This window comes from Sphingobium sp. MK2, assembly GCF_040170545.1.
Lineage (GTDB): Bacteria > Pseudomonadota > Alphaproteobacteria > Sphingomonadales > Sphingomonadaceae > Sphingobium.
In genome coordinates, this window is sequence record NZ_JAZDXA010000010.1 from 55358 (window position 1) to 112784 (window position 57427).

A 57427-nucleotide genomic window follows, 5' to 3' on the forward strand; every position below is an offset into this window, starting at 1 on the left:
ATCCGGCCATTTTGCTGCAAGGCGAGCTTGTCCGAGGTCAATTCGGCCCCGACCATGATTTCATTGACGTCGGCTTCGTCAATGGAGGTGCGGACGCGCGCGGCATTGTCAGCGACCAGCATCGCAATCTGGCTGAGCCGCATATGCGCCAGCGCCAGATTGGCCGTCTCCAGTCCCGCCATGCACAGGATCAGCAGCACCGGCAGCGAAAAGGCAAATTCGACCATCGCGACGCCGCGATGGTCTTCGCGCAAGGCGCGCAGTCGATGAAGCAGGACAGAGAGTGTACGGGTCATGTGCAGATGATCGCTGGCTTGGGCTGGTTGGCCCAGGGCTGGTTGCGGACGATGGTGGTGGCTTTGGCGGATTGCGTGGCGCTCCACCCCAACATCTTGGCCATGGGGAACACGCGCGGCATCGACACGGTGACTTCATAATAGACGATGTCGTCTGCGCCGCCGAGGCCATTGGACCCCAGCGCAGTGTCATAGGTGCCATTGCCATTGGCATCTTCATAACAGTCGCCGACATTATAGCTGCCGAGCGGCGCGGTATCGGTCGTGATCTTCTCCGGCTTGCCGACGCGGGAGAAATTATAATAGCTTTTCTTCACCACCGACGTCGTGCCGTTCTTGGTATTGATCGTCGCCATCTGCGCCGCGATATAGGCGTCGATCTGCGCGCTGTTCAATGTGCCGACCGAAGCAGAGCGCGAAGCCTGCTCCAGCACACCGCGCGTGACCGAGCGAAGATAGGATTGATAGCCGAGGTCGGCGATCGCCATGATCGTCAGGCACAGGGGCGCGGCGATCAGGCCGAACTCCACCAATGTCGCACCGCGCGCGTCGCGGCATAGACGACGGAAACGAGATACTGCCGTCCCGGTCATTTCGACACTCGCAAGCCGCCGATATTCTTGGCGATGTCCCTGAATTTCTGGGTAAGCTGTGCCTGATTATAGGCCATCATCCAGTGATTGGCGCTCGACGCGCAATTTTGCAGTGGCGTTTGAATATCGCCCTCGGACTGGTTACGGAAGCCGATGACCCAGATGGTGATGCCTCTTGCTTTGACCGCGTTGCACAACATTTCAAGGCGACGGTTATGGATGGCGGTCAGGTTGACGTCGCTGGTATTTGCCGCCGCAACACGAGCGTCGAGCAATTGATAGCCCCAGGCACCATAGACCGCCTGATAGGCGCTCATATCACCGTCCGTCATGAATACGATGTGGCGGGAGATGTTGAAGCCATTGGGCGCATTGGCGTTATCTCCGGCGAAAATGCCGGTCGGCGACAGGAAGCGTGCGCCCCAGACCATGCCGATATCATGATAGGTGCCACCGACTGCGACCAGACCATCGACATATGCGTCGTAGCTGCTGCTCTGACCTGCTGGAATAGCCGAGCGGCTGGAATAGCTGGTCAATCGGCGCGACTGGCTGGGGCAGGCCATCCAGCCGCCGTTGATTCGCGTCTGCGAGTTCAGGTGCGCACCGGCACGGGTAAATTCCACGTCGGGCCAATGGGGGCGCCACCGGGTATCCGTGTTGGTGGGCAAGGTGTCGATCTGCAGGTCGAAGGCATTGCTGGGGACGGAGGAGGCAGAGGACGATGCGGTTATGCCGCTGTCGGTCGAACGTTCCTCGATACATCCTGTCCAACGGGAGGTCGATGGCACAGGAAGGCCGCCGGTGTCATTGGGTGAACTGGCATGATAGGCTGGGTTTGCCACAGCATTGCCGGTGATGAAAGCCGACACAGGCAGCGGGAACTGCCCATATTCCCAATAGTAGAAGATGCGATCGGCACCGTTCTCATTCGTTGTCGAATAGGTTTTGGTGACGAGGTCTTCGCGCCGCACGCATTTGCGATTTGTGGAGCCCGATGGAGCAGCCGTCGATCCATTGAAACTGTCGTAGCTATAGGTGGTCGTTACGGTGTCGGCCGGCGCGTTTCCGCTCGTCGACGGGTTTGTACCGTTGTTATTGCCATAAGCCGTGCACTGCGCTGGCGATCGCGTGGACGAAGTGGACGCATTATTGGCCGCCGCCGATGTCGCGAAGCAGGTGTTGAGGCCATAGCGACGATAGCAGACAGAAGGGGTGGAGGAGGCTTCAAAGTAGAATACGGGTCGGCGCGTCTGGTAATTCCACGTCTCGCCGCTGACTGCTCCTATCAGATGGGTGGTCGGCAATTGATAGCCGACATTGACCGTTGAGCTGTAGGGCATGAAGCCATAGCGGATGCGCCCCGTTGCGTCCGATCCTGGCCCCAGCGTATCGTAGAAATCCTTGACCGCCTGACGCAGCGCCGCGATGCGGGTGGTGCTGCCGCCGGTGCCATTGCTGATCGCATATTCCATCGACCCGGTCGTGTCGAGCACCAGCATGACGTCGGTATTGCCGATGTCGAACCGCGCCTCGCACGTCACGTTCAACGGCAGCGTCGTGAATTTGAAGATTTTCATCACCGTGGTCGGGATGGTGGTCGATGCCGTCACCTGAACCGTGGTGGTTTCGCCCGGCTTGCTCTGGATGACGGGCGTGAAATTCGCCGTTTCGGCCGTGCCTTGCGGGAAGTTGAAATCGAAAAACTTCCGCGCTTCCGCAATATTCTCGGTTGTCATCGATGACGTCGTCATCGCCCGGCGTCCCGCCAGCGCCGCCGCGTCGCAGGCCTGTTGCAGACGCGATCGCGCCATATAGGCGCGGCTCATGTCCAGACCCCCGCCGATCAGCGCGGCGAGCGGGATGATCGCGGCGGCGACGATCGCCATGGTATTGCCCGCCTGGCTCTTCGCCAGACGGCGGAGGAACCCTACAGGATGTTCGATCTGCTTGCCCATTTGTCCGCCATCACCCATGTCGTGCCCGATGCCCCCCACTTCGGGCCGGACAGATGTGTTTCGCCTATGCAGGCGCACTCGTTAGAATGTGTATGAGGAAGATGGTTAAAGGACCGATAACTTGCCTGCCCCGCCAAAGCCGGGACGATTGGCGCGCATGAGCGGCGCTGGGGAGGATTTGTCGCCGCTGGTCACGGTGCTGGCCGCCCATGCCGGGCCGCAGGCAGCGCGCCACCGCGCGCTCTGGGCGTTCGACGCGCGGCTCGCCCATGTCGCGCGCACGACCAGCGAGCCCGCCATCGGGCAGATGCGGCTCGCCTGGTGGAATGACGTCATTGATGATGCCGACGCGCGCAAGGGGCGGGGGGAACCCGTGGTCGATGCGTTGCGCGCGACGGGCGCAATGACCGCGCCGGGGCTGGTCGCAATGATCGACGGCTGGGAAATATTGGTGGTCGAACCGGACATCGACGTGGAAGGGCTGCGTGCCTATGCCATCGGCCGGGGGGGCGGGCTGTTCCGCGCGCTGGCCGATACCGCCGATGCGCCGGACTGGCTGGAGGCGGCGGGGCAGCTTTGGGCGCTATGGGACATGGCTGGCCATGTCGGCGACGTGGCGCTGGCCGACGCGGCGCTGGCGCTGGCGCGGGAGATCGCGCCACGGATGGACGGTGCGCGCTGGCCACGCACATGGAAGCCACTGCGCATAGTGGCGACGCTGGCGCGGCAAGATGTGCTGGCCGGACGGCGCGCACCGCTGGGGATGCCGCGCGCGCTGGCCTGGCGGTTACTGCGGATCGCGCTTGTCGGGCGGTAGGCAGGCGCGATAGGCTACCCACCGCATGGGCTAGGGAGCGGGCATATGGGGCGATTGCTGGCAGGGGGCATGGCGGCATTGCTGCTGGTGGCTGGCGGCCTGTTCTGGTGGTCGGGGCAGGCGAGCAATGACCCGGTGCCCCAACTGGCCATGGCCGCGCCACCGCCGCCCGCTGTGGAGAGTTTGCCGGAAGGCGATCCCGATGCGGTGGGAGACGCGCCGCCCATGCCGGGCGAGGCCAGCCCGCAGAGCCGCGAACAGAAGCGCTTTGCCCGCTATGACCGCAATCGCGACGGCGTGATCACCCGGATCGAGATGCTGGGCAGCCGGACCAAGGCTTTCAAGGCGCTCGACAAAAATGGCGACAATCTCTTGTCGTTCGAGGAATGGGCGGTGGCGACGTCCGACCGTTTCGGCGCGGCAGACGCCGATGGCGATGGCAAGCTGACCCCCGCCGAATTTGCCACCACCGCCCCTAAACGCGCCGCCAAGCCGAAATGCCGCTGCTGAGCCGCTCAGGCCTCAGGCCGAGTCCAGATCCACGTCCCGCCGATCAGCGCGGCGGCGACCGGGATCAGGAACCAGGGAAAGGGCGAAAAGATCAGCGCCAGCACGACGCTGAAAGCAAAGGCCCCCAGCGCCGCCTTCTTGGCCCGCCGACTGATCGCACCCCTTTCGCGCCAGCGGCGGATATGCGGGCCGAAATGCTTGTGATCGAGCAGCTTCGCCTCCAGCCTCGGACTGGACCGGGCAAAGCAGAAGGCGGCCAAAATCATGAAGGGGACGGTCGGCAGCAAGGGTAGGAACGCGCCGATCGTACCGAGGCCCAGCGACGCCCAACCCGCGATGAAATAAAGATATCGCCGCATGATCGGTCCTGTGGGAGCGGGGGTGTTGCTATTGTTTCGCAACTGCGACCCGTGATAGCAAGGGAAAGATCAGGCCGCAGGTAAGCGCAAACGCGCGAGCAGTCCGCCCAGATCCTCGCTTTCCTCCAATAGCACCGACCCGCCATAGATTTCCGCGACATCGCGCACGATGGCAAGGCCAAGCCCGGTGCCGGGCTTGCCCGAATCGAGCCGCACGCCGCGATCGAAGATGCGGACGCGCTCTTCCAGCGGAATGCCCATGCCATCATCCTCGACCAATATCTCGACCATGTCGCCCGCGCGCTTCACCGTCGCGAACACGGAGCCGCCGCCATATTTCGCGGCATTTTCGATGAGGTTGCCCAGCATTTCGTCGAGATCCTGCCGCTCGACACGCACGGCGGCTTCCCTGTCGCCATCCATGTCGACGCGCGTGTGCGGATAGAGGCGCTGCACCGCGCGCTCGACGGCGGTCAGGCTCGCCCACACCTCCGCCCGGCTCTGCGCCGCCCCGCGTCGTCCGACCGCGCGGGCGCGGGCGAGGTGATGGTCGACCTGCCGCCGCATCGTCGTCGCCTCGCGGATGACCGCTTCGCCAAGGTCGGGCGACTGCGCGGTTGCGGCGTTCATGATGACGGTCAGCGGCGTCTTGAGCGCATGGGCAAGGTTGCCCGCATGGGTGCGCGCCTCCTCCGCCTGCCGCTCATTATGGGCGAGCAGGGCGTTCAGTTCCTCGACCATCGGCAGCACTTCGGCGGGCATCGGCTCGGTCAGGCGGCTTTTCTGCCCGTCGCGCATCCGCACGATTTCCTGCCGCACCTTGCGCAGCGGCCGCAGCCCATAAAAAGTCTGCAGCGTCGCCAGCACGAACAGCCCCAGCGCCAGCATCGCGAAACTCTGAAACAGCGTCGCGCGCAGCGTCTTGATCTGCGCATCCAGCCCGGATCGCGCCTGGCCGACCATGAACAGCCAGCGGCTGTCGGAACCGGGCAGCACCACGGTCCGCTCCATGATGCGCAGATCCTCGCCAGGGAATTGCTTGCTGTCATAGACATGCAGGTGCCGGTCGCGATGTTCTTCCGGCACTTTGAGCGCGCGATCCCACAGCGAGCGCGAGCGCCAATCCTCATGTCCCTTGGCGCTGACCTGATAATAAAGGCCGCTATTGGGTTCGAGGAACCGCTGATCGGCCAGTTCGCGGTTGAACAACACCTCGCCTTCCGGCCCGATCTCGGCCGCCGCGATCATCGCGGTCAGCACATAATTCATGCCGTCGTCGAAATTGCGCGTGATCGCGTCGCTCAACACCCGGTCCAGCGCCACCCCGCCGCCGATCAGGAGCAGGCTGATCCACAGCGCGGCAATGCCCATCATCCGGCGGCTGATGGACCCGGTGGAGCGAACGGGGGGAGGAGGTGCTGCGCTATCCATTATTTAAGCACCGTTCGGTTCGAGCAGCTTCGAGCGAAGTCGAGAAGCGCCCGTCGAGAACGCGAGCGCCAAGCCCCGTTCTCGACAGGCTCGAACCGAACGGGTTGAAAAGACCGCGACTATTACCGCCCCGGCTCGTCGAGGCTGTACCCCAGACCGCGAATGGTGGTGATCACATCGGCACCCAGCTTCTTGCGGATGCGCGTCACGAACACTTCGATCGTGTTGGAATCGCGGTCGAAATCCTGGTCGTAAATATGTTCGATCAATTCGGTGCGGCTGACCACCTTGCCCTTGTGATGGAGCAGATAGGACAGCAATTTATATTCCTGTGCGGTCAGTTTGACCGGATCGCCCTTGAGCGTGACCTTGCCTGAGCGCGTGTCGAGCCGGACATCGCCAGCGGTCAGTTCGCTCGACGCATTGCCCGATGCGCGGCGGATCAGCGCGCGCAGACGGGCGATCAGTTCCTCGCTCTGGAACGGCTTGGCGAGATAATCGTCCGCGCCTGCGTCAAGCCCCGCCACCTTGTCCGACCAACTGTCGCGCGCGGTCAGCACCAGTACCGGAAAGGCGCGGCCTTCCTTGCGCCAGCGGTCCAGCACGGTCAGCCCGTCGATCGTCGGCAGGCCAAGGTCCAGCACGACCGCATCGTAATTTTCGGTGGAGCCCAGGAAATGGCCGTCTTCGCCATCCGTGGCGAGGTCGACGGCATAGCCTGCCCCCTCCAGCGTGTTCCTGAGCTGCTGGCCCAGATTCGGTTCATCCTCGACGATCAGCAGACGCATGGGCTTTCCGTTTCTATTATAAAGCGAGCGCGGTCAGCGCGCCCAGCCGATGATATCGCCTGTCCGGCCGTCGGCATCAACCCATACCACCTTACCGTCCTTCACATATTTCAGGCGATAACGGTTGGAGCCGGGATTGAATTCGCTGCCGACATAACTGGCCCCGTCCATCTGGGCATCGACCCGCCGCTTGATCATGGCAAAGGGCATGACATGCCCGTCCAGCATCGCGCGCCGGGCGGCGTCCTGTTCGTCGCGCCGACCGCCTGCATCAGCGACGGGCATCGTCACCACCAGCGCGAGCGCCGCGCCAATCCCGATCATCACGGAGGCTGGCAGGATTTTCCACTTCATAAGCATGGGCATGACATAGGCGCAGGGCATTGAACAGGTGGTGAATGATGGGGACCGTTTAACGGCTCCCCCGTCCTGCGCGAAGATACCGGCAGGACGGGGGCGAAACGGACTTACTTATCCAGCGCATATTGCACGGTCAGCGTCACCGACGCGCTGACCTGGCCGGGTTCGACCGGAGTCGTGGCGACCGAATCCGCCTTGAAGCGGGCCGATTGCAGCATCGGCATGGGCGGTTGGCCACCGCTGTTGCTTTCGCTGATCGAAATCAGCCGCGCGGTGCGGAAACCGGCCGCCTGGGCGTAGAAATCCGCCTGCGCCTTGGCGCTCTTCAACGCCTGACCACGGGCCTGGGCCAGCATCGGCGCGGGATCATCGATCGCGAAGCTCGGACCATTGACGTTGGTGGCCCCCGCCGCGACCATCGCATCGAGCAGCGAGCCGACCTTCTTCACATCACGCAGCTTGACGGTCAGCGTGTTGGACGCCTCATAGCCGAGGAAGCGCGGGCCGCTCGGTTCGCCGTCGCGCTGGTTATAGTCATACTGCGCGTTCAGATTGATGCCGCTGGTCTGGATATCCTTCTTGGCGATGCCCGCACGCGCCAGCGCGGCAATCAGCTTTTCGGTCTTGGCGGCATTGTCCTGCATCGCGGCCTGCGCGGTCGGCGCGCGCGTCTGGACGCCCGTGCCCACGGTCGCAATGTCGGGCGATGCTTCCACGCTTTCGGTGACGTTCAGCGTCACGACCGGCGCCGTTTCGGCAATGGTCACATTGGTCTGGGCAGCCGCGATGGCGGGCAGGGCGGCACTGGCCAGGGCCAGAAGAACAAGGGCGGATTTCATGAAGGCTAACTTTCCTGTGGGGATGCCGGTCTTTTGTATCGGCTGCGATGAACGGACGCTGACATGCGTTGAAAGCCGTGGGACAGCTTCCGGTTCCTTCGCCCTTGCCCCACGACGCGCTAACGCCTAGCTGCACGGCCATGGCAGCACCTCTTCTTTCCTACGAAAATCTTGGCCTCTCCCAAGGCTCCCACTGGTTGTTCGAGGGGATCGACATTCATGTCGGCCAGCGCGACCGGCTGGCGCTGATCGGGCGCAACGGCGCGGGCAAGACGACCCTGTTGAAACTGGTCGCGGGCCTGATCGAGCCGGATCGGGGGACGCGATCGGTCCAGCCCGGCGCGCGAGTCATCATGCTGGAGCAAGATCCCGACGTCACGCCCTTCGCCACGCTGCATGATTTCGCGCTGGCGGGCGAGTTCGCGCCCGCGCCGCATGAGGTGGAGGCAATCGCCGACCAGCTCGGCATCGACCTGTCGCGCGAGGCGAAGACCGCGAGCGGCGGCGAACGGCGCCGTGCCGCCATCGCCCGCGCGCTGGCGAGCGAGCCGGACCTACTGCTGCTGGACGAACCGACCAACCATTTGGATATCGCCGCGATCGACTGGCTGGAAAACTGGCTGGCGCGCTATAATGGCGCGTTCGTCGTCATCAGCCATGACCGCGCCTTCCTCACTCGCCTCACGCGCCAGACACTGTGGCTCGACCGGGGCGTCATGCGCCGCAGCGAAATCGGCTTCGGCGGCTTCGAACAATGGATGGAAGCCGTCTATGCCGAAGAGGCGCGCGCGGCGGAGAAGCTGGACGCGAAGCTGAAGATCGAGGCGCATTGGCTCGAACGCGGCGTCACCGCACGGCGCAAGCGCAACCAGGGGCGGCTCGCCAAGCTATGGGAAATGCGCGAAACCCGCGCCGCGATGCAGGGACCGCAGGGCACCGCCAAGATTGCGGTGGCGAGCGACGACAGCAAGACCAAGAGCGTCATCAAGGCCGAGCATGTCACGAAGCGCTTTCCTAAATCTCCGTTCGCTTCGAGCGAAGTCGAGAAGCGGCAGCGCGAAGGTGTCTCGACTTCGCTCGACACGAACGGAAGTGATGAAAGGGTCATCATTGAAGACTTCACCCTGCGCATCCAGCGCGGCGACCGGATCGGCATCGTCGGTGGCAATGGCGCGGGCAAATCGACGCTGCTTAAACTGCTGACCGGCGAACTCGCGCCCGACAGCGGCAGCGTGACGCTGGCCCAGACGCTCGACATGATCTTCATCGACCAGCAGCGCAGCCTGATGCAGGGCGACAAGACGGTGCGCGACGTGCTGGCCGAAGGGGGCGACTGGATCGACGTGCGCGGGGTGCGCAAGCATGTCCACGGCTATCTAAAGGACTTTCTGTTCGACCCCTCACTGGCCGAGGCAAAGGTCGCGACCCTCTCCGGCGGCGAACGCTCGCGCCTGTTGTTCGCGCGCGAATTTGCCCGCGAATCGAACCTTTTGGTGCTGGACGAACCGACCAACGATCTCGACCTTGAAACGCTCGACCTGTTGCAGGAAGTGATCGCCGATTATGACGGCACGGTGCTGATCGTCAGCCATGACCGCGACTTTCTCGACCGCACCGTGACGGTCACGCTGGGGCTGGACGGCACCGGCGTCGTCGACGTGATCGTCGGCGGCTATGCCGACTGGATCGCCAAGCGCGATCCGCGCAAGGCTGCCAAGGCCGAGAAGAAAGCCGCCGCCGCGCCCGCGCCGCCCAAGCCCGTGTCGGCCAAGCTGACCTATAAGGACCAGCGCGACCTGGAACTGTTGCCCAAGCGAGTCGAGGAACTGGAAGCGGCCATCGCCCGCGACGAAGAGGCCCTGGCCGACCCCGCGCTCTACACCCGCGATCCCAAGAAATTCGCCGCGCTGACCGGGGCGATCGACAAGGCGAAGGCGGAGAAAGAAGCGGCGGAAATGCGCTGGCTGGAATTGGCGGAAAAGGCCGAAGGGCTGGCGGGATAAAGATACGCCGTTCGGTTCGAGCGTAGTCGAGAACCCATCGCGCAAACGCTTCTCGACTTCGCGCGAAGCGAGCGGCAGTTATGGGACGAAATCGAAACGGGGACGGACCGATGAACGCGCAGACCGACAGGACAATCGACCAGCCCCACCACGCGGTCCATTATGTCAACCGCGTCGGCTGGCTACGCGCCACCGTGCTGGGGGCCAATGACGGGATCGTCTCCACCGCCAGCCTGATGACCGGCATCGCCGCGTCGGGCGCGAGCAGTCAGACGATCCTGCTGACCGGCATCGCCGCTTTGGTCGCAGGGGCGATGTCGATGGCGGCGGGCGAATATGTCTCGGTCAGCGCCCAGTCGGACACGGAGCGCGCCGACCTTGCCAAGGAGCGCAACGCGCTCGCCACCCAGCCGCACGCCGAATGGATCGAACTGCGCGACATCTATGTCGAACGTGGCCTCACCGCCGATCTGGCCGGGCAGGTGGCGGAGCAGTTGATGGCGACCGATGCGCTGGGCGCGCATGCCCGCGACGAACTGGGCATTTCGGACATGGCAACCGCGCGCCCGGTACAGGCGGCGCTGGCCTCGGCCGCCAGCTTTGCCGTGGGGGCCACCCCGCCAGTGCTGATCTCCGCCATCGTCCCAGCGGGCAGCGCGCTGGTCGCGATCGTGGGCCTGTGCCTGCTTTGTCTGGCGCTGTTGGGCTATGTCGGCGCGCGGCTGGGCGGGGCGAGGCCGCTGCGCTCCATCCTGCGCACGCTGTTGTGGGGCGCGCTGGCGATGGCGATGACCGCTGGCGTAGGCCATCTTTTCGGCGCGGCCATATAGTGGCAGGGTTCGTGCCAACCATAGGAGACCAATCATGACCGACCTTCAGCAGATCCCGCTCAAGACCATCAAGGGTGCCGACACCAGCCTCGCCGACTATGCGGGCAAGGTGGTTCTGGCGGTCAATGTCGCGTCCAAATGCGGGCTGACCCCGCAATATGAGGGGCTGGAAAAACTATATGCCACCTATAAGGACAAGGGGCTGGTGGTCGCGGGCTTCCCGGCCAATGATTTCGGCGCGCAGGAGCCGGGCAGCAATGACGAGATCGCCACCTTCTGCACCACCAATTTCGGCGTCGATTTCCCCATGTTCGAAAAGATCGTGGTAACCGGGCCGGACAAGCATCCGCTTTACGCCGCCCTGACCAGCGCGGTGCCGGAAGCACAAGGGGAGGGCGACGCTTTCCGGGAGAAGCTCAAAGGTTACGGCATGACCCCCAATCCGGTGCCCGAAGTCCTGTGGAATTTCGAGAAATTTCTGATCGCCAAGGACGGCAGCGTCGCCGCCCGCTTTGCGCCGACCACCGCGCCCGACGATGCGGCATTGGTCGCGGCGATCGAAGCGGAACTCGCCAAGTGATGCGGGCAGGCCTGATCGCGGGCGCGCTGCTGCTGGCGGGCACGCCCGCCATGGCGGCGCTGTCGCCCGCCGAACGCAGAATGACCCAAAGCGTCGAGGCGGGCTATGAACCCGCGATCGGCCTGCTCGAAACCCTGGTGAACCAGAATAGCGGCTCCATGAATTTCGCGGGCGTGAAGGCGGTGGCCGACATGCTGCGGCCTGAGTTCGAGGCGCTGGGCTTTACCGTGACATGGCAACCGATGGACGCCGCCAAACGCGCCGGGCATCTGATCGCGGTGCATAAAGGCCGGGCCGGGACCACCAAGATGCTGCTCATCGGCCATCTCGACACGGTGTTCGAACCCGATTCGCCCTTCCAGACATTTGAACGCACGGGCGATCTGGCCAAGGGACCGGGCGTCGCGGATGACAAGGGCGGCGTCGTCACGATGCTGCTGGCGTTGAAGGCGATGCAGGCGGCGGGCACGCTCAAAAATGCCAATATCGAAGTCGTGCTGACCGGCGACGAGGAGGATTCGGGTGAACCCATCAGCGTCGCCCGCGCCGACCTGATCCAGGCGGGCAAGCGCGCCGACGTTGCGCTCGATTTCGAGGGGCTGTCCGTTGAGGACGGCAGGGATATGGGGTCGATCGCCCGGCGATCCTCCAATAGCTGGACGCTGACTGCGACCGGCAAGTCGGGCCATAGTTCGGGCATCTTTTCCGCCAGTGCGGGCGATGGCGCGGTCTATGAACTGGCGCGGATCATCGTCGCCTTCCGCAAGGAATTGCCCGAACCCAATCTGACCTTCAACGTCGGCCTGATCGGCGGCGGGCAAAGCGCGGACGTGGACAAGGATGGCGTGCGGATCGCGGTGACGGGCAAGACCAACATCATCCCGCCCATCGCCGTGGCCAAGGGCGATTTCCGAACGCTCAGCGAAGAGCAGACCGCCCGCGTGCGAGATAAAATGCAGGCCATCGTCGGGGCAGGGCATCTGCCCGGCACCTCGGCCAGCATCGCTTTCGACATGGGCTATCCCTCCATGGCCCCGACTGCGGGCAACCGCGCGCTGCTGGCCAAGCTCAACGGCGTCAACGCCGACCTCGGCCTTGCAACGATGCCCGAACTCGATCCGCTCAAACGTGGCGCGGGCGATATCAGCTTCGTCTCGCAGGATGTGGACGGGCTGATCGGCCTCGGCGTCACATCGACCGGCGACCACAGCCCGGCGGAACAGGCCGACCTGTCGAGCATGAAACGCCAGGCCAAGCGCGCCGCCATCCTGATGAGCCGCCTCGCGACCGAAAAAGGGCGGAAATAGTTTCTCGAAACCGAACCTCGTCATCCCCGCGCAGGCGGGGACCCATCTCCCAACCTCGCGCCTGACGATAGCGTAGGAGATGGGTTCCCGCCTTCGCGGGAATGACGGAAATATGATGAGGTTCGCTCGACACAAGCGGGTGAGCAGCGTTAGATCGCGCCATGCTTCCCCCCGTCGCCTCGCTCGCCACCACCATCGGTCCGGTGCTCGAAACCTTGAGCATCGTCGGCACCTTCGTCTTCGCTGCATCCGGCGCGCTGGCCGCGGCGCGGTTGCAGCAGACGCTGGTGACCTTCGCCTTCTTCGCGTTGGTCACGGGCGTTGGCGGCGGCACGGTGCGCGATCTGCTGATCGACGCGCCGGTCTTTTGGGTCGCTGATCCCATACCCGCCATCGCCTGCATGGTTGCGGCGCTGATGGTCTGGTTCACGCCGCGCAAATTCTGGAGCGAACGCGCGCTCGACTGGCTCGACGCGATCGGGTTGGCCGCCTTCGCCGTGTTCGGCGCGGCCAAGGCGATGAGCTTTGGCGTGCCCCCCTTCGTCGCCGGAATGATGGGCGTCGTCACCGGCTGCGTCGGCGGCATCATGCGCGATCTGCTGGCGGGCGAACCGTCCATCCTCCTGCGCCCCGAACTCTACGTCACCGCAGCCGCCGTCGCGTCCGGCCTGTTCGTGTTACTACGCGCCATCGGTCTGGACGTGCCCGTCGCCGGCCTGATCGCAGCGCTGATCGGGTTCGCGCTACGCGCCATCGCGATCCGGCGCGGGCTGGGATTGCCGGTATATCGGGACAATGGCGCGTAAATATTTGTATCCTTATTATTATTTCGCTGCGCCTGTGATCTGATGGAACGGCAGTTACTTTTACGCATGGATTTGCTAAACCTGATCGGGTGGTGAACCGGAACTGCGTTAAAGGAGCGGGTATCTATGGCGGAGGCTCAATCTGGTTACGATATTGTTTACGATAGCGCGCGTCGATTGTTGCGCCTGACGCTATTTGGCATGTGGGATTTGGCAACATTGGACGCATATCGCGCGGCGATTGATGCAACCTTGATGCCGATATCGAAAGATGGCGTTTTGGCCCCTGATATCGGGTTCATAGTCGATTTGCGGGAACATGCTGTGCAGCCAAAGGATGTTGCCGACGCCTTGAGCCGGATGGTTGAGGAACATGACGCGGCGAATCCGAACGCCGTCATCATGTCGTCATCCGCGCTTCAAAATATCCAGGCCAAACGGATATCGACATCCATGCATAGGCGGGCGGTCTTTACCGACGAAGCCGCCGCGCTCGATTGGATCACGGCTGAACAGGCCAAGATACGATCCGCCTGAACAACCGATAATCCCGTTTCCAGGCGCGCGAAACAAGGTGGCACCTTGCCCGTCAGCCTGGATGGATATTCAGCGCCACAACCCCGCCAACATCGCCATCACCCCGCGCTCCTCCGCCGCATTGCGCGGCTTCGGCGCGCCATAGCCGCGGCATTCCAGGCAGTCCGCCCGCACGCCTGCGCCCATGACCAGCGCCCGCATATCCGCGACCGCCTGCATCGCCCAGCCACGCTGGACCATCGCCTGCCGCGCCAGCATATCGCGCGGCGCGTTGGCGTCGTCGGAATTGCGCTCCGCCATGGCCTCGATCCATTCGGTCCATTTGTCCGGCGTTTTTTCGATACGATAAGCCCGCGCACTCTTGGGGTCGATCTTCGCCCGGCGCGCGGCTTCGGCGATCGCGTCCTCCAGCCCGCCGAAGCGATCGACCAGCCCGTTCTGGCGCGCGGTGCCGCCATCCCAGACGCGACCCTGCGCGATGGCGTCAATCTGCTCCGGCGTCGTGCGGCGCGATTGCGCGACCAGGCCGACGAAGCGGCGATAAATATCCTCGACCCCCATCTGCATGATCGCGTCGAACTGCGGCGATGTGCCGCCGGCGAGGTCCGGCTGCCCCGACAGCGGCGTGGTGGCCACGCCATCGGTCGTGACCCCCATCTTGGCCAGCGTCCCTTCAAAGCTCGGCAAAATGCCGAACACGCCGATGGAGCCGGTGATGGTGTCCGGTTCGGCAAAGATCATGTCGGCCGGCGTCGACACCCAATAGCCGCCGCTGGCCGCGACATTGCCCATCGACACGACCACCGGCAGCCCGTCCGCCTTGGCGGTCATGATGGCGCTGCGGATCTTCTCTGATGCCATGACCGATCCGCCCGGCGAATCGACCCGCACGACCAGGGCCTTCAAATCCTTCTCTTGAAGCGCCGTCAGCAGCAAATCGGAGATGGTGTCCCCCGCCGCTGTGCCAGGCCCTGCCTCGCCATCAACGATCTCACCCGCGATTGTCAGCACGCCGATCTGCCCGTCATTGGCGGGCTTGCGCGCCTTCACATAAGCGGCCAGGTCGATCTTCGCGAAGGCACCGGCCTTGGCGTCGGATGGCTCGCCCGCAATCTCCGCCACGCGCGCACCAAAAGCGGTCGCGTCGCCCAGCTTATCGACCAGCCCAGCGGACAAAGCGGCGCTCGCCATATTGCCCCCTGCGGCGCGGGCCGCGGCAACCGGATCGGCGGCATAGGCCGCGATCTTCGCCTTGGGCCGCGCCTTGGCGACATCATCCTGCCAGTTGCGCCAGAGGACATCGGCCAACGCCTGGCTGGCCTGCTTGGCTTCGGGCGACTGGTCGGCGCGGATATAGGGTTCGACAAAGCTCTTATAGGTGCCGACGCGATAGACATGGGTGTTGACGCCCAGCTTGTCGATCAGCCCCTTATAATAGAGGCCGGACCCGCCCCGGCCCATGATCGCGACGCCGCCCAGCGGATCGCTCCACGCTTCGCTCGCATGGGCGGCAAGCTGATAGCTGTCGTCGGTATAGAGGGTGGCATAGGCCAGCACCGGCTTCTTGGCGGCGCGTAAGGCATCCAGCGCTTCGCCGACGCGGGCGATGGCGACCTGACCCCCGCCCATGAAACCGTCGAGATCCAGCACCACCGCCTTGACCTTGGCATCCGTCCTGGCCGCTTCGAGCGCGGCGACGATGTCGGACAGGCGATATTCCTTCATGCGCGGGCCGGAGCCGGACAGCAGTGAGAAGGGATCGGCCTCGGCGGGTTGCTCGACGATCGTGCCGTCCAGGTCGAGCAGCAGCGCGCCGGCGCTCACGCTGGCGGCGGGCTTGGGCGAGAAGGAGAGGGCGGCATAGAGCGCGCCGAAAAACAGCAGCAGGAACAGCAGGACCAGCCCGTCCTTGATCGCTACCAGGATGCGCCACGCGCCCTTCACAAATGCCAAATGCCGGTTCCTTCTGCCCTGTGCGCCATGGCTACCCCATCGCCCGATCGACTGCAATGTGGGCGCGATGCGAGCGGCTGCAACCTTGCGCCCCTGATTTTGGCCGCTATGGGATGCAGCCATCATTCGCCGCTATCGTGCAGGAGACGCGCCCTATGCCTACTCTCGTCCTCATCCGCCACGGCCAGTCGTCGTGGAATCTGGAAAACCGCTTCACCGGCTGGTGGGACGTCGATGTGACTGAAAAGGGCGTGGGCGAAGCGCGCGCCGCGGGTCAGTTGATGAAGGAGAAGGGGCTGGACTTCGACCAATGCTACACCTCGCTCCAGACCCGCGCGATCAAGACGCTCAACCTCGCGCTGGAGGAAATGGGGCGGCTGTGGCTGCCGGTCGAAAAGGACTGGCGTCTGAATGAGCGCCATTATGGCGGTCTCACTGGCCTCAATAAGGCGGAGACGGCGGCCAAGCATGGCGACGATCAGGTCAAGATCTGGCGCCGCAGCTTCGACATTCCGCCGCCAGCGCTGGAAGCAGGCAGCGAATTCGACCTCAGCCAGGACCGCCGCTATGCGGGCATCGCGATCCCCGCGACCGAAAGCCTCAAGGACACGATCGCCCGCGTCCTGCCCTATTGGGAAACGACGATCGCACCCGACCTCAAGGCCGGCAAGCGCGTGTTGATCTCCGCCCACGGCAATTCGCTAAGGGCATTGGTCAAGCATCTCTCTAACATTCCTGATGATGAGATCACCCATCTGGAAATCCCCACCGGCCAACCCATCGTCTACGAACTGGCCGACGACCTAAGCGCCATCGACCGCTATTATCTCTCAGAACGGTAATCCTCCCCGGCACGGGGAGGGGGCCGCGCGCGGAGCGCGTGGTGGAGGGGGCTGGCCCCTCGCGCATCCGTTTGCGCTTAGCCGCCAGCCCCCTCCGTCGCACTACGCGCGCCACCTCCCCGCAAGCGGGGAGGATTAGCATTGCTCCCCGGCGGCCCGCCCGCTAAGGGGCTTTGCTTTCCGGGCGGCACCGTAACGGCCGCGCCATGAGGGGAATGCACGGGCATGAGCGGGGCAATCGAGGTCGGCATCATCATGGGCTCGCGGTCCGACTGGGACACGATGCGCCACGCCGCCGACACGCTCGCCGCGCTTGGCGTCGCCCATGAATGCAAGGTGGTGTCGGCGCACCGCACCCCCCAGCGCCTTTATGATTATGCCACCGGCGCCGTGGAACGCGGCCTGAAAGTCATCATCGCGGGCGCAGGCGGCGCGGCGCATCTGCCGGGCATGTGCGCGTCGATGACGCGGCTGCCGGTGCTGGGCGTGCCGGTCGAATCGAAGGCCTTGAAGGGCATGGATTCGCTGCTCTCCATCGTCCAGATGCCGGGCGGCATCCCCGTTGCGACGCTGGCGATCGGCAAGCCCGGCGCGATCAATGCCGGGCTGCTCGCCGCCGCCATCCTCGCCACCAACGATCCGGCGGTCGCCGACCGGCTCGACGCCTGGCGCACCAAGCAGACCGATGCGGTCGCCGAAACGGTCGAGGACTGATCGCGCCCATGACGACCATCGCGCCCGGTTCGACCATCGGCATCCTCGGCGGCGGCCAGCTTGGCCGGATGATCGCCATCGCGGCCGCGCAGCTTGGCTATCGCACCCATATCTTCGCGCCGGAAGAAAGCGGCCCCGCCGCCGACGTGTCGCCGCGCTGGACGCGGGGCGAATATGACGATCCCCACGCGCTCGCGGCCTTTGCCGATGGCGTCGATGTCGTCACTTATGAATTCGAGAATATCGCCCCCTCGGCGGTCGAAACGCTCGCCGGCCACGGCCTTGTGCGCCCCGGCGCGCAGGCGCTGCGCGTGGCGCAGGACCGGCTCGCCGAAAAGCGCTTCGTCTGCGATCTGGGCGGGCTGACCGCGCCTTTCGCCCCGGTCGACAGCCTGGACGATCTGGAAGCGGCGGTCGCGACGATCGGCAGCCGCGCGATCCTCAAGACCAACCGGATGGGCTATGACGGCAAGGGGCAGGCGCGCCTGAACGAACCGGGTGACGCCGTCGGTGCCTGGAACGCCATCGGTCGCCAGAGCGCGATCCTCGAAGGCTTCGTGACCTTTGCGGAGGAATTTTCGGTCATCCTTGTGCGCGGCGTCGATGGCGAAGTGCGCTTCTGGGACAGTTCGGCCAATGTCCATGTCGACGGCATTCTCGACACGTCGATCGCGCCCGCGGGGCCGCTGATCGAAGGGCAGGTGCCCGCCGCCCGCGCCCTGGCGCGCCAGATCGCCGACGCGCTCGACTATGTCGGCGTGCTGACCTGCGAATTTTTCGCCAGCGCCGACGGCCCGGTCTTCAACGAAATGGCCCCGCGCGTCCATAATAGCGGCCACGGCACGATCGAGGGCGCGCTGACCAGCCAGTTCGAAAATCATGTCCGCGCGATTTGCGGCCTGCCGCTGGGCGACACCGCGCTCGCCGCCCGCCGCGTGGAGATGCGCAACCTGATCGGTGACGCTGCGCATGAATGGGCGGCGATCCTGTCCGACCCGGCCAACCATCTGCACCTCTATGGCAAGGATGAAGCCCGGCCGGGCCGCAAGATGGGCCATGTGACGCGGCTGACGCTGTGACCGACATCACGCTCATCCTCGCCCGCGCCGACAATGGCGTGATCGGCCGGGATGGCGACCTGCCCTGGCGACTGCCCGCCGACCTCAAGCGCTTCAAGGCGCTGACGCTCGGCCATCCGATGATCATGGGCCGCAAGACGTTCGACAGCCTGCCTGGCCTGCTGCCGGGCCGCCGCCACATCGTCCTGACCCGCGACCGGGCCTGGACCGGGGCAGGGGCCGACGTGGCGCATGATGTGGACGGCGCGCTCGCGCTGGCCGATGCGCCCAGCGTCATGGTCATCGGCGGCGCGGAAATCTATCGCCTGTTCCTGCCGCTGGCGCACCGGATCGAATTGACCGAGGTGCATTTCGACGCCGAAGGCGACGCCAGCATCGCCTATCCCGACCCGGCCGACTGGGCCGAAGTCGCCCGCGACCATCATCCGGCGCTCGATGGCCGCCCCGCGCATAGTTTCGTGACGTTGGTGAAAAATAGCTGCTCCTAAAAATCCGTTCGGGCTGAGCTTGTCGAAGCCCTCGACCGAGCGCAGCGAGGTCCAAGACCCTCCACTCAGTACAGGGCGAACGGAGCGCCAGTGGATCGCCAATTGCCACGCTCATCCCACCCCCCTATAGGCCGCGCCATGGAGCGGCTGACAAGCAGCGCCCCGGTTCCGGCGCATCTGCGCGGGGCCGTCATGGCGCTGGGCAATTTCGATGGATTTCATGCCGGGCATCAGGCCGTGGTCGGCCACGCCGTCGCGCGCGCGCGGGCGGAGGGGCGGCCCGTCATCGTCGCCACCTTCGATCCGCATCCCATGCGCCTGTTCCGGCCCGACACCCCGCATTTCCGCCTGACCACGCTCGATCAGCGGCAGGTCTTGTTTGCCGCCGCCGGGGCCGACGCGATGCTGGTCTTCGCCTTCACACCCGAACTCGCCGCGCTCGACCCGCAGGCCTTCGTCCGGCTGCTTGTCCAGGATATGGGTGTGGCGGGTGTCGTCACGGGTCAGGATTTCACCTTCGGCCGTGGCCGCGCCGGATCGGTGGCGACGCTGGCTGAACTTGCCGCGACGCACGGCATATGGGCGCAGGCGGTGGCCCCGGTCGCCGATGCCGATGGCACCGTCATCTCCTCCAGCCGTATCCGCGCCGCGTTGCAGGCGGGCGATTGCACCACTGCCACCCGGCTGCTGACCCGGCCCTTCACGATCGAAGGCGTGGTGCAGCATGGCGACAAGCTCGGCCGCACCATCGGTTTTCCCACGGCCAATGTCGATATGGGCTGCTATCTGCGCCCCGCCTATGGCATCTACGCGGTGCGCGGGCTGCTGCCGGACGGTCGGATTTTGGACGGCGCGGCGAATCTGGGCATCCGGCCCATGTTCGACCCGCCCAAATTGCTGCTGGAACCGCATTTCTTCGATTTCGCCGAAAATCTCTATGACCAGCGGATCGCGGTGCAACTGATCGCCTATCTTCATGCCGAACGCGCCTATGACGGGCTGGACGCCCTGATGAACGGCATTGCCCAGGACTGCGCCGATGCACGGCAAATCCTTGCGGGCCAAAACCTTGCGGGAACGCCCCACGTCGCCTAATGCGGCGCTCACTTCAGCCGTTCGTGCTGAGTAGGGACTGAGCTTGTCGAAGGCCCGTATCGAAGCATCAATCCTTCGATACGCCATTTCGACTTCGCTCAATGGCTACTCAGGACGAACGGAGTAATTTCATTGCCGGACCCATTATGACCGACGCACCCGACTATAAGTCCACCGTATTCCTGCCGCAGACCGACTTCCCGATGAAGGCGGGCCTCGCGCAAAAGGAACCGGCGATCGCCGCGCAATGGGAGGCGATGGACCTCTATGGCAAGCTGCGCGAAAAGCGCGCCGGGCGCGAACGCTTCATCCTGCATGATGGCCCGCCCTACGCCAATGGCGACATCCATATGGGCCATGCGATGAACAAGGTGTTGAAGGACATCATCGTCCGCAGCCAGTCGCTGCTCGGCAAGGATGCGCCCTATGTGCCCGGCTGGGACTGCCACGGCCTGCCGATCGAATGGAAGATCGAGGAAGAATATCGCAAGAAGAAGCTGAACAAGGACGAGGTGCCCGCGCAGGAGTTCCGCGCCCAATGCCGCGCCTATGCCGACCGCTGGGTCGGCGTGCAAAAGGAACAGTTCAAGCGCCTCGGCGTCATGGGCGACTGGGCCGATCCCTACCTGACCATGAAGTTCGACGCCGAAGCGACCATCGTCGGTGAGTTGTTGAAGTTCGCCGAAAGCGGCCAGCTCTATCGCGGTGCCAAGCCGGTGATGTGGTCGCCCGTAGAGAAGACCGCGCTGGCCGAAGCGGAGGTGGAATATGAGGATGTGACAAGCACCCAGATCGACGTCGCGTTCGAGATCGTGGAAGCGCCGAACGCGCCTGAATTGGTCGGCGCTTATGCGGTGATCTGGACGACGACGCCCTGGACGATCCCGGTTAATCAGGCGATCGCTTATGGGGAAGAGATTGAGTATTTTCTGGCTGAGATCGTTCTGGCGCAAGAAACAGAAATTCAACCGGGACAGCCGGTTGCTGATTTAGAGCACGGCCTGAAAATTCTAATCGCGGCATCGCTATATTCTGCTTTCGAAGCGCGCACGGGCCTGCCGCTTTGGCAGGTGACGAATGATGATGGAGAACCCATTGTCATCAAAGGCACCCAACTCGCCGGAGCCATTGCGCGCCACCCCATGGCCAAATCCCTCCGTCATCCCGGCGAAAGCCGGGATCCCGCTTCTTCTTTCGAGCGCGGCGAAGGCAGCGGCACCCCGGATCAAGTCCGGAACGACGACAAAGCGCAACTCGGCTTCTTCGATCGCCCCCGTCCTTTCCTCCCCGCCGACCACGTCACCACCGACGCGGGCACCGGCCTTGTCCATATGTCCCCCGACCATGGCGAGGAGGATTTCATCGCCTGCAAGAAGCTAGGCATCGACCCGGTCTTCGCGGTCAATGACGCAGGCTTCTATCGCGACGATTGGGAATGGCTCCCCGGCAAGGGAAGCGTCATCAATACCAAGTTTAATGGTCCCGAAGGTGACATTTGCACCGACCTGCGCGCCGCTGGTGCCTTGCTCTCCGCCAGCGACTTCCGCCACAGCTACCCCCATAGCTGGCGGTCGAAGGCGCGGATCATCTACCGCTGCACCCCACAATGGTTCATCCCGATGGATCGGCCTTCTGCTCCCTCTCCCCGGCGGGGAGAGGGCTGGGGAGAGGGGGAGCGAGGCGAAGCCGAGCGTCCAGCTATCGATGTGGCACACCCCCACCCAACCCTCCCCCTTGAGGGGGAGGGCTTTAAGGGCAACGGCCCGACCCTGCGCGGTGTCGCCCTCGACGCGATCCAGAACACCCGCTGGGTGCCGGAACGCGCGCGCAACCGCATCAATGCGATGGTCAGCGATCGCCCCGACTGGGTGATCAGCCGCCAGCGCGCCTGGGGGGTCCCCATCGCCCTCTATGTCCATCGCAAGAGCGGCCAGTATCTCGTTGATCCGGCAGTCAATGCCCGCATCATCGACGCCTTCAAGGCGGCCGGTGCCGACGCCTGGTTCGGTGCCGATCATCAGGCGCTGCTCGGCCCCGATTATGACCTGGCAGACTATGAAGTCGTGACCGACATTCTCGACGTCTGGTTCGACAGCGGTTCGACCCATAGTTTCGTCGTGGAGGCCCGCTATGGCGAAGGCACGCGCGCCGACCTCTATGTCGAAGGGTCCGATCAGCATCGCGGCTGGTTCCAATCCTCGTTGCTCGAATCGAGCGGCACGCGCGGCCGCGCGCCCTATGACGCCGTGCTGACCCACGGCTTCGCGCTCGCCGCAGACGGCACGAAAATGTCCAAGGCCAAGGGCAATGGCGTCGATCCGCTCAAGGTGATGGAAGAGAGCGGTGCCGACATCTTGCGCGTCTGGGTCGCCAGCACCGACTATTTCGACGATGTCCGCATCGGCAAGGAAGTGCTGGCCGGTTCGTCCGACGCCTATCGCAAATTGCGCAACACTTTCCGTTACATGCTCGGCGCTCTTGCCGATTATGATGAAGTGAGCGAAGCCGTTTCCTACGCCGAAATGCCGGAGCTGGAACGCTATATGCTCCACCGGCTGGCGGCGCTGGATGCGGAATTGAAGTCGGTCGTGGACAAGGCGGCGGACAGCGACAATTGGCTCGAATTCAGCCGCTACACCCGTGCCTTGTTCGACTTCGCCAACAGCGACCTGTCGGCCTTCTTCTTCGACATCCGCAAGGACTGCCTCTATTGCGATGCGCCGACGGACCCCAAGCGGCGCGCCTATCGCACCCTGCTCGACACGCTGTTTCACGCGCTCGTCCGCTACGCCGCGCCGATCATCCCCTTCACCGCCGAGGAAGTGTGGCAAAGCCGCTTCCCAAGCAACGAAGATAGCGTCCATTTTCTCGAATGGCCGGAGATCGATCATCACTGGCTCGACCGCGATCTGGACGATAAATGGCGCGAATTGCGCACCCAGCGCGAGCAGGTGAACGAAGCGATCGAGCCGCTGCGCCGCGAAAAGATCGTCCGCTCCAGCCTCGACGCCGACGTCACCATGGGCGAACTGCTCGCGGTGGGCGATGTCGATTTCGCCGAAGTGGCGATCGTCGCGCGCGTGACCATGGGGCAGGGGGATGGCATCACCGTTCAGCCCAGCACTTGGCATAAATGCGGCCGCTGCTGGCGCAAACTGCCCGAAGTCACCACCGACGGCACGCTCTGCAACCGCTGCGACGCGGTGTTGCACGCATGAGCATCAACCACCGCCCGCTGGGCCTGACCGTCGCGATCGTGACGCTCGCGCTCGACCAGCTCATCAAATATACCGTCACCTATCCGCTGGCGCTGAAAAGCCGGGCGGATATCGGCATCGAAATCCTGCCGATCTTCCGCCTGCGCTGGCTGGAAAATCGCGGCGTTTCGATGGGCTTCTTCCACGCCGATACCGACCTGATGCGCTGGGCGCTTGTTGGCATGACCATCCTGATCGCCGGGTTCGTGGCCGTGTGGATGTGGCGGGAAAAGGCGCGGCAGGATGTCGCCGCGCTCGGCCTCGTCCTGGGCGGCGCGATCGGCAACATCGTCGACCGGATGCGGCTCGGCTATGTCATTGATTATGCCGACCTGCACTTTGGCGAATGGCGGCCCTTCCTGATTTTCAACCTGGCCGACGCGGCTATCACCATCGGCGTGCTGATCCTGCTTGCGCGCGCGTTGCTGCTGCGCGACAAGAGCGCAAATACGGAGACTTTGAAGTAATGCGTAAACTGATCCTTGCCGCTGGCCTGCTCACCACCCTGTCGGCCTGTGGCGGCGGTGGCGGCCTGTTCAACCGTCAGCGGCCTGACGAATTCGCCGTGTCGCGCCAGGCGCCTTTGGTCGTCCCGCCTGATTTCGCGCTCGTCCCGCCCGCGCCTGGCTCCCCGTCGGCCGCCTCGGTCGATTCGGGCAAGGCCGCAATGGACGCCATGTTCGGCGGCCCCGCGCAGCGCAGCGCCACCGAAACCGCGACGCTCGACGCCGCCGGCCGCGCCAATGCGGCAGCGGGCATCCGCTCATCGGCGGGCGACCCCGCCACCGAAGTCGTGGACAAGGGTGCCACCACCCGCGATATCATCGCCGCCCCCGAAGGCGACGGCCAGGACGCCAGAGCGGTAACGCCGCAATAATGCTGTAAAGTGAGTTTTGACTGAGTTTGTTGAAGCCCCAACCTTCTTCTTTAAAAGAAGGGCGGAGCTTTGACGGACTCAGAGCCGATTCACGAGGAATTCTTACTATTCCGAGCTTGTCCACTCCGCGTCGCGATTATAGGTAACGAATGCCACCCGCTTAATTTTGCACGCCGGATTATTACGTGTGCAGTGGAATGTTTCGCGAATTCTATCGCGCGTAGCTCCGACTTTTATAGCATTCCGTTTCACAGCGCCGTTAAGGTCGAAGCGCCTACGGCCACAAATTACACAATCTATGCATAAAGCTTTTCCGAGTCGGATTGCATCCGCTACCGTGCCTTGCGCCGTTAAGACGCTTCCATATTGATATGGCCAACCACGTCCCATATGGTCTCGAATAATTTGGGGTTTGGCTATTTTTCTTTTCAAGCCCGCGCTTCCGTTCCAATCCCCGCGCTATTATGCCGCAGCGCCGTCAACACCGTGTCGATGATCGCATCGGCGTCCAGACGCGCGTCGGCATATTGTTTTTCCGGCTTGTCCTGATCCTGGAAAATGTCCGGCAGCCGCAAGGTGCGGATCTTCAGCCCCGCATCGGTCAGCCCCAGGTCGCTCGCCAGCGTCAGCACATGCGCGCCAAGCCCGCCGATCGCGCCTTCCTCGATCGTCACGGCAACCTCATGCGTCGCCAGCAACCGGCGGATCATCGCTTCATCAAGCGGCTTGGCAAAGCGCAGGTCGGCAACCGTGGTGGACAGCCCCTTGGCCTCCAGCACCTCGGCGGCCTTGAGCGCTTCTTCCAACCGCGTGCCGAGCGAGAGGATCGCGACCTGTCGCCCTTCGCGCATGATCCGGCCCTTGCCGATTTCCAGCCGTTCGGGAACCTGCGGCATCGCCACCCCGGTCCCGTTGCCGCGCGGATAGCGCAGCGCGATCGGGCCGCTATCATGCATCGCGGCGGTATGCGTCATATGCACCAGTTCCGCCTCGTCCGCCGCCGCCATCACCACCATATTGGGCAGGGTGGCGAGGTAAGTGACATCGAAACTGCCCGCATGGGTCGATCCATCCGCACCGACCAGCCCGGCCCGGTCGATCGCAAAGCGCACCGGCAGGTTCTGGATCGCCACATCATGCACCACCTGATCATAGGCGCGCTGCAGGAAGGTCGAATAAATGGCGCAGAAGGGCCGCATCCCCTCCGCCGCCAGCCCCGCCGCGAAGGTCACGGCATGCTGCTCGGCAATACCCACGTCGAAGATGCGATCGGGGAAGGCGAGGGCGAATTTGTCGAGGCCCGTGCCCGACGGCATGGCCGCGGTGATCGCGCACAGCTTCGGATCGCGCTGCGCCTCGGCGATCAGCGCCTGGGCAAAGACATTGGTGTAGCTCGGCGGGCCGGGCGGAGCCTTCGCCTGCGTCCCCGTCACCACGTCGAATTTCTGCACGCCATGATATTTGTCGTCGGCGGCTTCGGCCGGGGCATAGCCCTTGCCCTTCTTCGTCACGACATGGACCAGGCACGGCCCCTCGGCCGCGTCGCGCACATTTTCCAGCACCGGGATTAGCTGGTCGAGATTATGGCCATCGACCGGCCCGACATAATAGAAGCCCAATTCCTCGAACAGCGTGCCGCCCATCGCCATGCCACGCGCAAACTCGTCGGTCTTGCGCGCCGCATTGTGCAGCGGCCGGGGCAGCTTGCGCGCCAGCTTCTTGGCAAGATCGCGCAAGCCCAGAAACTCCCGGCTCGTCACCAGCCGCGCGAGATAGGCGGACAGCCCACCCACCGGCGGCGCGATCGACATGTCATTGTCGTTGAGGATAACGACCAGCCGATTGCCCGCCGCCTGCGCATTGTTCATCGCCTCATAGGCCATGCCCGCCGACATCGCGCCGTCGCCGATGACGGCGATACCCTTGCCCGGCCGGTCCTGCATCTGGTTGGCGATGGCAAAGCCCAGCGCCGCGCTGATCGAGGTCGAGCTATGCGCCGCGCCGAACGGATCATAGTCGGATTCGGCCCGCTTGGTGAAGCCCGACAGCCCGCCACCCTGGCGCAGCGTGCGGATGCGGTCGCGCCGCCCGGTCAGGATCTTGTGCGGATAGCATTGATGGCCGACGTCCCACACCAGCTTGTCGCGCGGCGTGTCGAACACATAGTGAATGGCGGTGGTCAGTTCCACGACGCCCAGCCCCGACCCCAGATGCCCGCCCGTCACGCCCACGGCGGAAATCACCTCCTGCCGCAACTCGTCGGCCAGTTGGCGCAACTGGCCGGGCTTGAGCGTGCGCAGATCGGACGGCCAGATAACCTGGTCGAGCAGAGGCGTTTGCGGGCGATCATTCATGAAAGAAATAGACTCATATAGGCGCTGGAGCGGGTGGGCGAATGGCGCGGTGCCGTGGTCACGCCGCGCATTTCGCGCAGGTGCCCAATATTTCGATGACCGGCCGTTCGGGCTTGAAGCCTTCCTGCTCGGCGACGGCACGGACCTGGTTGGTCACCTTGTCGTCATCCAGATGGGTCGCCTGCTTGCAGGTGCGGCATACCAGGAAGATGCAGTCGTGATGACAACCCGGATGGGCGTTGGCGATATAGGCGTTGGCGCTTTCCACCCGCATCGCGATATTGTTCGTCACGAACAGGTCGAGGATGCGATAGACGCTGTTGGGTGCCACCCGCTTGCCCCGCGCCTTCGACACCGTATCGGCAATGTCATAGGCGGATGCGGGCTTTTCCTCGGCCGACAGCGCATCGAAAATGGCGGCGCGCATCGGCGTCCACTGTTCGCTCTGGGCTTCCAGCGTGCGGCGCGCGGCGTCGGCCAATTTGGTGCCGGTCGGTTCTTGATGATGATGTTTATGGTCGGCCATCGGATCAATCTAGGCCGGGGCGGGGCCGGGGGCAAGGGCAGGCTGTCAGCGCTGCCCGAACAGCCATGCCGCCCATAGCCAGCCGCCGATCATCAGCACGCCGCCGATCGGCGTGATCGCCCCCAGCCATCGCGGCGCGCCCAGCGCCATGGCATAGAGCGACAGCGCGAAGATCGCCGCGCCGATCAGCAGCAGCACCGCCGCGCCGCGCGCCACACCCATGATCGCGATCGCCGCAACCGCATGGATCAGTTGATAAGTGCCGCCGGTGCGCAGCCATTCGACCGCCTTGGGATCGCTCACGCCATGCGCACCGAACGCCCCTGCGCCAATGGCAAGCGCAGCCGACAGGGCCGCCAACACAGCAATCATGTCTTTTCTCCATCGCCGCGCGTCAGCAGCCGCATCCCCTTGCCGGGGCGGTAGATCAGGTCCTTCGCCGCGATCAGGTCGCCATGCTCGATCTGCAACGCCAGCCTCTGTTCGTCATTGGCGCGATATTGGCGCTCGACCTCCTCGACTTCCTCGTCGGGCACGCCCAACGCCTGCATCGCCTGCACCCCCATGCAGATGGCCGATTCATAGACTTCGCGCACCACACCGGCCAGGTCCATATTCTGCAACGCCAGCAGTTGCCGCCGGTCGAACGCCCGCACCATCAGCGCGGCCTGGGGAAAGGCTTCCGCGATCGGCTGGAGCGCGCGGCTGTCGAGCGAGGGATCGTCGATGCAGAAGGCGATCAGCCGGGCATCGTCGGCCCCGGCGCGATGGAGCAGGTCGATGCGCGTGCCATCGCCATAATAGACTTTCGTGTCGAACCGCTGCGACACTTCGATCTGCGCGGGTTTCTTGTCGATCGACACGACGGCAAAGCCATGGCCGATCAGCATCTGCGCCACCGTCTGGCCAAATCGGCCATAGCCAACGATGATCGCGGTGCCGCGCGGGGCCTCGTCCGGGCCGGGCAAGTCAGCCCCGTCGCGCGACGCGGCGAATTCGAACCGGCGGGCGAACAGCATCAGGAACGGCGTCGTCGCCATCGAGAAAGTGACGATCGCGCTGAACAGGCTCGACGCTGCGGGCGCGATCAGCATGGCGCTTTGGGCCTGCGCAAACAGGACGAAGCCAAATTCGCCGCCCTGCGACAATAGCAGCCCTGCGCCCAGCGCGGGCCGCCAATCCATGCCGAACAATCGCGCAAGGCCGGTGATGATCGCTGCCTTGGTCGCGACCAAAATCAACGCCATGCCGATGACGAACACCGGATTGGCCGCAACCGTCCTGAGGTCCAGCACCATGCCCACCGCCAGGAAGAAGAGGCCGAGCAGGATCGAGCGGAAGGGTTCGACATCGGCCTCTATCTCATGCCGATAGGGCGAATCGGCCAGCATCACGCCCGCCACGAACGCCCCCAGTGCGGTCGACAGATGCAGGCTGTGCATCAGCGCCGCCGCCGCCAGCACGGTGAACAGCCCGACCACGACGAACAATTCGCGCTCGCCCAGCCGCCCGACCAGCCCCAGCAAGGGCCGCAGGATGAAGCGCCCCGCCAGCACCAGCCCCGCAATCGCCGCGACCGTATAGCCCGCCAGCACCCATCCCGGCGGCCCGGCGGCATCGGCCGGATTGCGCGACAGCGCGGCGATGATCGTGATCAGCGGCACGATCGACAGATCCTGGAACAGCAGGATCGAAAAGGCCTTTTCGCCAAAGGGCGAGTTGATCCGGCCGCTCGATTTGAGGCCCGGCAGCACCTGTGCCGTGGACGACAGCGCCAGCGGCAGGCCGAGCGCAATCGCCGCGCCCCAGGTAAAGCCGGTGAAGTAGAAGATGATCGCCGTCAGCGCACAGCCACACAACACAACCTGCGCCAGACCCAGCGCAAAAATGTCGCGCTTCAACCGCCACAGCCGCGCCGGATGCAGTTCCAGGCCGACGAGGAAGAGCAGCAGCACGATACCGATTTCGGCAATCGCCAGCTTCGATTCGCCGCCGCCGACCAGCCCCAGCCCCTGCGGCCCGACCAGCGCGCCCGCGACGAGATAGCCCAGCACCGCCCCCAGCCCGAACCGGCGGAACAGCAGGACGAACAGCACAGCCGCGCCCAGCAGGATGACGCCTTCCGACAACAGCATGTCCGTGGCGCTGAGCGGCGAGGGGATGGTCGGCATCAGGCGTCGGCCATCCGTGCGGCTTCGGCAATGGCTTCAAAGCCCAGGCGAATGGACGCATGGCGCGCCGGATAGCCGCGCGCCGGGGCCAGCACCGCAAGGCCCGGCCAGAAATCCAGATCCTCGCTAGCGCCCGACAGATAGGCGGTCAGCTTGTCGCGCGCCTCGGCCAGTTCGTCGGCACTCATCCCGATCGCCTGCGCCGCCATCAGCGACGCCGAGGCCTGCCCCAGCGCGCAGGCCTTCACGTCCAGCCCCATGTCGGCCAGCCGCCCATCGGCCATCGCCACATCGACCACGACGCGCGACCCGCAGGTCGGCGACCGTTTCTCCACGCTGGCCTGCGGTTCGGGCAGGCGGGCATGGTGCGGGATGCTGGCGGCGAGCCGCAATATGTCTTTGTTATAGAGGGGGGCGCTCATTCCGCCCATGTAGGACAGGATCGTTGCCGGGTGAAGGCGGGGAATAAGGATGCGGGAAATAAGCTGGCAATGTGTAATCTGGTGACCCCTTCCAATGTAGGAAAATCCCTGATCTAACCCCGCCAGTGGATCAGCCGCCCGCCACCATCCGTCCCCAGCCAATCCCTGTCGCGCCACTGGCGCGTCAGCGTGACGCAACCGGCGCGTCGCCTTTGCCCATCTGTGGCGTCGGCTTGGCGTCCCTGTCGCCTCACCGTCGCAATTTCTGCGAATCGCGCCCAAAAGCTGCCCTGCGACACTGTGAACTTCGCCCTGTCGCGCGAGTGTCGCGCCGCCCACATCCCTTCTTGCCGCGCCCCAAGCAAATCCATCGCTTGCCTGCGCGCCGTCACCGCCTATCTCTCCTCCACTACGAATCGCAGCCGGAAAGCCCCGTTCATGACCGCCACCCACTCGACCCGCATGCTCATCCTTGGTTCCGGCCCCGCCGGCCTGTCCGCCGCCATCTATGGCGCGCGCGCTGGCCTCGCGCCGATCGTGGTGCAGGGGATGCAGCCGGGCGGTCAGCTCACCATCACCACCGATGTCGAAAATTATCCCGGCTTCAAGGATGTGATCCAGGGGCCATGGCTGATGGAACAGATGCAGGCGCAGGCCGAGCATGTCGGCGCGAAGATGATGTATGACCAGATCGTCGATGTCGACCTGTCGCAGCGGCCCTTCCGCCTGACCGGCGATGGCGGCATCGTCTATGTCGCCGACACGCTCGTCATCTGCACCGGCGCGCAGGCGAAATGGCTGGGCGTCGAGGGCGAGGAGCATCTGCAGGGCAAGGGCGTGTCCGCCTGCGCGACCTGCGACGGCTTTTTCTATCGCGGCAAGAAGGTGGTGGTGATCGGCGGCGGCAACACCGCGGTCGAAGAAGCGCTCTACCTCACCAACCACAGCCATGACGTCACCCTGATCCACCGCCGCGACACGCTGCGCGCCGAAAAGATTCTTCAGGAGCGCCTCTTCGCCCATCCCAATATCAAGATATTGTGGAACAAGGCGGTCGACAAATTCGTCGGCGGCGGCACGCCCGAAGGGCTGGTCGGTGTCGACCTCATCGACACCGTCACCGGAGAGCGGTCGCATGAACCCACCGACGGCGGCTTCGTCGCGATCGGCCATCATCCCGCAACCGAATTGTTCACCGGCAAGCTGCCGATGGACGAAGGCTATCTGCTGGTCGACAAGGGCACCACCCACACCGCCATCCCCGGCGTCTTCGCGGCAGGCGACGTCACCGACAAAATCTACCGCCAGGCCGTAACCGCCGCCGGCATGGGCTGCATGGCCGCGCTCGATGTCGAGAAATTCCTGGCCGAAGCGGACTTCGAGGCAATGACGGAGGCGTAATTTACCGCCGTTCGCCCTGAGCGAAGTCGAAGGGTTCCGCCGAGCGAAGCGAGGTGCCTTCGCCTCCGCTCAGGCAAGGGCTTCGACTTCGCTCAGCCCGAACGGACCTTATTGGGCCACCTTACCCCGCGCAAAGGCCACCAGCGACCCGAACGTCTCGAACGTATCACCGTCGATATCATCATCCTCGATCAGGATATCGAAGCGGTCCTCCATCTCGGTCAGCAGCCCCGCGACCGCCATGGAATCCAGTTCCGGCAGCGCGCCGAACAGGGGCGTGTCCGCCTCGAATGCATTGACCCGCTCCTGGGACAGGCCCAGAACGTCGCGAAGCAATGTCCGCGTCAGAGGGGCGATGGTATCGGCCTGATCGACCGGCGAAGGATGATTGGCCCGCATAAGGGCGCTTTCCTAGTCATTCATGCCCTATCCCACAAGCGCGGAAATGGCCGTCCGCGCCGCCGGGAGCCAGCTCGACGCAAAGCGCGGGTTGAAGGCGTCGATCTGGTGCAGCGCGATCCGCTCCTCCATCCAGTCGGCCTTATAGCCATTGTCGCCGGTGCCATAGTCGATCAGATCGACCCGATCACCGTCGATGGCCTGCGCAAACATGGCGTGGCTCAGCAAGGTGCCGGGCGACCCGGCATCGTGGGCGCGATCATGGGAGAGTTTGTGAATAAGCGCGACGCCATGTTCCACCGTCCAATACTGCGTCGCCACCGCCCGCCCGTCGAGCCGCGCAAAGCCCAGCCGCAACGTCCCCGCATCGCTCTCCCGTTCCGCAAGCGCGCGCAGGAAGGCCAGCCCCGGCTCCGCCGCCTTCCAGCTACGGTCATGCACATCGACATAGTCGCGCCACAGATCGTCGGTCAGCCGCTCGCTGATCGACAGCGTATAGGGACTGTTGCGCGCCTTGCGCCGCACCAGCGTCCGCAACCGCCCCGGCCGCGCCGCCCAATAGGTTGCGAAATCCCGGCCCACCGGGCGGAGCAGATAGCGTCCCCCCATCGGCCGCGACAGCGCAAACCAGCCCGACCGTCGCAAGCTGGCAAGCAGCGCGCCGCCATCCTCCAGCGGATACAGGTCGATTTGGCTATGCTCCGCCAGCAAATGCCGCGTCAGCGCATCGAGCAACCGACCCTGTTGCGCCTCGTCGGGATCGCCGAGGAATATCGGTGCCCAGGCAAAACTATACCAGTTGGCCAGCGCCGACACCCGCCGCGCCTCCGGTTGCATCAGGACTATCCACGCCTGCGCGCCCCTCTCTTCCGCCACCAGCACGCGGACCGGCGTAGCGGCAAAGCAATGCTGGTGCAGCAGGGCATACCAGTCGAATCGGTCGAACAGGGACGGCATGGCCATCCGATCGGCACGGCCCTGCAGCGCGTGCCCGACTTCGGCCAGGCTGTGATATTCCCTTGTCGTCGGCAACCGACTATCTCCGCAACCAGAAGAGGAACGCTTAGGTGCAAAGTCTGGAAATGGAGTTAAGCCCGGCAGGCCCGTCTGCGGACAGCCTGCCGATCGATCATATCCTGTTGCGCGGCGATCCGCTCCGCCCGGCGCTGGACGGGCGATCGGGCACCTATACTTTCGCCGAGCTGGAGCAAACGCTGGGACGGCTGGCGGGCTGGCTTGCCGGGTTCGGGCTGGAGCCGGGCGCGCGCGTCGCGAGCTGGATCGCCAAGGGGCCGGTCGCAGCCTTGATGCCGCTCGCCGCACCACGCGCGGGCCTTGTCCATGTGCCGATCAACCCTTTGCTCAAACATGCCCAGGTCGCGCATATCCTGTCCGACAGCGGGGCCGCAATGCTGATCGGCACGGCGGCGCGACTCGACAGCCTGCAGCCCGGCGACGTGCCGCCCGATTGCCCGTTGCATCGGGAGGATGACGCCGCCTGCGCCATGAGCGGCGGCGACCCGATCGGCCCGTCCGACGCCGCGCCCGACACGCTGGCCGCCATCCTCTACACCAGCGGATCGACCGGACGGCCCAAGGGCGTGATGCTCAGCCACGCCAATCTCTGGCTGGGTGCGGTGACGGTGGCCGATTATCTGGGCATGGGTGCTGACGACCGCACCGCCTGCGTCCTGCCGTTCAGCTTCGACTATGGCCAGAACCAGCTCTTTTCCACCTGGATCGCGGGTGGCTGCGTCTATCCGCTCGACTATCTGACGCCGCGCGACGTGATGAAGCTGGTCAACCGGCGCGACATCACGACGCTCGCCGGGGTGCCGCCGCTCTGGGTTCAACTGACCGAACTGGACTGGCCGCCTGAGATCGCCGCCAAGCTCAAGCGCCTGACCAACAGCGGCGGCGCGCTGACCCGGCCCTTGGTGGGCAAGCTGCGCGCCCTGTTCCCCCGCGCTGACCTCTATCCCATGTATGGCCTGACCGAAGCCTTCCGCTCCACCTATCTGCCGCCCGCCTTGGTGGACAGCCTCCCCGATTCGATGGGCCGCGCCATCCCCTTTGCCGAGATATTGGTGCTGCGCCCCGATGGCAGGGTCACCGATGATGACGAGCCAGGCGAACTGGTTCATTGCGGCCCCTTGGTGGCGCAGGGCTATTGGCGCGACGCCGCCCGCACCGCCGAACGCTTCAAGCCCGCACCTGCGGCCTCCCGCTATGGCGGCATGGCGGTCTGGTCGGGCGACACGGTGCGCCGCGATGCGCAAGGGCTGCTCTATTTCGTCGGCCGCGACGACGCGATGATCAAGTCGGCGGGCAACCGCATCAGCCCGACCGAGATCGAGGAAGCTGCCGTCGCGGTCGCTGGTGTCGCCGAAGCGGTGGCGCTGGGCGTGAAGGATGACCGGCAGGGCCAGGTGGTCCGGCTGCTGCTACGCGCCGACGATCCGGCCGTCGCGCAAAGGGTCGCCGCCCACCTCAAAAGCGAACTGCCCAATTATATGCAGCCAAGGGACATTAGCGTGCTTTCAACTTTCCCCCGCAATCCCAATGGCAAGATCGACCGGGTCGCCCTGGCGCGGGGCTATAGCGCATGAAGCCGATGGGACCGATCCCGCCCTGGTTCGCAGGTGAGGAGGGCATGTTGCTGATCGGCGGCTATGGCGCAGCCAGTCTGGTGGACGAGGCAGGCGACACGCCGCTCTTCGCCTATGACATGGCGATCGTCGAGGCGCAGGTCCGGCGCTTCCGGGCCGCCATGCCGTCCGCCCTGCACCTCCATTATGCGATCAAGGCCAACCCTTACGCGCCGTTGCTCGCGGCCATGGCGGCGCAAGTCGATGGCTTCGACATCGCGTCGGGCGGCGAACTGGACATGGCGCTGGCAGCGGGCATGGACCCGGCGCGGATCAGCTTCGCCGGGCCGGGCAAGCGCAATGACGAACTGGAAGCCGCCATTTTCGCAGGCGTCACGCTCAACCTCGAATCCGAAGGGGAGGGGCGTCGCGCGCTCGCCATCGGCCACCGCATCGGCAAGACGCCGCGCGTCGCGGTGCGGGTCAACCCGGACTTCCATCTCAAAGGGGCCGGCATGCGGATGGGCGGCGGGGCCAAGCCGTTCGGCGTCGATGCCGATCGCGCGGCGGCGCTCGCCCGCGCGATGATCGACGGTGGGGCCGACTGGCGCGGCTGGCACATTTTCGCCGGCTCGCAAAATCTCGACGCCATGGCGATCATCGAGACGCAGGCCGCCACCCTCGCGCTGGCGGTACGCCTGTCCGAAGCGGTCGGCGTCTCCCCGCCGCTGGTCAATCTGGGCGGCGGCTTTGGCCTTGCTTACTTCCCCGGCGACGTCCCGCTCGACATCCGGCCGATCGGCGTCGCGCTGGATAGCGCGCTGGAAGCGCTGCCCGACATCCTCAAACCCACCCATTTCGCGATCGAACTCGGCCGCTGGCTGGTCGGGGAGGCGGGCGTCTATCTGACCCGCGTAATCGACGTAAAGGTCAGCCAGGGCGAAACCTTTGTCGTCGTCGATGGGGGCTTGCATCATCAACTTGCCGCCAGCGGCAATTTCGGCACCGTCGTCCGCCGCAACTATCCGATCGCCATCGCCAACCGTTTCGGTGCGGACCCTGCGGCCGATCCCGTGACCGTCGTCGGCTGTCTTTGCACCCCGATCGACCGGCTCGGCGACAAGGTGGCGTTGCCCCCTGTGCAGGAAGGCGACCTCATTGCCATCTTCCTAGCAGGGGCCTATGGCGCATCGGCCAGTCCGACCGCTTTTCTTGGCCATCCAAGTCCTCGTGAAGTTTTACTTGGCTGAATTACTCTACACATAACTCCTAACGGTATCTTTACCCTTTGACGGCATGAAGAGGTCCGAAGCCCTGTGCTGAACGGCCTTGCCACCCCTCTTTGGCGGCCGGTCGCGCAAGGCCGCACAAAGAGGTGAGAATATGCGTTTCCTGTCCGTTTCCAGGCTCCTGATCGGTGCATCCTTGCCCGCCGTCGCCCTGTCGGGCTGCGCCACGGTGCCTGCCGGGCCGCAACTGCCCCCCGCATCTTTCGTGTCGACGCAGGAAGGACCGGGCGAGGAATATATCATCGGCCCGCTCGATGACCTCACCATCTTCGTGTGGCGCAATCCCGAACTGGGGGCCAAGGTCCAGGTGCGGCCCGATGGACGCATCACCACGCCGCTGATCACCGACATGCCGGCTGTGGGCAAGACGCCCAAGATGTTGTCCGACGACATCAAGCTGGCCCTGACCAAATATATCGAAAATCCGCTCGTCTCGGTCATCGTCAACAATTTCAGCGGCACCTTCAGTCAACAGGTGCGGATCGTCGGCGCGACCGACAAGCCCGCCTCGATTCCCTACCGTGCCAACATGACCTTGCTCGACGCGATGATTTCGGTCGGCGGCCTGTCCGAATTTGCCGCGGGCAACCGCGCGCGCCTCATCCGCTTCGACAAGGATAGCGGCAAGCAAAAGGAATATCAGGTCCGCCTGAACGACCTTCTCAAGAAGGGCGACACGCGCGCCAACGTCATGCTCGCCCCCGGCGACGTCATCATCATCCCTGAAAGCATGTTCTGATATGGCCGGTCTTTACGACGAATTGCTGGTCCTGCTCCATGGCATATGGAGCCGCCGCTGGATCGCGCTGGGCGTCGCCTGGGGCGTGGCCATGCTCGGCTGGTTGGCCGTAGCGCTGATCCCCAACAGCTATGAATCGAAGGCGCGGGTCTATGTCAGCACCCAGTCGCTGCTGGAGGACAAGGTCGGCATCACCCAGGTCCAGTCGCAGCAGGAACTGGAGCGCGTGCGCAGCACGCTGGCGAGCGCCGAAAATCTCGAAAAGGTCGTGCGCGAAACCGATCTGTCGCAGGGCGTCTCCGGCCCGCGCGACGTCGCCGCCAAGATCACGACGCTGCGGGAAAATATCACCGTGATGGCGCAGGCCGACCCCAGCATGATCGACATCAGCGCCAAGTCGGCCGATTCGAGCCTGTCGGACGGCGCCAACGCGCGCATCGCGCAGCAGGTGGCGCAAAAGCTGATCGACATCTTCCAGGAAGAAAATCTCTCCGGCGATCGCACGCAAACCCGGCAGAGCCTCGCTTTCCTCGACCAGCAGATTGCTGCACGCGGCAAGCAGATGGAGGCCGCCGACCAGCGCCGCGTCGAATTTGCCCAGCGCTATGTCGGGCTGTTGCCCGGCGCAGGCTCCATCAGCCAGCGCATGGACGCCGCCCGGATGGAGATCAACCAGATCGACTCACAACTGGTGCAGGCACAAAGCGCCCTGAGCGCGATGAACGGCCAGTTGGCGGGCACCCCGCAAAGCCTGCCGGGCGTCGGCGCGGCGGGCGGCCCCTCGGCGCTCAGCCAGGCTCAGTCGAACCTCGCGGGCATGCGCGCGCGCGGCTGGACCGTCGACCATCCCGACGTGATCGCGGCACAACGCGAAGTCGATGCCCTGCGCCGTCAGGGCGGCGGTAGCGCAGGCGGCGGCGGTGGCACGCCCAATCCCGCCTATCTGTCGATCAAGTCGATGCAGGCCGAACGCGCCGCCACGGTGCAGGCGCTTTCCACCCGCAAGGCGCAGTTGCAGGCCGACCTTAACGCCATGATGGCGAAGCAAGTCGATGAGCCCGGCATCGCGTCGGAGCAGGAAAAGCTCGACCGCGATTATGAAGTGCTCAAGACCCAATATGACAAGCTGCTCGCCGATCGCGAGGAAATCCGCCTGCGTGGCGAGGTGAAGTCGGAAACCGGATCGGTCCAGTTCCGCGTCATCAACCCGCCCAGCATCCCCACCGCGCCGACTGCGCCCAACCGGCCGCTGCTGCTGCTCGGCGTGCTGATCGTCGGCATCGGCGCTGGCGTCGGCGTCGCCTTCGCCATGGGCCAACTCAAGGGGACATTCCCCACCGCGGCCCGTCTGGAACGCGCCATCGGCCTGCCGGTCGCCGGATCAATCAGCCAGGCGGTCAGCGCGACGCAGGTCGCCGTCGAAAAGCAGCGGATGAAGTGGTTTGCGGGCGCCAGCGGCGGTCTGGCGGCGGTCTGCCTGCTGCTGATCGTCGTCGAATTTGTCCAGCGTGGCATGGCTTGAGATGTGGGCGTGAAGGAACCAGGAAACATGAACCAGCATAGCCCCATCAAAGGCGGATCGCTGATCGAGCGCGCCACCGAAATCTATGATTTCAGCGCCGCCCTGCGCGGCCGCGCCGCGCCTGCCGTCGAAATGCCCGCCGATGCGCCGCCGCTCGCCGCGCCGGTTGCCGTCGCGCCCGCCGCGCTGGCCCCCGCGCCGACAGGCTTCCGCGCCTTGCCCTGGACCGGCCCCATCCAGCCGATCGACCGCATCGCGCTCGCCGAAGCTGGCCTGCTCCAGCCCGACGGCCCCGTCACCGCGATGAGCGAGGAATTTCGCCTGCTCAAGCGCGACCTGCTGGCGCAGCTACAGGATAATAAGCGCGGCAACCGCATCCTCGTCTGTTCGCCCCATAGCGGCGACGGCAAGAGCTTCTGCGCGATCAACCTGGCGCTCAGCCTCGCGGCCGAAAAGGACCGCGAAATCCTGCTGATCGACGCCGATTTCGGCAAGCCCGGCATCCCCGCCGCGCTGGGGCTGGAGGCTGGCCCCGGCCTTATGGACGCGCTCGCCGACCCAATGGTGGCGATCGAGGATTGCGTGATCCGCACGGACATTCCCTCGCTCTCGATCCTGCCCGCCGGACAGCGCAGTAACGCGGACACCGAATTTCTCTCCTCCGCACGCACCGAACAATTGCTCGCGCGTCTGACGGAAGGACGGCCCGACCGCATCCTCATCTTCGATTCGCCGCCATTGCTCGCGGCCTCGCCCGCTGCCGTGCTGGCCAGCCATGTCGCCATCGCCCTGCTGGTGGTGCGCGCCGACAAGACCAGCGAAGCCGCTGTGCGCGACGCGATCGGCCTGCTCAAGGGCGGAGCGCAGGTCCAGCTTCTGCTTAACGCCGTCCGCTTCACCGGCGGCGGCCGTCGTTTCGGCAGCTATTATGCCAAGGGGGAAACCCGCTCATGACTCGTTACTGGATCAGCGGCGCGTCCTTCGTCGCGCTGGCCATAGCCGCCGTTCCCGCGCTGGCGCAGGATGCGCAGCGCCGGATGGACGTGACGCCCTATATCGGCATCGACCAGGTGGTGATGGCCCCGCTCAAGGGCGGCGGCGACGTGCTGACCTATACCAATGTCACGGCTGGCCTGACCGCCGAAGTGCAGAATCGCCGGGTCGAGGCAGTGGTCGATGTCCAATATAATCACAGCTTCGGCTGGGGCAGCCAGGCACCCGATCAGGACGTGCTGAGCGGCATTGCCAGCGCGCGCGTCAATCTGGCGCGCGGCCTTTCGCTCAATGCGGGCGGTCTGGCGACGCGGGTGCGCACTGATGGGCTGTCGGGCGCGACATCGCTCAACGACAACAGCTTCACCAGCCAGGTCTATGCCGGTTATATCGGCCCGTCCTACACGACGCAGGTCGGCGACTTCACCGTCAACGGCTCCTATCAACTGGGCTATGCGCGGGTGGAAGACAGCGTCAATGCCGATTTCCTGGGCGGGCGCGCCGGCTCCTTCGCCGATAGCTGGACGCACAGCCTCCTTGGCTCGGTCGGTTTCGGGCCGGGCACAGTGCTGCCCGTCGGCCTGACCGCCAGCGCCGGCTATAATCGCGAAGACGCCAGCCAGCTCGACCAGCGGTTCGAAAATGCCTGGGGTCGTCTGGACGCGACCCTGCCCGTCTCGCGCACCGTCGCGCTTCTGGGCGGCATCGGCTATGAAAAGATCGAGATCAGCCAGCGTTCGCCGCAACTGACGGACGAGGGCGTGCCACTGATCCGCAATGGCCGCTACGTCACTGACAAAAGCTCGCCGCGCGCGCTGGTCTATAATTTCGATGATATCATCTGGGATGTCGGCGTCTTGTGGCGGCCCAGCCGCCGCACCTCGCTGACCGCACGGGTGGGCGAACGCTATGGCGGCATGACCTATCAGGGCAGCTTCACCTGGCAGGGGCAGGACAGCAGCTTCGGCCTCATGGTCTTCGATGGCATCGACAGTTTCGGCCGCATGATCATGGCCGATGTCGCCGCCGTGTCGGGCAGCAGCCTCAATGTCGTGCGCAATCCCTTCACCGGCGATCTCACCGGCTGCGCCTTCTCCACCACCGGCGGCGGCCAATGTTTCAACGATTCGCTGTCGGGCATCACTGACGCCAATTTCCGCTATCGTGGCGTTGCGGCGCAATATGCGCTGCGGCGCGGACCATGGGGCTGGGGCCTTGGTGCTGGCTATTCGCAGCGCAAGTTCATCACGCCGCAGGGTCAGAGCGTGCTCATCAGCGGATCGCGCGATCAGAACTGGTACGGTAACGGCTCGGTCAGCTATATGTTCAACGACAGCGACAGCATCGACCTTGTCACCTATATCAACTATTTCGACGCCAGCGGCGATCGACTGGATGTCCTGAACTTCGGTGCATTTACCAGCTATTATAAGAATCTGACCCGGCGTCTGTCGGCCTCGGCCTCGGTCGGGCTGGACGGTGTGCAGGCAGACGACTTCGAAACCATCATCAGCGCGTTGGGCCAGGTCGGCCTGCGCTACAGCTTCTAACGGGTCGGCCTGGGGAGACGAAGATATGTATGATCAATTCTACGGATTGCAGGGTCGCCCGTTTCAGCTAACGCCCGACCCGCATTATTATTTCGAAAGCGCCACCCATCGCAAGGCGCTCTCCTATCTCGGCTATGGCCTGGCGCAGGGCGAAGGCTTCATCGTCATCACCGGCGACATCGGCGCGGGCAAGACCACTTTGGTCGGCCATCTGATGCAGACGATCGACCCTTCGCGGCTCACTGCCGTCAAGATCGTCTCGACCCAGGTACAGGGCGACGACATGCTGCGCCTCGCCGCGCAAAGCTTCGGCCTCGCGACGGAGGGCATGACCAAGGCGGCGACGCTGCAACAGGTGGAAGCCTATCTGCACATGCAGGCGCGCGCCGGGCGGCGCACCCTGCTGATCGTGGACGAGGCGCAGAATCTCGCCGTCTCGGCGATCGAGGAACTGCGTATGCTGTCCAATTTCCAATTGGGCGGCCAGTCGTTGTTGCAGATATTCCTGCTCGGCCAGCCCGAATTTCGCGACCTGCTCAAATCGCCGCAGCTCGAACAGTTGCGCCAGCGCGTCATCGCCACGCATCATCTCGAACCGATGATGGCCAATGAAGTCGAACCCTATGTCATTCACCGCCTGACCGTGGCGGGCTGGGATGGTCGCCCGATCTTCAGCCGCGACGCCTTTGCCGCCCTCTATGCCGCGACCGGCGGCGTACCGCGCCGCTTGAACGCGCTGGTCAGCCGCGTTCTCCTCATGGGCGCGATCGAGCAATTGGAAGCGATCGACGCCAATGTCGTGCAGGCGGTCGTCGCCGACATGGGTCTGGACATCGACGTCACGCCAACGGCGATGACGCCCTCCGCGCTGGACGATGTCGAAGATGTCGTCGCAGCCACCGCGCCGGCAGCCGACGCAGAACCGGACATGGCAGAAGATGTCGCACCGCTCGAACCGGAAACGGTCGAAGAGGCAGACGAGATCATGGCCGAAGTCGAGGCAGAACAGGATATGATCGACGAGATCTGGCCCCTGGCCTCCAACACGCAGGACACTGGGATGGTGGACGAGGCGGCCGAGGAAGAGGGCATCGAACAGGAAGCGATCGGAGACGAACCCGTCGCCCTTGAAGATAGCCCGGCACAGGATGACATCACCCTTGGCAGTTTCACCTCGCCTTATGACCAGTCCGACTGGTCGGTTCAGCGTCCACCCTTCGCAGCCCCCGTCGAAACCGCCAGCCTCGATGAGGATCAGCCCGAAGCCGAACTAGCCGAAGAACTAGCCGAAGCACTGGAGACCAGGATCGCCGACCTGCACGAAGCCGAAGCGGAACAGCCCGATATCATCGACGCGGAAGCCGTCGAGACGCTGCGCCACGACATGCTGGGCGAGATCGAAGCGCTGCGCGCTGAAATCGCCTCGCTGCGCGCGGTGCAGGCGCATGTGCCGTTCGTTCCTGCCCAGACGATTGATCCCGAAGCGCTCAAGGATTGCTTCACCCTGATCGAGGAGCGGCTGTCCTCGCTGGAATTTCGCGCCGAGGAACAGGATACCGCACTGCGCCGCGTCCTGACGCTGCTGGTCGATTGGGTCGAACGCGAAGATCGCATGGCGGGGGTGACGCAGGATAGCGTCGCCGCCTGACGGCCAGACGCGCGGGAATTGAAAGAATGATGCAGAACGCCCTGTCGGTCGATGTCGAGGACTGGTTCCAGGTCGGTGCTTTCGAGCGCACGATCCGTCGCGCCGATTGGGACGGACTGACGCATCGGGTCGAAGGCAATACCGACGCGGTGTTGGACCTGTTCGCGCAGGCGGACGTCAAGGCGACCTTCTTCACCCTGGGTTGGGTAGCGGAACGCTATCCCGCGCTGATGCGGCGCATTGCGGAAGCCGGGCACGAAGTCGCCAGCCATGGCTATGACCATGCCCGCGTCTTCACCTTCACCCCCGAAGCCTTCCGCGCCGACCTGCGCAAGGCGCGCGCCATATTGGAGGATGCCAGCGGCCAGCGCGTCACCGGCTATCGCGCGCCCAGTTTCTCCATCGACACCCGCACGCCCTGGGCGCATCCCATTTTGGCGGAGGAAGGCTATCGCTATTCCTCCAGCGTCGCGCCGATCCGGCATGACCATTATGGCTGGCCCGAATCGCCGCGCTTCGCCTGGAAACCCGTGCCGGGGTCCGATCTGGTCGAACTGCCGGTGACGACCGCGAAACTGGGCAATCGCACGTTGGCGGCGGGGGGCGGGGGCTTTTTCCGGCTGCTGCCCTATGGCTTTTCGCGCTGGGCGATCCGGCAGGTCAATCATCAGGCCGGGCGGCCCGCGATCATCTATTTCCACCCGTGGGAAATCGACCCGGACCAACCGCGCGTGGCCGACGCGCCGCTGCGCTCGCGCCTGCGCCATTACAGCAACCTGTCGGTCATGGCCGCCAAGCTGCGCCGCCTGACGCGCGACTTCGCCTGGACACGGGTCGATGCGCTGGCCGACGCCGAAGCGGCGCGGGCGTCCTGACGATGGGGCAGGCTGTCACACCCTTCATCACGCTGATGGACCTGTCCGATCCTGCGCAGGCAGGGGCGGTGGACGCCTATGTGATGGCCCATGCAGATGGCACGCCCTTTCACCGCCCGGCCTGGCTGCTGGCGGTGGAGAAAGGGACTGCCAATCCCGCGCTCATCCTTGCCGCCGTGGGCCATTCGGGCGGCATCAGCGGGCTGTTGCCCCTGCATCATGTGCGTAGCCGACTCTTCGGGCAGGCGCTCGTGTCGACCGCCTTCGCTGTCGATGGCGGCCTGTTGGCGGACAATGATCGCGTCGCGGCAGCGCTCGTCAGCGCGGCCGAGCATCTCGCCCATGACCGTGGCGGTCTGTCGCTCGAACTGCGCGGCGGACCGTGCCCCGGCCCGACATGGGAACAGCGCGCCGACCAGCATGTCGGCTTCGTCCGGCCGATCGCTGCCGATGACGATGCGGAATTGCTGGCCATCCCGCGCAAGCATCGCGCCGAGTTGCGCAAGGCGCTCGCTAACCCCGCCTTGGCGATCGACATCGGGCGCACTCGCCAACATCTGCGCGACCATTATCGCGTTTACGCCACCAGCGTCCGCAACCTTGGCACCCCGGTCTTCCCCGCGCGCCTGTTCCGCGCCGTGCTGGATCGGTTCGGCGAGGATGCGGATGTATTGATCGTGCGCGATGGCGACCGGGCCGTCTCGGCGGTGCTGACCCTTTATCATCGCGGGCGGGTCATGCCCTATTGGGGCGGTGGCCTCGCCGATGCACGGCAGCTGCGCTCCAATGAACTCATGTATTACCGCCTGATGGGCCATGGCCGCGCACGCGGCATGACCCTGTTCGATTTCGGCCGGTCAAAAGTGGGCAGCGGGCAGGCGGCCTGGAAAAAAAGTTTCGGCTTCGAGCCGCGTCCTCTGGTCTATCATGAATGGGCACCCGATGGCGCGCGGCGCGATGTGAACCCGCACAGCGAGAAATATCAGCGCCGCATTGCCTTGTGGAAGCGTTTGCCGCTGCCGGTCGCCAATCTGGTCGGCCCGCTCATCGCGCGCGGCCTGGGATGAAACGGGAAATCTATGCTATGTCGGCCTATGGGACCGGCGGGGGTCGGGGGGACTAGGACGTCATGTTCATGCAAGGGATAACCGAGGTCGGCCTCCTCGTCGAAGAGGCGCGCCTTGCCGATGCGACAGAGGTTGCCGTAATCGACGCATGGGTGCGCGCCCATCCGCAATCGACGCCCTTCCATCGCCCCGGCTGGATCATGGGGGTTGAGCATGGCACAGGTCAGAAGGCCCGGATGCTGGTCGCGCGACTGGGCAGCCAGATCGTCGGCGTCCTGCCGCTCACCTACATCCGCTCGATGCTGTTCGGCCGCGCCCTGGTCGGCAGCGGCTTTGCGGTCGACGGCGGCATCCTCACGACCCATCGCAAGGCAGGCGAGATGCTGGCCGACGCCGCCTGGACGCTGGCGCAGAAGCTTGGTTGCACGACGCTCGAACTGCGCGGCGGCGAAGCGCCAGCCGGTCTCGCCTGGCAGGCAAAAGCCGACGCCTATCTCGGCTTCTCGCGCCCGCTCGCCGCCGATGACGAAGCGGAACTCAAGGCCGTGCCCAAGCGCCACCGCGCCGAAATCCGCAAAGGGCTGGCCAACGATCTTGTCTTCGAAAGTGGTCGCGACAAGCGGCTGCGCGACATCCACTACCGCCTCTACGCCCATAGCGTTCATCATCTGGGCACCCCGGTCTTCCCCCGCGCCCTGTTCGATGGCGTGCTGGATCGTCTCGGCGAAGACGCCGACATTGCGGTCGTGTCGAAGGATGGACAGCCCGTGTCGGCGGTCATCAGCCTCTATCATGGCGGCGCCTGTATGCCCTATTGGCACGGCGCGGCCGATGGCGCGCGGACCATGCGCTCGAACGAAGCGCTCTATTTCCTGCTGATGCGCCAGGCGCGCGAGCGCGGCTGCACGACCTTCGATTTCGGCCGGTCAAAGGTCGGCACCGGCCCCGCCGCCTGGAAAAAGACCTGGGGGTTCGAGGGCGAACCGCTCGGCTATCATCTGCGCACCGCGCCGGGCAAGGAGACGCGCGACGTCAACCCGCTCTCACCACAATATCGGCGCAAGGTCGAATATTGGAAGAAACTCCCCGAAAGCCTCGCGACGTTGATCGGCCCGCATATCGCGCGGGGCCTTGGATGACGGGCGAGATCCTCTTCCTCTGCCATCGCATCCCCTTTCCGCCGGACAGGGGCGACAAGATCCGCTCGTGCAACCTGCTCAAGCGGCTGGCGCAGGTCGCCCCCGTCCATGTCGGCTGCTTCGCCGATGATGATCGCGACATGGGCTTTGCCGGGGAACTGGCCGCCATTGCGCAGAGCCACTGCCTGCTCCGGCGCGACAAGTCCAGGATCGTGGCTGGCCTCACCGGCCTCGCCAAGCGCGAACCCTTGCTCGTGTCGCTGTTCGACAATCCCGGCCTGCACCAGTGGGTCGCGCAGACGCTGGCCGACCGCCCGGTCCGCGCCGTCGTCGCCTATTCGGCGCAGATGGCGCATTTCGTGCCCACGCTGCCCCCCGGCGTCCGCTTCCTGATGGATTTCGTCGATTTCGATTCGGCCAAATATGCCGCCTATGGCGCGCAGGGGTCGGGACCGATGGGCTGGATCAACCGGCGCGAAGGCCGCGTGCTGCTCGACTTCGAGCGCCGTGTCGCCGCCCGCGCAGATATCTCCACTTTCGTCAGCGAAGCCGAAGCCGCCCTGTTCCGCGCCGCCAGCGGCCTTGGCCCTGACCGCATCGTGCCGCTCGAAAACGGCGTCGCGCTCGACTATTTCGACCCCGCCGCTGATTTCCCCCCGGTGGATCATGGCGACGGCCCCTTGCTCGTCTTCACCGGCCAAATGGATTATCGCCCGAACATCGAAGCCGTCGACAGTTTCGCGCGCCAGACCTTGCCCGCCATCCGCACCGTCCATCCCAACGCCCGCTTCGCCATCGTCGGCCGCAACCCATCGAAGGCCGTCGAAGCGCTCGCCGCTCATCCCGGCGCGATCGTCACCGGCGGCGTCCCCGACGTGCGCGGTTGGCTGGCGGCGGCCGACATTGTCGTCGCCCCCTTGCGCATCGCGCGCGGCATCCAGAACAAGGTGCTGGAAGCCATGGCGATGGCCCGCCCCGTAGTCGCTTCGCCCCAAGCCGCCGAAGGCATCGACGCGCAGGATGACCTGCACTTGCTGATAGCCGCCAACCCCGACGAAGAAGCCGCGACGATCAACGCGCTGCTAGCCAATCCTGCCCACGCGGCCCAACTCGGCCTTGCCGCCCGCGCCCGGATGGAGGCCCGTTACCGCTGGTCGGCAACGCTCGCGCATCTGCCCGACCTGCTGTTCGGCCAGTCAGCAGGCGCGCGCGCCGCATGACCGGCCAGACCTTGTCCATGGCACAACCGCCGCTTGTCGATCTCACCGGATGGCGGGGCCATCTGACCGCACTCGGCGTCGTCGCCTTCTCGATCCTGACCCTCTTTTTCGCCGATGTGCAGTCGATGGCGGCGATCTGGTGGCATTCCTCCACCTTCGGCCACTGCCTGTTCATCCCGCCGCTCATCGCCTGGCTGGTGCAGCAGCGCTTGCCCGGCCTGCGCCAGATGGAGCCGGTCGCCTGGGCACCGGGCCTCATTTGGCTGGGGCTGGGCGCGCTTGCCTGGTTGCTGGGCGCGGCGGCCGGCGTCGCCATGGTCCGCCACGGTGCGCTGATCCTGATGTTGCAGGGCGCGACCATCGCGCTGCTCGGCCCGGCGGTCACGCGCGCGCTCATCTTCCCGCTCTTCTACGCCTTCTTCATGGTGCCCTTCGGCGAGGAACTGGTGCCGCCGCTGCAACTGGTAACGGCGCATCTGACCATGTTCTTCCTCGACCTGTCGGGCGTGCCCGCCCATATGGAGGGCATCTTCATCACGACGCCGACCGGCTATTTCGAAGTGGCGGAGGCCTGTTCGGGCGCGAAATTCCTTATCGCCATGACGGCCTATGGCGTCCTCGTCTGCAATGTCTGTTTTCGCACCTGGCCGCGCCGCATCATCTTCATGAGCGGCGCGCTGCTGCTCTCCATCCTGGCCAATGGCGTGCGCGCCTTCGCCACCATCTTGGTCGCGCACCTGACCACCATCGATGCGGCGGTGGGCTTCGACCATGTCGTCTATGGCTGGGTCTTTTTCGCGATCATCATGATCGTGGTGATGGCAACCGCCTGGCCTTTCTTTGATCGCAAGCCGGGCGATCCCTGGTTCGACCCGCAGCGCCTCCAGCCCGAAACACCACCGCAACGGTCGGCCGGACGGGTGGCGGGCGGCGCGCTGGCGTTGATCGTCGCCGCGCCGCTCTGGCTCGCGACCACCGCTGCGACCGCTGAGCGGCTCCCGCCCCGGATCGATCTGCCCGCCGTGCCCGGCTGGATGCGCAGCGACACGCCCATGGCCTATCCTTGGAAACCGCGCTTCGATGGGGCCGATCATTTCGTCTTGGGCCGTTATCGCAATGCGGACGGCCAGGTCGTCGACCTCGCCATCATCGCCTATGACCGGCAGGACGAGGGCCGCGAACTCGTCGGCTTTGGCCAGGGTGCGGCCGACCCCGACAGCCAATGGGTCTGGTCCTCGCCCGCGCGCGCGCCGCACGATGCGCGCGGCGAACAGATTACCGCGCCCGGCCCGGTCGTGCGTCAGGTCGTGAGCTATTATGTGGTTGGCGGTACCCCTCCGACCGGCAGCCGACCGGGCGTCAAGATCGCCACGATGAAGGCCCGCCTGCTGGGGCAGGACCAGCGCGCCGTCGCCATCCTCATCTCCGCCGAAGAAGGGCAGGGCGCGCGCGCCGATGCGGCGATCCGCGCCTTCCTGACCAATATCGGCGACATACAGCTTTTGGCTGACCGCAGCGCGGGCATCCGCTAGGGAGGTTCGCATGTGCGGCATAGCGGGTATCTTTCATCTGGAAACGGCCAAGCCGGTCGATCCCGCGCGGGTCCGCGCCATGCTCGATGCGATGCCGCATCGCGGCCCGGACGGCAGCGGCATCTGGACCGCGCCGGGCGTCGGCCTTGGGCATCTGCGCCTCTCGATCATCGACCTGGAATCGGGCGCGCAGCCGATGCTGACCGACGACGAGGCGTTGGCCGTCATATTCAACGGCGAAATCTATAATTTCGCCGAAGTCCGCGCCGAACTGGAGGCGAAGGGCCATGTCTTTCGCACCCATAGCGACACCGAAGTCATCCTGCACGGCTATCGCCAATGGGGCGAGGAGTGCGTCCATCGCTTCAACGGCATGTTCGCCTTCGCCCTGTTCGACGCGCGCGCGCAGTCGCTCTGGCTCGTGCGTGACCGGCTGGGGGTCAAGCCGCTCCATTATGCCCTGCTGTCCGACGGCAGCCTGATCTTCGGATCGGAATTGAAGAGCCTGCTCGCCCATCCGCTGCTGCGCCGCGCGCCGGACCTGTCCGCGCTCGAAGATTATATGGCCTATGGCTATGTCCCCGACGATGCCTGCCTGGTCGCGGGCGTGCGCAAGTTGGGCGCGGGCGAAACGCTCCGCCTCGTGCGCGGCCGCCCCTTGCCCCAGCCGCACCGCTATTGGGACATCAGCTTCGCCGACCGCACCAAATCCTCGCCGCAGGAATCGGAAGAAGAACTGGTCGCCCTGATGCGGCAGGCCGTCCGCTCGCGCATGGTCGCGGACGTGCCGCTGGGCGCCTTCCTGTCGGGCGGCGTGGATAGCAGCAGCGTCGTCGCCCTGATGGCCGAAGCGTCGAGCCAGGCGGTCAAGACCTGCACCATCGGCTTCGACGTCGCCGCACTCGACGAAACCGCTTATGCCGACCGCATCGCCCGCCGCTTCGCCACCGATCATCGCAGCCGCATCGTCTCGCCCGACGATTATGGCCTGATCGACCGGCTCGCCTTCCATTTCGATGAACCCTTTGCCGATGCGTCTGCGCTGCCGACCTTCCGCGTGTGCGAACTGGCGCGCGAGCAGGTGACGGTCGCACTGTCGGGCGACGGCGCGGACGAAGCCTTTGCGGGCTATCGCCGTCACCGTTTCCAGATGCAGGGCGAACGCATCCGCGGCCTTATCCCTGCGTCGATCCGCGAACCGCTGTTCGGAACGCTCGGCAAATATTATCCCAAGGCCGACTGGGCACCGCGCGCGCTGCGAGCCAAATCCACCTTCCTTGAACTGGCGGGCGGCGGCGGCGAAGCCTATGCCGCATCGGTCGGCGTCACCCCCCACGCCCTGCGCCAGCGCCTCTTCACGCAGGAGGTCAAGGGCCGGCTCGGCGGCTATCGCGCCGAAGACCGCTATGTCAAAGCCATGGCCAACGCGCCCGCGCGCGACGCCCTCGACCGCGCGCAATATGCCGACATCAAATATTGGCTGCCCGGCGACATCCTGACCAAGACCGACCGGATGAGCATGGCCGTCAGTTTAGAAGCGCGCGAACCCCTGCTCGACCATCGCCTCGTCGAATTTGCCGCGCGCCTTCCGGTCAGCCAGCGCATTCGCGGCAATAGCGGCAAATATCTGCTGAAAAAGGCGATGGAGCCTTATCTGCCGCAGGACATACTTTATCGCCAGAAAATGGGCTTCGTCACCCCGATCAGCGCCTGGTTCCGTGGCGCGCTCGCAGGCGAAGCCACCGCCATCGCGGGCGGATCGGCCCTGGCCCGCACCGAATGGTTCGACAGCGCCATGCTCGCCCGCATCGCCACCGACCACCGCTCCGGCGTCGCCGACCATGGCCGCCTGCTGTGGCAACTATTGATGTTGGACAAGTCGCTGACGCGATTGTTCGGGGTGTAGGGTCCACGCGATCGACCCTAGCCGCATCCTCCCCTGTAAGGGGAGGTGGCAGCACGCAGTGCTGACGGAGGGGTGTCCCCCTATCGATGGCGGGACACCCCTCCGTCTGACCTTCGGCCAGACACCTCCCCTGCAAGGGGAGGATGAACAAGAGCGGACACCGCGACTCCCACCCCCTTGCAACCCGCGCCGCCCGGTGCCAACGGAGCGCATGGCGATGATCAGGGCGCAGCAGTGACAGTTTCCAAGGAAATCGTGCGGTTCCGGCTTTACGCGCTGTGCCTGGGCGGGGACATGGCCGGGCTGTTCTGCGCCTTTCTCGCCGCCAACTGGTTCGTGTTGGGTGCGCTGTGGGGCGAGCCGGGCAAGCCCCACGGCCTCGTCATGTTCGCGATGGTCGCGCCGCTCTACGCGCTACTGGCGGTGCAGGGCGGCGGCTATGGCATTCAAAGCATCAACAATGTCCGGCGCGGCATCGTCCGCGCGCTGCTGGCGCTGGTGCAGGCAGCGCTGCTGATGCTGCTGATCGTCTATCTCGGCAAGATGGCCGAACAATTGTCGCGCCTGACCTTCATTACCGGCCTTGGCCTGGGCGGTCTTGCCGTCGCGCTGGTGCGCCTCGCGATCGCGCGGCTGGCAAGCCAGGTGCTGGGTGCCGTGCCCGACCTCACCGTCGTCATCATGGATGGCGTGATGATCGCCACCGGGCCGCATATGACCGTCATCGAAGCCGCCGCCATCGACCTGCGCCCCGAACGCCATGATGCCGACATGGCCGCACGGCTGGCGAGCGCGGTCGGCATGGCCGAGCGCGTGATCGTCGCCTGTCCGCTCGACCGGATGGCCGACTGGTCGGCGGCGCTCAAATCGCTGTCCGCCCGTGGCGAGATCGTGGTGCCCGAACTGCTGCGTTTCGCGCCTGCGCGCGTCGCCGAATTTGACGGCCAGCCGACCATCATCGTCGCGGGTGGCCCGCTCCAGTTCCGCGACCGGCTGATCAAGCGGCTGTTCGACCTGATCGTCGCCACCGTTGCCACCATCCTGCTCTCGCCCATCCTGATCGGCGCGGCGCTGGCGGTGAAACTGACCAGCCCCGGCCCCATCCTCTTCCGCCAGCCGCGCATCGGCAAGGATGGCCGCTCCTTCTCCATCTACAAATTCCGCTCAATGCGGACAGAGGCCAGCGACACGCACGCCGCTACGCTAACCAAGCGCGACGATGATCGCGTCACCCCGATCGGCGCCTTCCTGCGCAGGACAAGTATTGACGAATTACCTCAACTTTTCAATGTGTTAGAAGGCGATATGAGCATCGTCGGCCCGCGTCCCCATGCCGCCGCCGCGCGGGCAGGGGACAGCCTCTATTGGGAAGTCGACCCCCGCTATTGGGCGCGCCACTGCATCAAACCCGGCATGACCGGCCTCGCCCAGGTGCGCGGCCATCGCGGCTCGACCGACCATCATCAGGATCTGATCGACCGCCTGCAATCGGACCTGGAATATGTCAGCGACTGGTCGGTCTGGCGCGACCTGCGCATCATCGTCGCGACCCTGGGCGTCCTCGTCCACCACAAGGCCTACTAAGCATGACCGACCTGCTAATAGGCGTTCTACTGTCCGCTTCGCTGTTCGCTTTGCTGTGGCCCTTCCTTTTCTACCCCTTGATTTTGCGCGCTTTACCGACGCTTCCCGAAGCCCCGACAGCGCACACCCTGCCCAGCGCCTCGCTGCTCTTCTGCGCGTATAATGAAGCGGGCGCGATGCCGGAGAAACTGGCCAATATCGCCATGCTCAAGGCCCGCCATCCGGGGCTTGAATGCCTTGCCTTCGACGATGGCTCGTCCGACGGCACCGGCGACCTGATCGCCGCCCAAGGCACTCCGGTCACCCTGATCCGTGGCCCCGGCCGCAGCGGCAAGGCGCACGGCATGAAGCAACTCGCCGCCCGCGCCAGTGGCGATGTGCTGATCTTCACCGACGCCAATGTCCTGCTGGACGGCAACGCCATCGACAATCTGCTAGCCCGCTATGCCGACCCGGATGTCGGCGGCGTGCTGGGGTCGCTCCACTATATCGGCGCGGACGAAAGCGCGACCGCCTCGGTCGGCTCGCTCTACTGGCGGATCGAGGAACGGCTGAAGGATGAGGAGTCGCGCACCGGCAATGTGCTGGGCGCCGACGGCTCGATCTTCTCGATCCGCCGCAGCCTCTATCCCGATTTCCCCGACAGCGTGCTGGATGACCTCACCGTCTCCATGGCGGTGGTGTTCGCGGGCAAGCGCCTGATCAAGGCCAAGGACGTCATCGCCCGCGAACGGCTGGTGACGGGTCGCAAGGACGAATATCGCCGCAAGGTGCGCATCGCCGCCCGCGCCTGGCACACCCATGTCCACCTGCGCCCGCAATTGCGCCAAATGCGCGCTATCGACCGCTTCAAATATGCCTCGCGCAAGATCGTCCGCTGGTTCGGCGGCGTCTTCATCCTGACCGGGGCAGTGGCGGCGGGCACGCTGGCGATGCGGATTTCCCCCATGCTCTACATGGTCGGCGCGCTGGCCGTCGCCCTGACGCTCTGGGTCGGGATACGCGCGAAAAGCGGCCCGTTCGCAGCGCTGGTCGACATCATGATAGCCTATGCCGCCACCTTGCAGGGCGTGGTCAAAGCCATGACCGGCCGCACCGTGACCACCTGGAATCCAGCCAAGTCACGCTGATCGATAAATCCTCCCCTGCAAGGGGAGGATGCCTTTGCCGTTTACCTTCAGAATATACGGAACCTCTCTCACCCCCTCGTCAAACGCCTGCGATATTGTATAGCCCATCCCTTGTTCCCAAGCGGAGAATGACGTGATTACTGTTCAGCGGGTGGCCAAGGCCGTCGGCAAGCATCTGACCCGAACCTCGCTCCAGGCGCGCAAGGCGCTGGGCGCGCGGCGCAAGCGCGGCTGCCCCGCCTGTGGCGCGACCGTCGTGGGTTTCTTCCGCTATGGCGACAATGGCGAATGGGGCTGCCCCGAATGCGGCGCATCGCCGCGCGAGCGGCTGATGAACTGGCTGATCGCCAATGGCCGCCTGTCCGTGCCAGTGGAAGGCGCCATCCTGCACATGGCCCCCAATGAAGCCAGCCTCGTCCGCCGCTTCTCCGCCGCGACCTACTACATGCCCGCCGATCTCGATCCGTCGCGCTATACCGTGCCCAACATGGCGCGGGTGGACCTGATGGAATTGGCCGTCACTGACCGCTACGACCTGTTCTACGCCAGCCATGTGATGGAGCATGTGCCCGACGACATGGCCGTGCTGCGCAACATCTACCGCGCCTTGAAGCCGGGCGGGGAAGCCTGGCTGATCGTGCCGCTCTGGACCAAGCCGACCGAGGATGGCAGTTTCGACATTCCCCCGCGCGAACGCGAGCGCCGCTTTGGCCAGTGGGACCATGTGCGCCAATATGGCCCGGATATCGCCGACCGCATCCGCGCGGCGGGCTTCGATCTGGAAGAAATCGACGCCAGCAGCATCGACGTCGCCGCGCGCCATTATTACGCGCTCGACGACCGGCTGTTCCGCGCCCGCAAGCCCGGCGGAGCCGCGACGCGGTGAGCATCCTCGCGCGGATGGAGGCATCCGCCCGCATCCTCGCGCTGGTCAAGCTCGCCAATGTCGGCCTCGTGCTGATCTGGGGCTTTGCCGTCACCTTCGTCTTCGTCCGCGTGCTGCCGCTGGCCGAATTTCAGGCGTTCCTGCTGCTGGTCGCCTTCGGCAACTTCACCATTTCGGCGGAATTCGGCCTGACCAGCATCATCTACGCCCGGTTGCGGCGGCACTGGCTGGGCGGCGATCAGGCGGATGGCGGCTTCCGGCTGGAGGAAATGGGCGTGCTGTTCCTGTTCCTCGGCCTCATCGTTGCGGGCGGGACGGCGATCCTGATCGGGGCGCTGACGCTCGGCTGGTTCGATACGGCGATGCCGCTGCTGTTCCTGCTCTTCTTCCTGTCGGCCTGCCTCAACCTGCCTGCCTTGCTGGCCAAGCGCGCGCTGGCGGCGGTGGATGGCAATTTCCTGTGGGAGGCGCTCGATTGCGGACGGCGGGTGGTGACGATCGCGCTGCTGCTCGCCATCCTGCTGGGCCTGGACCCGCGCCTGTCGATCGCGCTGCAACTGGCGGTCAGCCTGCTCGTCATCGGCTGGGCCATCACCCATGTCCACCGGCGGCTGGGGATGACAGCCCGGCACTGGCTCGCCTTCCGCGTCGGCGGCGGCCATGTCCGCACCCATTATCTGCGCGACATCGGCGCATCGGCGGCGTTCACCGCCTCCGACATCATCGCCTATAATGCGCCCTATTTCACGATCGCCATGGCCACGTCCGACGCCCGCCCGATGCTGATCTTCGACTTCTTCTTCAAAATGTCGCGCGCCCTCTCGATGCTGGTCCGCGCCGTCGTGGAAGCCGCCTTGCCCCGCATCACCCGCGCTTATCATGCAGGGGACCGCGCAAGGTTGCGCCAGTTGCTCGCCCGCTCGCTTGGCGCGGGGCTGGTCTTCGCGCTCTTGCTGTCGGCGCTGTTGCTGGGCGTCGGCGACTGGCTCTTCACCACGCTGTTCGACGGCCGTGCCATGATCGACCGGGCGGAACTGGCGCTGATCGTCGCCGCATTGGCTGCCCTCACGATCATCTGCGTCTCGGTCTATGTCCAGGGCGCGCTTGGCCGCTTCTCGACCCTGCTGCATCGCTCACTGCCCTTCCTCGCTGGATCGCTCGCCAGCGCGCCTTTGGCCCTTGCGTTGGCACCCCAGCGCTTCGACCTCGCCTTCCTCGGCCTCTACACGTTGACCCTCACCGGCGCGGCCATCCTGCATCTGCTTTCGCTCCAAAGGCTGGCGCGGGCATGAAGGTCGCGATGCTCGATCCCTCGCTCTTCACCGGGCGCTATGACGATAGCCTCTGCGCGGCGCTGGCGGGGCAGGGTGCGGACGTCACGCTGCTCGGCCGCCCCATGCGCGCCACCGACGCGATCGTCCCGCACGGCTATGCCTACGCCCCCCATTTCTTCCGCCGCAGCGAAGCGCTGCGCGATCGCCTGGGCGAAGGCCGTGCCTTTCGCCTGACCAAGGCAGCGGAATATGCGCTGGCCTGCGCGTTGGGTGATCTGACGCCCTTACTCGCCGCCGATGTGGCCCATATCCAATGGCTCCCACTTGCTCCCGCAGACCGACTGGTGCTCAAACGCCTCAAAGGGCGCACGGCCTTGGTCCACACCGTCCACAATGCCGACGCCTATCATGCCGATGCCGGGCTGCAGGGCCGGGGCTATCGCGCGCTGCTCGACGGCATGGATGCGCTGATCGTCCATGGCGACACCACCCGCGCCGCCCTCATCGCGCAAGGCATCGACCCCGCCCGCATCCACATCACCCCGCACCCGCCGATGCGGCTGGCATCCGCCAGTGCCGCCGATCTAGCCGCCGTTCCCACCTCCACGAAACCGCGCCTGCTCTTCTTCGGCACGATCCGCCCCTATAAAGGCGTAGACCTCGCGATAGACGCCTGCCTCTCGCTCTGGCGCGACGGCCATGATTTCGACCTCATGCTCGCGGGCAAGCCCTTCATGGACGTCGCGCCGCCGTTGGCACAGGTCGCGCAAGCAGGCTTTGCAGATCGGCTGCTCACCGATTTCGGCTTCCTGACCGAAGGCCGCCTCGACGCGCATATGGCCCGCGCCGACATCATGGTCTTTCCCTATCGCCATATCGACTCAAGCGGTGCCTTCCTCTCGGCGCTGCATCATGGCAAGGCGATGGTGACGTCGGACGCGGGCATGTTCGGGCAATTGCCCGATGGCGTAGCGATCCGGGCGGCTGCGGGGAATGTCCCCGCTTTGGCCGCAGCGCTCTTGCCGTTGCTGCAAAGCGCCGCCATCAGGCAGGCGCAGGGCGCGGCGGCGCGCGCCTATGGGGATGATATGGGAAGCTGGAAGGACATGGCGGTGGCGACGATGGACATCTATCAAACCGTGTTGGCCGCGCGCGCATGAACCGCTATTGGCGCGAATTGTCCGACCGCAAGCTGGCGGCGCGTCTGGCGCTGGCCGGGCGCGTGCATCAATATCCCGAAATCCAGGCGCTCCGGCGCTTCCTTTCGACCTTCGCGGTCGATTGCCTGTTCGACGTCGGCGCCAATCGCGGCCAATATGCGACGATGCTGCGCAAGGATGCGGGCTATAAGGGGCTGATCCTGTCCTTCGAGCCGAACCCCGAAGTCTTTGCCGAACTGCAACGCCACGCCGCGTCCGACCGCCGCTGGCACGTCTTCAACATGGCGCTCTCCGACTTTGATGGCACCGCCAGTTTCAACATCATGGCCGCCGATCAATTCTCTTCGCTCAAGGCACCGTCGGGCGAACAGGATGCCATTTTCGCCGATCGCAACAAAGTGACCAAAACGGTCGAGATGCAATGCTGCCGCCTCGACTCGGTGCTCCCTGACCTCAAGGCAGAGCATGGCTTTACCCGACCCTTTCTGAAAATGGACACGCAGGGCCATGATCTGTCGGTGTGCGAAGGCGCGGGCGATGCGCTGGCGCAGATGCTGGGTATCCAGACCGAACTCGGCGTCCGCCCCATTTACGAAGGCGGCACCGGCTATCGCACGATGATCGACTGGCTCGAAGCGCGCGCCTTCGTGCCCTCGGCCTTCTTCGCCAATAATAAGGGCCATTTCCCGCTGTTGGTCGAAATGGACGGCATCTTCGTCAACCGGACATTGGTTGCGGCGTGACCGGGGGCGGGGCGACCAGCTTCGTGAGCGCGCGCCGCCTGTTCCTGGCCGGTGCGATCGGCCTGACGCTCTGGCTCGGTGCCACTTTCGTCTGGCACGTCACCTGGCGGCAGGGCTTGAGCCTGCCGGTCATCCTGTTCCTGGATCAGGATTTTCCGCTCCTCCTCGGCTCCTTGTTATTGCTTGCGCTGGCCGCGCCTTTTGCGGAAGGGAAGGGCATCCGCCTCCCGCGCCCGACCGCGCGGATTATCGTGCCGTTGATCCTGCTCATGGGGCTGGCGGCCTGGGCGGGCCATTATGCCCTGTTCCAGAATTACGCCATTTCCCGTGACGAAGAAGTCGCGCGCTTCGCCGCCGCCTATATGCGCGAAGGGATGTTCGCCCGGCCGATCCCGGTGGAATGGGAACCCTATCGCCGCGCGATCATGCCCGAATTTTTCTCTCCCTTCGGCGCGGCGGATTATTGGACGGCGGCCTATCTGCCGGTGAATAGCGCGATCCAGGCTTTGTTCTGGCAATTGGGCGATCCCAATCTAGCAGGACCAGTGCTGCTGATGGCCGGGCTGTTCGCGCTCTGGCGCGTGGCGCTGCGGCTGATGCCTGATCGCCCCGACGCGGTATGGGTGACCGTGCTGCTTGGCTGTTCGTCCAGCCAGCTCTGGATCACGGCGATGACGCCCTATGCCATGACCGGCCATTTCGCGCTCAACATGATCTGGCTCGCGCTGGTGTTGCGCGGCGGGGTGATCGGCCATGGCAGCGCGGGCGTCGTCGCATTGGTCGCGGCGGGCCTGCACCAATGGCATTTCCCGCCGCTGTTCATCGCGCCCTTCATCCTGTGGATGCTGCTCGCCCGGCGCTGGACGGTCGCGGCCTTCCACGCGCTGACGCTGGTGGCGATCGTCATCGTCTGGGCCAAGCTCTGGCCCGAATTTCTGCTCCATGCGCTCGGCGCGCCCGCCGATGTGCGTCCCTCCGCCGGAGTCGCCG

At 65.0% G+C, this 57427-nt stretch carries 52 protein-coding genes and 1 pseudogene (2 of these 53 cut by a window edge); 37 read left to right on the forward strand and 16 right to left on the reverse strand.

What is annotated here, in order from left to right; genetic code table 11:
• The 3 genes in view from V2I08_RS06540 to V2I08_RS06550 are tightly spaced (each overlapping or abutting the next) and all read right to left on the reverse strand, a layout consistent with a single transcriptional unit that may run on beyond the window.
• A protein-coding gene (locus V2I08_RS06540; RefSeq protein ID WP_349634393.1) for a TadE/TadG family type IV pilus assembly protein crosses the window boundary here: on the reverse strand, positions 1–296 show its beginning. 370 nt of this gene lie to the left of the window's left edge; the window shows 296 of its 666 coding nt (coding positions 1–296); its start codon is at positions 294–296; its stop codon lies beyond the left edge, outside the window.
• Entirely contained in the window at positions 293–889 is a 597-nt protein-coding gene (locus tag V2I08_RS06545) for a TadE/TadG family type IV pilus assembly protein (protein WP_349634394.1), read from the reverse strand. Before V2I08_RS06545 ends, V2I08_RS06540 begins: the two co-directional genes overlap by 4 nt.
• Positions 886–2847, reverse strand: a complete 1962-nt coding sequence (locus V2I08_RS06550) for a pilus assembly protein TadG-related protein (protein WP_349634395.1) — start codon at positions 2845–2847, stop codon at positions 886–888. Before V2I08_RS06550 ends, V2I08_RS06545 begins: the two co-directional genes overlap by 4 nt.
• A 157-nt stretch (positions 2848–3004) precedes the next feature.
• Between V2I08_RS06550 and V2I08_RS06555 the strand changes: the two genes are divergently transcribed.
• Both V2I08_RS06555 and V2I08_RS06560 read left to right on the forward strand, forming a co-directional pair.
• Positions 3005–3664, forward strand: a complete 660-nt coding sequence (locus V2I08_RS06555; RefSeq protein WP_349634396.1) for a squalene/phytoene synthase family protein — start codon at positions 3005–3007, stop codon at positions 3662–3664.
• Positions 3665–3709: 45 nt separating this feature from the next.
• Positions 3710–4174, forward strand: coding sequence for a hypothetical protein (locus V2I08_RS06560; protein ID WP_349634397.1), 465 nt, complete (start codon positions 3710–3712; stop codon positions 4172–4174).
• Positions 4175–4179: 5 nt separating this feature from the next.
• Here the strand turns inward: V2I08_RS06560 and V2I08_RS06565 are convergent, their stop codons facing one another.
• From V2I08_RS06565 to V2I08_RS06585, 5 genes are all read right to left on the reverse strand, one after another.
• On the reverse strand, positions 4180–4533 hold the full coding sequence (locus tag V2I08_RS06565) for a YbaN family protein (RefSeq protein WP_349634398.1): 354 nt from the start codon (positions 4531–4533) through the stop codon (positions 4180–4182).
• Positions 4534–4602: 69 nt separating this feature from the next.
• Positions 4603–5907 (reverse strand): HAMP domain-containing sensor histidine kinase, encoded by a 1305-nt coding sequence (locus V2I08_RS06570; protein ID WP_349634454.1) that lies wholly within the window; start codon positions 5905–5907, stop codon positions 4603–4605.
• A 179-nt stretch (positions 5908–6086) separates the two neighbouring features.
• Entirely contained in the window at positions 6087–6752 is a 666-nt protein-coding gene (locus tag V2I08_RS06575) for a response regulator transcription factor (RefSeq protein ID WP_043148986.1), read from the reverse strand.
• A gap of 33 nt (positions 6753–6785) precedes the next feature.
• Entirely contained in the window at positions 6786–7136 is a 351-nt protein-coding gene (locus V2I08_RS06580) for a hypothetical protein (RefSeq protein ID WP_349634399.1), read from the reverse strand.
• A gap of 83 nt (positions 7137–7219) precedes the next feature.
• Complete coding sequence (locus V2I08_RS06585; RefSeq protein WP_349634400.1) at positions 7220–7951, reverse strand: SIMPL domain-containing protein; 732 nt, start codon at positions 7949–7951, stop codon at positions 7220–7222.
• A gap of 140 nt (positions 7952–8091) precedes the next feature.
• Between V2I08_RS06585 and V2I08_RS06590 the strand changes: the two genes are divergently transcribed.
• The 6 genes from V2I08_RS06590 (at position 8092) to V2I08_RS06615 (ending at position 14014) form a co-directional block, all read left to right on the forward strand.
• Positions 8092–9954, forward strand: coding sequence for an ABC-F family ATP-binding cassette domain-containing protein (locus V2I08_RS06590; protein WP_313924391.1), 1863 nt, complete (start codon positions 8092–8094; stop codon positions 9952–9954).
• 110 nt (positions 9955–10064) lie between these two features.
• Complete coding sequence (locus tag V2I08_RS06595; RefSeq protein ID WP_349634401.1) at positions 10065–10784, forward strand: VIT family protein; 720 nt, start codon at positions 10065–10067, stop codon at positions 10782–10784.
• 34 nt (positions 10785–10818) lie between these two features.
• Positions 10819–11364, forward strand: coding sequence for a glutathione peroxidase (locus V2I08_RS06600; RefSeq protein ID WP_349634402.1), 546 nt, complete (start codon positions 10819–10821; stop codon positions 11362–11364).
• On the forward strand, positions 11364–12671 hold the full coding sequence (locus V2I08_RS06605; protein ID WP_349634403.1) for a M20/M25/M40 family metallo-hydrolase: 1308 nt from the start codon (positions 11364–11366) through the stop codon (positions 12669–12671). Before V2I08_RS06600 ends, V2I08_RS06605 begins: the two co-directional genes overlap by 1 nt.
• A gap of 161 nt (positions 12672–12832) precedes the next feature.
• The gene (locus tag V2I08_RS06610; protein WP_349634404.1) at positions 12833–13477 is read left to right on the forward strand and encodes a trimeric intracellular cation channel family protein; all 645 of its coding nucleotides are present in this window, start codon (positions 12833–12835) and stop codon (positions 13475–13477) included.
• Positions 13478–13603: 126 nt separating this feature from the next.
• The gene (locus tag V2I08_RS06615; RefSeq protein WP_349634405.1) at positions 13604–14014 is read left to right on the forward strand and encodes a hypothetical protein; all 411 of its coding nucleotides are present in this window, start codon (positions 13604–13606) and stop codon (positions 14012–14014) included.
• Between the two features lie 69 nt (positions 14015–14083).
• Here V2I08_RS06615 and sppA read toward each other — a convergent pair whose 3' ends face one another.
• Entirely contained in the window at positions 14084–15967 is a 1884-nt protein-coding gene (gene sppA / locus V2I08_RS06620; protein ID WP_349634406.1) for a signal peptide peptidase SppA, read from the reverse strand.
• Positions 15968–16122: 155 nt separating this feature from the next.
• On the opposite strand from sppA, the gene gpmA reads away from it, so the two are divergent.
• The 8 genes from gpmA to V2I08_RS06660 all read left to right on the forward strand — a co-directional run bounded on the left by gpmA (position 16123) and on the right by V2I08_RS06660 (position 24319).
• Positions 16123–16809, forward strand: a complete 687-nt coding sequence (gene gpmA, locus V2I08_RS06625) for a 2,3-diphosphoglycerate-dependent phosphoglycerate mutase (RefSeq protein ID WP_349634407.1) — start codon at positions 16123–16125, stop codon at positions 16807–16809.
• Positions 16810–17034: 225 nt separating this feature from the next.
• Entirely contained in the window at positions 17035–17523 is a 489-nt protein-coding gene (purE, locus tag V2I08_RS06630; protein ID WP_349634408.1) for a 5-(carboxyamino)imidazole ribonucleotide mutase, read from the forward strand.
• Positions 17524–17531: 8 nt separating this feature from the next.
• Positions 17532–18602, forward strand: a complete 1071-nt coding sequence (locus V2I08_RS06635) for a 5-(carboxyamino)imidazole ribonucleotide synthase (RefSeq protein WP_349634409.1) — start codon at positions 17532–17534, stop codon at positions 18600–18602.
• Positions 18599–19090 (forward strand): dihydrofolate reductase, encoded by a 492-nt coding sequence (locus V2I08_RS06640; RefSeq protein ID WP_349634410.1) that lies wholly within the window; start codon positions 18599–18601, stop codon positions 19088–19090. Before V2I08_RS06635 ends, V2I08_RS06640 begins: the two co-directional genes overlap by 4 nt.
• A gap of 138 nt (positions 19091–19228) precedes the next feature.
• Positions 19229–20185 (forward strand): bifunctional riboflavin kinase/FAD synthetase, encoded by a 957-nt coding sequence (locus V2I08_RS06645; RefSeq protein WP_349634411.1) that lies wholly within the window; start codon positions 19229–19231, stop codon positions 20183–20185.
• Positions 20186–20331: 146 nt separating this feature from the next.
• Positions 20332–23403, forward strand: coding sequence for an isoleucine--tRNA ligase (gene ileS / locus V2I08_RS06650; RefSeq protein ID WP_349634412.1), 3072 nt, complete (start codon positions 20332–20334; stop codon positions 23401–23403).
• Positions 23400–23909, forward strand: coding sequence for a signal peptidase II (gene lspA / locus V2I08_RS06655; RefSeq protein WP_349634413.1), 510 nt, complete (start codon positions 23400–23402; stop codon positions 23907–23909). Before ileS ends, lspA begins: the two co-directional genes overlap by 4 nt.
• Entirely contained in the window at positions 23909–24319 is a 411-nt protein-coding gene (locus tag V2I08_RS06660; RefSeq protein WP_349634414.1) for a DUF3035 domain-containing protein, read from the forward strand. Before lspA ends, V2I08_RS06660 begins: the two co-directional genes overlap by 1 nt.
• A 428-nt stretch (positions 24320–24747) precedes the next feature.
• On the opposite strand, the gene dxs is transcribed toward V2I08_RS06660, so the two are convergent.
• From dxs to V2I08_RS06685, 5 genes are read right to left on the reverse strand one after another with little or no spacing between them, the layout of a single operon-like run.
• On the reverse strand, positions 24748–26673 hold the full coding sequence (dxs, locus tag V2I08_RS06665; RefSeq protein WP_349634415.1) for a 1-deoxy-D-xylulose-5-phosphate synthase: 1926 nt from the start codon (positions 26671–26673) through the stop codon (positions 24748–24750).
• A gap of 58 nt (positions 26674–26731) precedes the next feature.
• Entirely contained in the window at positions 26732–27199 is a 468-nt protein-coding gene (locus tag V2I08_RS06670) for a transcriptional repressor (RefSeq protein ID WP_349634416.1), read from the reverse strand.
• Between the two features lie 45 nt (positions 27200–27244).
• Complete coding sequence (locus V2I08_RS06675) at positions 27245–27571, reverse strand: DUF423 domain-containing protein (protein ID WP_349634417.1); 327 nt, start codon at positions 27569–27571, stop codon at positions 27245–27247.
• On the reverse strand, positions 27568–29370 hold the full coding sequence (locus V2I08_RS06680; protein ID WP_310222803.1) for a cation:proton antiporter: 1803 nt from the start codon (positions 29368–29370) through the stop codon (positions 27568–27570). Before V2I08_RS06680 ends, V2I08_RS06675 begins: the two co-directional genes overlap by 4 nt.
• Complete coding sequence (locus V2I08_RS06685; RefSeq protein WP_310222801.1) at positions 29370–29792, reverse strand: iron-sulfur cluster assembly scaffold protein; 423 nt, start codon at positions 29790–29792, stop codon at positions 29370–29372. The genes V2I08_RS06680 and V2I08_RS06685 overlap by 1 nt, the downstream gene beginning before the upstream one ends.
• A gap of 438 nt (positions 29793–30230) precedes the next feature.
• On the opposite strand from V2I08_RS06685, the gene trxB reads away from it, so the two are divergent.
• Entirely contained in the window at positions 30231–31193 is a 963-nt protein-coding gene (gene trxB, locus V2I08_RS06690; protein ID WP_349634418.1) for a thioredoxin-disulfide reductase, read from the forward strand.
• A gap of 108 nt (positions 31194–31301) precedes the next feature.
• Here the strand turns inward: trxB and V2I08_RS06695 are convergent, their stop codons facing one another.
• Both V2I08_RS06695 and V2I08_RS06700 read right to left on the reverse strand, forming a co-directional pair.
• Positions 31302–31592, reverse strand: a complete 291-nt coding sequence (locus V2I08_RS06695; protein ID WP_349634419.1) for a phosphopantetheine-binding protein — start codon at positions 31590–31592, stop codon at positions 31302–31304.
• Positions 31593–31619: 27 nt separating this feature from the next.
• Positions 31620–32624 (reverse strand): GNAT family N-acetyltransferase, encoded by a 1005-nt coding sequence (locus V2I08_RS06700; protein ID WP_349634420.1) that lies wholly within the window; start codon positions 32622–32624, stop codon positions 31620–31622.
• A 50-nt stretch (positions 32625–32674) separates the two neighbouring features.
• On the opposite strand from V2I08_RS06700, the gene V2I08_RS06705 reads away from it, so the two are divergent.
• The 20 genes and pseudogenes from V2I08_RS06705 to V2I08_RS06800 all read left to right on the forward strand — a co-directional run.
• Positions 32675–34201 (forward strand): acyl-CoA ligase (AMP-forming), exosortase A system-associated, encoded by a 1527-nt coding sequence (locus V2I08_RS06705; RefSeq protein WP_349634455.1) that lies wholly within the window; start codon positions 32675–32677, stop codon positions 34199–34201.
• Positions 34198–35430, forward strand: coding sequence for a pyridoxal-dependent decarboxylase, exosortase A system-associated (locus tag V2I08_RS06710; RefSeq protein WP_349634421.1), 1233 nt, complete (start codon positions 34198–34200; stop codon positions 35428–35430). Before V2I08_RS06705 ends, V2I08_RS06710 begins: the two co-directional genes overlap by 4 nt.
• A gap of 133 nt (positions 35431–35563) precedes the next feature.
• On the forward strand, positions 35564–36208 hold the full coding sequence (locus V2I08_RS06715; protein WP_310222791.1) for an XrtA/PEP-CTERM system exopolysaccharide export protein: 645 nt from the start codon (positions 35564–35566) through the stop codon (positions 36206–36208).
• A gap of 1 nt (position 36209) precedes the next feature.
• Positions 36210–37730: an XrtA system polysaccharide chain length determinant gene (locus V2I08_RS06720; RefSeq protein ID WP_349634422.1), complete on the forward strand. Its 1521-nt coding sequence runs from the start codon at positions 36210–36212 to the stop codon at positions 37728–37730.
• A 27-nt stretch (positions 37731–37757) separates the two neighbouring features.
• Positions 37758–38684 (forward strand): AAA family ATPase, encoded by a 927-nt coding sequence (locus V2I08_RS06725; RefSeq protein WP_349634423.1) that lies wholly within the window; start codon positions 37758–37760, stop codon positions 38682–38684.
• Complete coding sequence (locus V2I08_RS06730) at positions 38681–40273, forward strand: hypothetical protein (RefSeq protein WP_349634424.1); 1593 nt, start codon at positions 38681–38683, stop codon at positions 40271–40273. The genes V2I08_RS06725 and V2I08_RS06730 overlap by 4 nt, the downstream gene beginning before the upstream one ends.
• Positions 40274–40298: 25 nt before the next feature.
• Positions 40299–41288 (forward strand): annotated as a pseudogene (locus V2I08_RS20590) (XrtA/PEP-CTERM system-associated ATPase); the annotation flags it as partial.
• 659 nt (positions 41289–41947) lie between these two features.
• Positions 41948–42796 (forward strand): XrtA system polysaccharide deacetylase, encoded by an 849-nt coding sequence (locus V2I08_RS06740; RefSeq protein WP_349634426.1) that lies wholly within the window; start codon positions 41948–41950, stop codon positions 42794–42796.
• A gap of 2 nt (positions 42797–42798) precedes the next feature.
• Positions 42799–43863: a FemAB family XrtA/PEP-CTERM system-associated protein gene (locus tag V2I08_RS06745; RefSeq protein WP_349634427.1), complete on the forward strand. Its 1065-nt coding sequence runs from the start codon at positions 42799–42801 to the stop codon at positions 43861–43863.
• A 68-nt stretch (positions 43864–43931) separates the two neighbouring features.
• On the forward strand, positions 43932–45002 hold the full coding sequence (locus tag V2I08_RS06750) for a FemAB family XrtA/PEP-CTERM system-associated protein (RefSeq protein ID WP_349634428.1): 1071 nt from the start codon (positions 43932–43934) through the stop codon (positions 45000–45002).
• The gene (locus V2I08_RS06755; protein WP_349634429.1) at positions 44999–46222 is read left to right on the forward strand and encodes a TIGR03087 family PEP-CTERM/XrtA system glycosyltransferase; all 1224 of its coding nucleotides are present in this window, start codon (positions 44999–45001) and stop codon (positions 46220–46222) included. The genes V2I08_RS06750 and V2I08_RS06755 overlap by 4 nt, the downstream gene beginning before the upstream one ends.
• Entirely contained in the window at positions 46219–47754 is a 1536-nt protein-coding gene (gene xrtA / locus V2I08_RS06760; RefSeq protein WP_349634430.1) for an exosortase A, read from the forward strand. Before V2I08_RS06755 ends, xrtA begins: the two co-directional genes overlap by 4 nt.
• Positions 47755–47764: 10 nt before the next feature.
• Positions 47765–49660: an XrtA/PEP-CTERM system amidotransferase gene (locus V2I08_RS06765; protein WP_349634431.1), complete on the forward strand. Its 1896-nt coding sequence runs from the start codon at positions 47765–47767 to the stop codon at positions 49658–49660.
• Positions 49661–49894: 234 nt separating this feature from the next.
• Positions 49895–51244 (forward strand): sugar transferase, encoded by a 1350-nt coding sequence (locus V2I08_RS06770; protein WP_349634432.1) that lies wholly within the window; start codon positions 49895–49897, stop codon positions 51242–51244.
• Positions 51245–51246: 2 nt separating this feature from the next.
• Entirely contained in the window at positions 51247–52374 is a 1128-nt protein-coding gene (locus tag V2I08_RS06775) for a glycosyltransferase family 2 protein (RefSeq protein ID WP_349634433.1), read from the forward strand.
• A 133-nt stretch (positions 52375–52507) separates the two neighbouring features.
• Positions 52508–53260, forward strand: a complete 753-nt coding sequence (locus V2I08_RS06780; protein WP_349634434.1) for a methyltransferase domain-containing protein — start codon at positions 52508–52510, stop codon at positions 53258–53260.
• A 14-nt stretch (positions 53261–53274) separates the two neighbouring features.
• Complete coding sequence (locus V2I08_RS06785; protein ID WP_349634456.1) at positions 53275–54552, forward strand: hypothetical protein; 1278 nt, start codon at positions 53275–53277, stop codon at positions 54550–54552.
• Positions 54549–55694 carry a glycosyltransferase family 4 protein gene (locus tag V2I08_RS06790; protein WP_349634435.1) on the forward strand — a complete coding sequence of 382 codons (1146 nt, stop codon included), beginning with the start codon at positions 54549–54551 and terminating at the stop codon, positions 55692–55694. Before V2I08_RS06785 ends, V2I08_RS06790 begins: the two co-directional genes overlap by 4 nt.
• Entirely contained in the window at positions 55691–56437 is a 747-nt protein-coding gene (locus V2I08_RS06795; protein ID WP_349634436.1) for an FkbM family methyltransferase, read from the forward strand. Before V2I08_RS06790 ends, V2I08_RS06795 begins: the two co-directional genes overlap by 4 nt.
• A protein-coding gene (locus V2I08_RS06800; RefSeq protein ID WP_349634437.1) for an MFS transporter crosses the window boundary here: on the forward strand, positions 56434–57427 show its 5' portion. The gene runs 755 nt beyond the window's last position; the window shows 994 of its 1749 coding nt (coding positions 1–994); the start codon lies at positions 56434–56436; its stop codon lies off the right edge, out of view. The genes V2I08_RS06795 and V2I08_RS06800 overlap by 4 nt, the downstream gene beginning before the upstream one ends.

Bases quoted from the DNA above. Each gene is read 5' to 3' on its own strand.
- V2I08_RS06745 (WP_349634427.1), top strand. From the start codon at position 42,799: ATGGGGCAGGCTGTCACACCCTTCATCACGCTGATGGACCTGTCCGAT.
- gpmA (WP_349634407.1), top strand. From the start codon at position 16,123: ATGCCTACTCTCGTCCTCATCCGCCACGGCCAGTCGTCGTGGAATCTG.
- V2I08_RS06565 (WP_349634398.1), bottom strand. From the start codon at position 4,533: ATGCGGCGATATCTTTATTTCATCGCGGGTTGGGCGTCGCTGGGCCTC.
- V2I08_RS06715 (WP_310222791.1), top strand. From the start codon at position 35,564: ATGCGTTTCCTGTCCGTTTCCAGGCTCCTGATCGGTGCATCCTTGCCC.
- trxB (WP_349634418.1), top strand. From the start codon at position 30,231: ATGACCGCCACCCACTCGACCCGCATGCTCATCCTTGGTTCCGGCCCC.
- V2I08_RS06580 (WP_349634399.1), bottom strand. From the start codon at position 7,136: ATGCCCTGCGCCTATGTCATGCCCATGCTTATGAAGTGGAAAATCCTG.
- V2I08_RS06785 (WP_349634456.1), top strand. From the start codon at position 53,275: ATGGAGGCATCCGCCCGCATCCTCGCGCTGGTCAAGCTCGCCAATGTC.
- V2I08_RS06705 (WP_349634455.1), top strand. From the start codon at position 32,675: ATGGAGTTAAGCCCGGCAGGCCCGTCTGCGGACAGCCTGCCGATCGAT.
- V2I08_RS06635 (WP_349634409.1), top strand. From the start codon at position 17,532: ATGACGACCATCGCGCCCGGTTCGACCATCGGCATCCTCGGCGGCGGC.
- V2I08_RS06600 (WP_349634402.1), top strand. From the start codon at position 10,819: ATGACCGACCTTCAGCAGATCCCGCTCAAGACCATCAAGGGTGCCGAC.
- V2I08_RS06555 (WP_349634396.1), top strand. From the start codon at position 3,005: ATGAGCGGCGCTGGGGAGGATTTGTCGCCGCTGGTCACGGTGCTGGCC.
- V2I08_RS06765 (WP_349634431.1), top strand. From the start codon at position 47,765: ATGTGCGGCATAGCGGGTATCTTTCATCTGGAAACGGCCAAGCCGGTC.
- V2I08_RS06750 (WP_349634428.1), top strand. From the start codon at position 43,932: ATGCAAGGGATAACCGAGGTCGGCCTCCTCGTCGAAGAGGCGCGCCTT.
- V2I08_RS06590 (WP_313924391.1), top strand. From the start codon at position 8,092: ATGGCAGCACCTCTTCTTTCCTACGAAAATCTTGGCCTCTCCCAAGGC.
- V2I08_RS06595 (WP_349634401.1), top strand. From the start codon at position 10,065: ATGAACGCGCAGACCGACAGGACAATCGACCAGCCCCACCACGCGGTC.
- V2I08_RS06675 (WP_349634417.1), bottom strand. From the start codon at position 27,571: ATGATTGCTGTGTTGGCGGCCCTGTCGGCTGCGCTTGCCATTGGCGCA.
- V2I08_RS06720 (WP_349634422.1), top strand. From the start codon at position 36,210: ATGGCCGGTCTTTACGACGAATTGCTGGTCCTGCTCCATGGCATATGG.
- V2I08_RS06730 (WP_349634424.1), top strand. From the start codon at position 38,681: ATGACTCGTTACTGGATCAGCGGCGCGTCCTTCGTCGCGCTGGCCATA.
- V2I08_RS06550 (WP_349634395.1), bottom strand. From the start codon at position 2,847: ATGGGCAAGCAGATCGAACATCCTGTAGGGTTCCTCCGCCGTCTGGCG.
- V2I08_RS06585 (WP_349634400.1), bottom strand. From the start codon at position 7,951: ATGAAATCCGCCCTTGTTCTTCTGGCCCTGGCCAGTGCCGCCCTGCCC.
- V2I08_RS06575 (WP_043148986.1), bottom strand. From the start codon at position 6,752: ATGCGTCTGCTGATCGTCGAGGATGAACCGAATCTGGGCCAGCAGCTC.
- V2I08_RS06570 (WP_349634454.1), bottom strand. From the start codon at position 5,907: ATGATGGGCATTGCCGCGCTGTGGATCAGCCTGCTCCTGATCGGCGGC.
- dxs (WP_349634415.1), bottom strand. From the start codon at position 26,673: ATGAATGATCGCCCGCAAACGCCTCTGCTCGACCAGGTTATCTGGCCG.
- V2I08_RS06685 (WP_310222801.1), bottom strand. From the start codon at position 29,792: ATGAGCGCCCCCCTCTATAACAAAGACATATTGCGGCTCGCCGCCAGC.
- V2I08_RS06670 (WP_349634416.1), bottom strand. From the start codon at position 27,199: ATGGCCGACCATAAACATCATCATCAAGAACCGACCGGCACCAAATTG.
- V2I08_RS06775 (WP_349634433.1), top strand. From the start codon at position 51,247: ATGACCGACCTGCTAATAGGCGTTCTACTGTCCGCTTCGCTGTTCGCT.
- V2I08_RS06695 (WP_349634419.1), bottom strand. From the start codon at position 31,592: ATGCGGGCCAATCATCCTTCGCCGGTCGATCAGGCCGATACCATCGCC.
- V2I08_RS06710 (WP_349634421.1), top strand. From the start codon at position 34,198: ATGAAGCCGATGGGACCGATCCCGCCCTGGTTCGCAGGTGAGGAGGGC.
- ileS (WP_349634412.1), top strand. From the start codon at position 20,332: ATGACCGACGCACCCGACTATAAGTCCACCGTATTCCTGCCGCAGACC.
- V2I08_RS06545 (WP_349634394.1), bottom strand. From the start codon at position 889: ATGACCGGGACGGCAGTATCTCGTTTCCGTCGTCTATGCCGCGACGCG.
- purE (WP_349634408.1), top strand. From the start codon at position 17,035: ATGAGCGGGGCAATCGAGGTCGGCATCATCATGGGCTCGCGGTCCGAC.
- xrtA (WP_349634430.1), top strand. From the start codon at position 46,219: ATGACCGGCCAGACCTTGTCCATGGCACAACCGCCGCTTGTCGATCTC.
- V2I08_RS06560 (WP_349634397.1), top strand. From the start codon at position 3,710: ATGGGGCGATTGCTGGCAGGGGGCATGGCGGCATTGCTGCTGGTGGCT.
- V2I08_RS06740 (WP_349634426.1), top strand. From the start codon at position 41,948: ATGATGCAGAACGCCCTGTCGGTCGATGTCGAGGACTGGTTCCAGGTC.
- V2I08_RS06610 (WP_349634404.1), top strand. From the start codon at position 12,833: ATGCTTCCCCCCGTCGCCTCGCTCGCCACCACCATCGGTCCGGTGCTC.
- V2I08_RS06790 (WP_349634435.1), top strand. From the start codon at position 54,549: ATGAAGGTCGCGATGCTCGATCCCTCGCTCTTCACCGGGCGCTATGAC.
- V2I08_RS06615 (WP_349634405.1), top strand. From the start codon at position 13,604: ATGGCGGAGGCTCAATCTGGTTACGATATTGTTTACGATAGCGCGCGT.
- V2I08_RS06680 (WP_310222803.1), bottom strand. From the start codon at position 29,370: ATGCCGACCATCCCCTCGCCGCTCAGCGCCACGGACATGCTGTTGTCG.
- V2I08_RS06660 (WP_349634414.1), top strand. From the start codon at position 23,909: ATGCGTAAACTGATCCTTGCCGCTGGCCTGCTCACCACCCTGTCGGCC.
- V2I08_RS06645 (WP_349634411.1), top strand. From the start codon at position 19,229: ATGGAGCGGCTGACAAGCAGCGCCCCGGTTCCGGCGCATCTGCGCGGG.
- V2I08_RS06755 (WP_349634429.1), top strand. From the start codon at position 44,999: ATGACGGGCGAGATCCTCTTCCTCTGCCATCGCATCCCCTTTCCGCCG.
- lspA (WP_349634413.1), top strand. From the start codon at position 23,400: ATGAGCATCAACCACCGCCCGCTGGGCCTGACCGTCGCGATCGTGACG.
- V2I08_RS06725 (WP_349634423.1), top strand. From the start codon at position 37,758: ATGAACCAGCATAGCCCCATCAAAGGCGGATCGCTGATCGAGCGCGCC.
- V2I08_RS06795 (WP_349634436.1), top strand. From the start codon at position 55,691: ATGAACCGCTATTGGCGCGAATTGTCCGACCGCAAGCTGGCGGCGCGT.
- V2I08_RS06605 (WP_349634403.1), top strand. From the start codon at position 11,364: ATGCGGGCAGGCCTGATCGCGGGCGCGCTGCTGCTGGCGGGCACGCCC.